The sequence below is a fragment of the Pseudomonas sp. HY2-MNA-CIBAN-0224 genome (assembly GCF_040310285.1).
Taxonomy (GTDB): Bacteria; Pseudomonadota; Gammaproteobacteria; order Pseudomonadales; family Pseudomonadaceae; genus Aquipseudomonas; species Aquipseudomonas helleri.
In genome coordinates this window covers 1-57,110 of the sequence record NZ_JBEOPQ010000030.1, presented here as the reverse complement: position 1 = coordinate 57,110, position 57,110 = coordinate 1, and the positions used below count along the sequence as shown (strand labels likewise).

The 57,110-nt window shown below is 59.6% G+C and carries 52 protein-coding genes and 1 pseudogene (1 of these 53 running past the window's edge); 12 read left to right on the top strand and 41 right to left on the bottom strand.

From position 1 onward, the window contains the following. From AAEZ03_RS15115 to paaF, 27 genes are all read right to left on the bottom strand, one after another. Positions 1-11, bottom strand: the start of a protein-coding gene (locus tag AAEZ03_RS15115) for an endonuclease/exonuclease/phosphatase family protein (protein WP_153334884.1). Its footprint begins 1,078 nt before the window's first position; 11 of the gene's 1,089 nt are visible here — the first part of the coding sequence; its start codon is at positions 9-11; the stop codon falls past the left edge of the window. A 50-nt stretch (positions 12-61) separates the two neighbouring features. Beyond that, on the bottom strand, positions 62-772 hold the full coding sequence (gene deoD / locus AAEZ03_RS15110; RefSeq protein WP_278938696.1) for a purine-nucleoside phosphorylase: 711 nt from the start codon (positions 770-772) through the stop codon (positions 62-64). Between the two features lie 2 nt (positions 773-774). Beyond that, on the bottom strand, positions 775-2,016 hold the full coding sequence (locus tag AAEZ03_RS15105) for a phosphopentomutase (protein WP_350579658.1): 1,242 nt from the start codon (positions 2,014-2,016) through the stop codon (positions 775-777). Further along, positions 2,013-3,335: a thymidine phosphorylase gene (gene deoA, locus AAEZ03_RS15100; RefSeq protein ID WP_350579656.1), complete on the bottom strand. Its 1,323-nt coding sequence runs from the start codon at positions 3,333-3,335 to the stop codon at positions 2,013-2,015. The genes AAEZ03_RS15105 and deoA overlap by 4 nt, the downstream gene beginning before the upstream one ends. After that, a complete protein-coding gene (gene deoC, locus AAEZ03_RS15095; RefSeq protein WP_350579654.1) occupies positions 3,335-4,108 on the bottom strand; it encodes a deoxyribose-phosphate aldolase in 774 nt (257 codons plus the stop codon). The genes deoA and deoC overlap by 1 nt, the downstream gene beginning before the upstream one ends. Positions 4,109-4,176: 68 nt before the next feature. After that, complete coding sequence (locus AAEZ03_RS15090) at positions 4,177-5,436, bottom strand: NupC/NupG family nucleoside CNT transporter (RefSeq protein ID WP_350579652.1); 1,260 nt, start codon at positions 5,434-5,436, stop codon at positions 4,177-4,179. Positions 5,437-5,513: 77 nt separating this feature from the next. Continuing rightward, complete coding sequence (locus tag AAEZ03_RS15085) at positions 5,514-5,930, bottom strand: cytidine deaminase (protein ID WP_048389435.1); 417 nt, start codon at positions 5,928-5,930, stop codon at positions 5,514-5,516. Further along, a complete protein-coding gene (locus AAEZ03_RS15080) occupies positions 5,927-7,651 on the bottom strand; it encodes a bifunctional metallophosphatase/5'-nucleotidase (protein WP_350579650.1) in 1,725 nt (574 codons plus the stop codon). Before AAEZ03_RS15080 ends, AAEZ03_RS15085 begins: the two co-directional genes overlap by 4 nt. Before the next feature lie 19 nt (positions 7,652-7,670). Beyond that, positions 7,671-8,318, bottom strand: a complete 648-nt coding sequence (locus AAEZ03_RS15075) for a MotA/TolQ/ExbB proton channel family protein (protein ID WP_048372726.1) — start codon at positions 8,316-8,318, stop codon at positions 7,671-7,673. 73 nt (positions 8,319-8,391) lie between these two features. Continuing rightward, positions 8,392-10,632, bottom strand: a complete 2,241-nt coding sequence (locus AAEZ03_RS15070; protein WP_350579647.1) for a TonB-dependent receptor family protein — start codon at positions 10,630-10,632, stop codon at positions 8,392-8,394. Between the two features lie 46 nt (positions 10,633-10,678). Then, positions 10,679-11,440: an energy transducer TonB family protein gene (locus AAEZ03_RS15065; RefSeq protein ID WP_123749397.1), complete on the bottom strand. Its 762-nt coding sequence runs from the start codon at positions 11,438-11,440 to the stop codon at positions 10,679-10,681. A 3-nt stretch (positions 11,441-11,443) separates the two neighbouring features. Beyond that, positions 11,444-11,851 carry an ExbD/TolR family protein gene (locus AAEZ03_RS15060; RefSeq protein ID WP_048372729.1) on the bottom strand — a complete coding sequence of 136 codons (408 nt, stop codon included), beginning with the start codon at positions 11,849-11,851 and terminating at the stop codon, positions 11,444-11,446. A 470-nt stretch (positions 11,852-12,321) separates the two neighbouring features. Continuing rightward, positions 12,322-12,813, bottom strand: a complete 492-nt coding sequence (locus AAEZ03_RS15055) for a GNAT family N-acetyltransferase (RefSeq protein WP_350579645.1) — start codon at positions 12,811-12,813, stop codon at positions 12,322-12,324. A 131-nt stretch (positions 12,814-12,944) separates the two neighbouring features. After that, positions 12,945-14,999: a phenylacetic acid degradation bifunctional protein PaaZ gene (gene paaZ, locus AAEZ03_RS15050; RefSeq protein ID WP_350579643.1), complete on the bottom strand. Its 2,055-nt coding sequence runs from the start codon at positions 14,997-14,999 to the stop codon at positions 12,945-12,947. A 29-nt stretch (positions 15,000-15,028) separates the two neighbouring features. Then, positions 15,029-16,675 (bottom strand): cation acetate symporter, encoded by a 1,647-nt coding sequence (locus AAEZ03_RS15045; protein ID WP_502947928.1) that lies wholly within the window; start codon positions 16,673-16,675, stop codon positions 15,029-15,031. Next, complete coding sequence (locus AAEZ03_RS15040) at positions 16,672-16,980, bottom strand: DUF485 domain-containing protein (RefSeq protein ID WP_350579641.1); 309 nt, start codon at positions 16,978-16,980, stop codon at positions 16,672-16,674. Before AAEZ03_RS15040 ends, AAEZ03_RS15045 begins: the two co-directional genes overlap by 4 nt. A gap of 43 nt (positions 16,981-17,023) precedes the next feature. Further along, positions 17,024-18,100: a 1,2-phenylacetyl-CoA epoxidase subunit PaaE gene (gene paaE / locus AAEZ03_RS15035; protein ID WP_153332277.1), complete on the bottom strand. Its 1,077-nt coding sequence runs from the start codon at positions 18,098-18,100 to the stop codon at positions 17,024-17,026. A gap of 33 nt (positions 18,101-18,133) precedes the next feature. After that, positions 18,134-18,667 (bottom strand): 1,2-phenylacetyl-CoA epoxidase subunit PaaD, encoded by a 534-nt coding sequence (paaD, locus tag AAEZ03_RS15030; RefSeq protein WP_350579638.1) that lies wholly within the window; start codon positions 18,665-18,667, stop codon positions 18,134-18,136. Continuing rightward, complete coding sequence (paaC, locus tag AAEZ03_RS15025) at positions 18,654-19,415, bottom strand: 1,2-phenylacetyl-CoA epoxidase subunit PaaC (protein WP_153427912.1); 762 nt, start codon at positions 19,413-19,415, stop codon at positions 18,654-18,656. The genes paaD and paaC overlap by 14 nt, the downstream gene beginning before the upstream one ends. 8 nt (positions 19,416-19,423) lie before the next feature. Then, entirely contained in the window at positions 19,424-19,705 is a 282-nt protein-coding gene (gene paaB, locus AAEZ03_RS15020; protein ID WP_153334899.1) for a 1,2-phenylacetyl-CoA epoxidase subunit PaaB, read from the bottom strand. 15 nt (positions 19,706-19,720) lie between these two features. Beyond that, positions 19,721-20,710 (bottom strand): 1,2-phenylacetyl-CoA epoxidase subunit PaaA, encoded by a 990-nt coding sequence (gene paaA, locus AAEZ03_RS15015; protein WP_048372745.1) that lies wholly within the window; start codon positions 20,708-20,710, stop codon positions 19,721-19,723. Positions 20,711-20,961: 251 nt separating this feature from the next. Continuing rightward, a complete protein-coding gene (paaK, locus tag AAEZ03_RS15010) occupies positions 20,962-22,287 on the bottom strand; it encodes a phenylacetate--CoA ligase PaaK (RefSeq protein ID WP_350579635.1) in 1,326 nt (441 codons plus the stop codon). A 102-nt stretch (positions 22,288-22,389) separates the two neighbouring features. Beyond that, entirely contained in the window at positions 22,390-23,601 is a 1,212-nt protein-coding gene (gene pcaF, locus AAEZ03_RS15005; protein WP_350579632.1) for a 3-oxoadipyl-CoA thiolase, read from the bottom strand. Beyond that, entirely contained in the window at positions 23,594-24,043 is a 450-nt protein-coding gene (paaI, locus tag AAEZ03_RS15000; RefSeq protein ID WP_153435264.1) for a hydroxyphenylacetyl-CoA thioesterase PaaI, read from the bottom strand. Before paaI ends, pcaF begins: the two co-directional genes overlap by 8 nt. Beyond that, the gene (gene paaH / locus AAEZ03_RS14995) at positions 24,036-25,553 is read right to left on the bottom strand and encodes a 3-hydroxyacyl-CoA dehydrogenase PaaH (protein WP_350579630.1); all 1,518 of its coding nucleotides are present in this window, start codon (positions 25,551-25,553) and stop codon (positions 24,036-24,038) included. The genes paaI and paaH overlap by 8 nt, the downstream gene beginning before the upstream one ends. Before the next feature lie 2 nt (positions 25,554-25,555). After that, positions 25,556-26,347 carry a 2-(1,2-epoxy-1,2-dihydrophenyl)acetyl-CoA isomerase PaaG gene (paaG, locus tag AAEZ03_RS14990; protein WP_048372756.1) on the bottom strand — a complete coding sequence of 264 codons (792 nt, stop codon included), beginning with the start codon at positions 26,345-26,347 and terminating at the stop codon, positions 25,556-25,558. 40 nt (positions 26,348-26,387) lie between these two features. After that, complete coding sequence (gene paaF, locus AAEZ03_RS14985) at positions 26,388-27,161, bottom strand: 2,3-dehydroadipyl-CoA hydratase PaaF (protein WP_153374920.1); 774 nt, start codon at positions 27,159-27,161, stop codon at positions 26,388-26,390. A gap of 370 nt (positions 27,162-27,531) precedes the next feature. Between paaF and paaY the strand changes: the two genes are divergently transcribed. The 3 genes from paaY (at position 27,532) to feaR (ending at position 30,105) form a co-directional block, all read left to right on the top strand. Next, positions 27,532-28,128: a phenylacetic acid degradation protein PaaY gene (paaY, locus tag AAEZ03_RS14980; protein WP_350579626.1), complete on the top strand. Its 597-nt coding sequence runs from the start codon at positions 27,532-27,534 to the stop codon at positions 28,126-28,128. A 55-nt stretch (positions 28,129-28,183) separates the two neighbouring features. Beyond that, positions 28,184-29,107, top strand: coding sequence for a phenylacetic acid degradation operon negative regulatory protein PaaX (paaX, locus tag AAEZ03_RS14975; protein ID WP_153332071.1), 924 nt, complete (start codon positions 28,184-28,186; stop codon positions 29,105-29,107). A gap of 83 nt (positions 29,108-29,190) precedes the next feature. Further along, positions 29,191-30,105, top strand: a complete 915-nt coding sequence (gene feaR, locus AAEZ03_RS14970; protein ID WP_350579624.1) for a transcriptional regulator FeaR — start codon at positions 29,191-29,193, stop codon at positions 30,103-30,105. A gap of 49 nt (positions 30,106-30,154) precedes the next feature. Here feaR and tynA read toward each other — a convergent pair whose 3' ends face one another. Further along, complete coding sequence (tynA, locus tag AAEZ03_RS14965) at positions 30,155-32,443, bottom strand: primary-amine oxidase (protein ID WP_350579622.1); 2,289 nt, start codon at positions 32,441-32,443, stop codon at positions 30,155-30,157. 292 nt (positions 32,444-32,735) lie between these two features. Between tynA and AAEZ03_RS14960 the strand changes: the two genes are divergently transcribed. Beyond that, positions 32,736-34,226: an aldehyde dehydrogenase family protein gene (locus AAEZ03_RS14960; protein ID WP_350579620.1), complete on the top strand. Its 1,491-nt coding sequence runs from the start codon at positions 32,736-32,738 to the stop codon at positions 34,224-34,226. Positions 34,227-34,255: 29 nt separating this feature from the next. On the opposite strand, the gene AAEZ03_RS14955 is transcribed toward AAEZ03_RS14960, so the two are convergent. The 3 genes from AAEZ03_RS14955 to AAEZ03_RS14945 are packed head-to-tail and all read right to left on the bottom strand — an operon-like array spanning position 34,256 to position 37,140. Continuing rightward, entirely contained in the window at positions 34,256-35,173 is a 918-nt protein-coding gene (locus AAEZ03_RS14955) for a DMT family transporter (protein ID WP_282363228.1), read from the bottom strand. Between the two features lie 2 nt (positions 35,174-35,175). Further along, positions 35,176-36,135 carry a 2OG-Fe(II) oxygenase gene (locus AAEZ03_RS14950; protein ID WP_350579617.1) on the bottom strand — a complete coding sequence of 320 codons (960 nt, stop codon included), beginning with the start codon at positions 36,133-36,135 and terminating at the stop codon, positions 35,176-35,178. A 24-nt stretch (positions 36,136-36,159) separates the two neighbouring features. Next, positions 36,160-37,140, bottom strand: a complete 981-nt coding sequence (locus AAEZ03_RS14945; RefSeq protein WP_350579615.1) for a hypothetical protein — start codon at positions 37,138-37,140, stop codon at positions 36,160-36,162. A 162-nt stretch (positions 37,141-37,302) separates the two neighbouring features. On the opposite strand from AAEZ03_RS14945, the gene AAEZ03_RS14940 reads away from it, so the two are divergent. Next, positions 37,303-38,151, top strand: a complete 849-nt coding sequence (locus tag AAEZ03_RS14940; RefSeq protein ID WP_048390670.1) for a LysR substrate-binding domain-containing protein — start codon at positions 37,303-37,305, stop codon at positions 38,149-38,151. On the opposite strand, the gene AAEZ03_RS14935 is transcribed toward AAEZ03_RS14940, so the two are convergent. Together AAEZ03_RS14935 and AAEZ03_RS14930 are read right to left on the bottom strand one after the other, a co-directional pair. Beyond that, the gene (locus tag AAEZ03_RS14935; protein ID WP_350579613.1) at positions 38,145-39,635 is read right to left on the bottom strand and encodes a M81 family metallopeptidase; all 1,491 of its coding nucleotides are present in this window, start codon (positions 39,633-39,635) and stop codon (positions 38,145-38,147) included. The two genes, AAEZ03_RS14940 and AAEZ03_RS14935, sit on opposite strands and share 7 nt — an antisense overlap. Before the next feature lie 29 nt (positions 39,636-39,664). Next, the gene (locus AAEZ03_RS14930) at positions 39,665-40,969 is read right to left on the bottom strand and encodes an MFS transporter (RefSeq protein WP_350579611.1); all 1,305 of its coding nucleotides are present in this window, start codon (positions 40,967-40,969) and stop codon (positions 39,665-39,667) included. 125 nt (positions 40,970-41,094) lie between these two features. Here AAEZ03_RS14930 and AAEZ03_RS14925 point away from each other — a divergent pair, with 125 nt between their 5' ends. Continuing rightward, positions 41,095-42,006, top strand: a complete 912-nt coding sequence (locus AAEZ03_RS14925) for a LysR family transcriptional regulator (RefSeq protein ID WP_350579609.1) — start codon at positions 41,095-41,097, stop codon at positions 42,004-42,006. Here AAEZ03_RS14925 and AAEZ03_RS14920 read toward each other — a convergent pair. Continuing rightward, a complete protein-coding gene (locus AAEZ03_RS14920; protein WP_350579607.1) occupies positions 42,000-42,908 on the bottom strand; it encodes a LysR substrate-binding domain-containing protein in 909 nt (302 codons plus the stop codon). The two genes, AAEZ03_RS14925 and AAEZ03_RS14920, sit on opposite strands and share 7 nt — an antisense overlap. A gap of 187 nt (positions 42,909-43,095) precedes the next feature. On the opposite strand from AAEZ03_RS14920, the gene AAEZ03_RS14915 reads away from it, so the two are divergent. The 4 genes from AAEZ03_RS14915 (at position 43,096) to lpdA (ending at position 49,709) form a co-directional block, all read left to right on the top strand. Then, positions 43,096-44,133: a D-cysteine desulfhydrase family protein gene (locus tag AAEZ03_RS14915; RefSeq protein WP_350579605.1), complete on the top strand. Its 1,038-nt coding sequence runs from the start codon at positions 43,096-43,098 to the stop codon at positions 44,131-44,133. Between the two features lie 119 nt (positions 44,134-44,252). Further along, a complete protein-coding gene (mdeB, locus tag AAEZ03_RS14910) occupies positions 44,253-46,916 on the top strand; it encodes an alpha-ketoglutarate dehydrogenase (RefSeq protein ID WP_350579603.1) in 2,664 nt (887 codons plus the stop codon). Between the two features lie 34 nt (positions 46,917-46,950). Then, the gene (gene aceF, locus AAEZ03_RS14905) at positions 46,951-48,222 is read left to right on the top strand and encodes a dihydrolipoyllysine-residue acetyltransferase (RefSeq protein ID WP_350579601.1); all 1,272 of its coding nucleotides are present in this window, start codon (positions 46,951-46,953) and stop codon (positions 48,220-48,222) included. Positions 48,223-48,233: 11 nt separating this feature from the next. Then, the gene (lpdA, locus tag AAEZ03_RS14900; protein ID WP_350579599.1) at positions 48,234-49,709 is read left to right on the top strand and encodes a dihydrolipoyl dehydrogenase; all 1,476 of its coding nucleotides are present in this window, start codon (positions 48,234-48,236) and stop codon (positions 49,707-49,709) included. Between the two features lie 58 nt (positions 49,710-49,767). Here the strand turns inward: lpdA and AAEZ03_RS14895 are convergent, their stop codons facing one another. Beyond that, a complete protein-coding gene (locus tag AAEZ03_RS14895; protein ID WP_350579597.1) occupies positions 49,768-50,508 on the bottom strand; it encodes an SDR family oxidoreductase in 741 nt (246 codons plus the stop codon). A 492-nt stretch (positions 50,509-51,000) separates the two neighbouring features. On the opposite strand from AAEZ03_RS14895, the gene AAEZ03_RS14890 reads away from it, so the two are divergent. After that, a complete protein-coding gene (locus tag AAEZ03_RS14890; protein WP_262124524.1) occupies positions 51,001-51,939 on the top strand; it encodes an AEC family transporter in 939 nt (312 codons plus the stop codon). A gap of 25 nt (positions 51,940-51,964) precedes the next feature. On the opposite strand, the gene lldD is transcribed toward AAEZ03_RS14890, so the two are convergent. Beyond that, entirely contained in the window at positions 51,965-53,107 is a 1,143-nt protein-coding gene (gene lldD, locus AAEZ03_RS14885; protein ID WP_350579594.1) for an FMN-dependent L-lactate dehydrogenase LldD, read from the bottom strand. A 23-nt stretch (positions 53,108-53,130) separates the two neighbouring features. Between lldD and AAEZ03_RS14880 the strand changes: the two are divergent. Beyond that, positions 53,131-53,445 (top strand): annotated as a pseudogene (locus tag AAEZ03_RS14880) (LysR family transcriptional regulator); the annotation flags it as partial. Between the two features lie 80 nt (positions 53,446-53,525). Here AAEZ03_RS14880 and AAEZ03_RS14875 read toward each other — a convergent pair. From AAEZ03_RS14875 to AAEZ03_RS14855, 5 genes are all read right to left on the bottom strand, one after another. Further along, positions 53,526-54,683 carry a MalY/PatB family protein gene (locus AAEZ03_RS14875; protein WP_350579592.1) on the bottom strand — a complete coding sequence of 386 codons (1,158 nt, stop codon included), beginning with the start codon at positions 54,681-54,683 and terminating at the stop codon, positions 53,526-53,528. Positions 54,684-54,852: 169 nt separating this feature from the next. After that, positions 54,853-55,845, bottom strand: coding sequence for a hypothetical protein (locus tag AAEZ03_RS14870; protein WP_350579589.1), 993 nt, complete (start codon positions 55,843-55,845; stop codon positions 54,853-54,855). A 93-nt stretch (positions 55,846-55,938) separates the two neighbouring features. Further along, positions 55,939-56,082, bottom strand: coding sequence for a PAAR domain-containing protein (locus AAEZ03_RS14865; RefSeq protein WP_256671063.1), 144 nt, complete (start codon positions 56,080-56,082; stop codon positions 55,939-55,941). Between the two features lie 168 nt (positions 56,083-56,250). Next, positions 56,251-56,658, bottom strand: a complete 408-nt coding sequence (locus tag AAEZ03_RS14860) for a HEAT repeat domain-containing protein (protein ID WP_153336132.1) — start codon at positions 56,656-56,658, stop codon at positions 56,251-56,253. Further along, the coding region (locus AAEZ03_RS14855; RefSeq protein WP_350579586.1) for an RHS repeat-associated core domain-containing protein at positions 56,655-57,110 on the bottom strand (456 nt) is incomplete at its 5' end. The genes AAEZ03_RS14855 and AAEZ03_RS14860, both read right to left, overlap by 4 nt.

Sequence of the window (57,110 nt, the reverse complement as noted above, 5' to 3'; positions counted from 1 at the left end):
AGGAATTTCATGGTGGATCGATCCAGGCAAGTAGGGAAGTGTTGGTCTTAAGCGTCAGGGGTTACGGAGTGGTCAGCGCCTCCAGGCTCAACTGCATCATGGCGTGGAAGCCGTCCTGGCGTTGTTGGGCGCTGAGCTTATGGCCGGTGAGGATGTGGTCGCTGACGGTGAGGACGGTCAGGGCTTTTTTACCCAGCTCGGCGGCAACGCCATACAGCCCGGCCGCTTCCATCTCTACGGCCAGCAAGCCCATTTTTTGCATGCGTTCAAACAGCCCGGCCTCTGGTTCATAGAACAGGTCGGCGGAAAAAATATTGCCGATGTGTACCGGCAGTTTTTGCGTGTCTGCCTGCCGCACCACGCGTTCAAGCAGGCGGTAATCGCAGATGGCGGCAAAGTCGTGGCCTGCCAGACGTTTGCGGTTGACGCTGGAATCGGTGCAGGCGCCCATGGCGATGACCAGCTCGCTGAGCTGTACGTGGGGCTGCACCGAGCCGCAACTGCCGACGCGGATGATCTGCTCCACGCCAAACTGGCTGAACAGTTCGTGGGCATAGATGGACACCGAGGGGATGCCCATGCCGGAGCCCATCACCGAGATTCGCTGGCCGTTAAAGCGGCCGGTGTAAGCCAGCATGTTGCGCACGCCGTTAACCTGCACTACGTCGGTCAGGTAGGTGTCAGCGAGCATCTTGGCGCGCAGCGGGTCGCCGGGCATCAGCACGGTGTCTGCAAAGGCACCAGGTTCGGCGTTGATGTGCACAGTGGCCATGATCAGTTGCCTCGCGCCGGTGTTTCGTGAAGAAAAGACCGCCCATGGGAGCATGGCGGTAGCCTGAAGAAATCAGCCAGGGTCTGGCCAAAATCGGCAAAACTGTCGCGTTCGCCGAGGCTGACAGGCGTGATGCCTGCGCCCCAGGCCAACACGGGAATGTGTTCGCGGGTGTGATCGCTGCCGGCAAAGCTGGGGTCGCAGCCATGGTCGGCGCCAAGTAGCAGCAGATCGTCAGGGCGCATCTGCGCGAGCAACTCGGGCAGGCGCCGGTCGAAGGCCTCCAGCGCTGCGGCATAGCCGGGGATGTCACGGCGATGGCCGTAAAGCATGTCGAAGTCGACAAAGTTGCTGAAAATCAACGTGCGGTCCGGGGCATCGGCCAGCGCGCTGAGGGTGGCGTCGAACAGCGCATCGTTACCGTCGGCCTTGTACAAACGGCTGATACCACGGTGGGCAAAAATATCGCCGATCTTGCCCACGGCAAATACCTGGCCACCGGCCTCGCACAAGCGGTCAAGTACGGTCGGGGCGGGCGGCGGCACGGTGTAGTCATGGCGGTTGCCCGTGCGCACGTAGGTGCTCGGGCTATCACCTTTAAAGGGTCGGGCGATGACCCGGCCGATGGTGTACGCATCGCACAATTCACGGGCGATTTCGCACAGGGCCAGCAACCGCTCAAGACCAAAGTCGTCCTCGTGGGCGGCGATTTGCAACACGCTGTCGGCCGAGGTGTAGAGAATCGGCTTGCCGCTGCGCCGATGCTCGTCGCCCAGTTGCTCAAGAATGGTTGTGCCGGAGGCGTGGCAGTTGCCGAGAATGCCCGGCAGGTTGCCCCGTGCGATCAAAGCCGCCAGCAGTTCGGGCGGGAAGCTGTTTTGCTGTTCGGTAAAGTAACCCCACTCAAACAGCACCGGGACACCGGCCATTTCCCAGTGCCCGGACGGTGTGTCTTTGCCGCTGGACAGCTCACGGGCGTAGCCGTAGGCGCCATCAACCGGACTATCGGCTGGCAGGCCGGGCGGGAACACCCCGGCGCTTAATGCCGCGGCATGCCCCAGCCCGAGGCGGGCCAGGTTGGGCAAGTGCAGCGGCCCTTGGCGTTGTGGGGTGTCGGCTTCGCCACGGGCGCAGGCCTGGGCGATATGCAACAAGGTGTTGGTCCCGCTGTCACCAAAGGCGTCGGCATCGGCGCTGGCGCCAATGCCGAAAGAGTCGAGCACCAGCAGCAGTGCCCGGCTCATGAAGCCTCCATCAACAATTGCACGATCAACGGCGAGGCGCTGTCGGTGTGCTCGGTGATGGTATAGGCCGCAAGCACGGCCTTGGCAGCTTGTTCGGCCTTGAACGGGTTGCTGGCATGCACCATGGCCAACGGTTGACCGGCCTCAACGTGTTCGCCGGGGAGCTTCAACTGGCTGAGGCCCACGCTCGGGTCGATGCGGTCTTGCGGGTGCAGGCGGCCGCCTCCCAAAGACACCACGCAAATGCCGATGGCCCGGGTATCAATGCTGTTGACCACGCCCGACACCGGGGCGCAAACCGGGATCACTACCTCGGCTGAGGCCAGGTAGGCCTGCGGGTGCTCGACCAGGTCGGCCGGGCCGCCGAGTGCTTCGACCATACGTGAGAAGCGGCGCAGGGCTTCACCGCTGCGCCAGGCGTCGAGCAAGTGCTCACGGGCCTGTTCGGCGCTGCTGGCCAGGCCTGCACAGAGCAGCACTTGGGTGGCCAGCGCCAGGGTTACTTCCCACAGGCGCTCGCTGCGCACTTCACCGCGCAACAGGGCAATCGCTTCTTCGACCTCCAGCGCGTTGCCCGCCGAGCGCGCCAGCGGCTGGTTCATGTCGGTGATCAGGGCGCGGGTCTTGACCCCGGCGCCGTTGGCTCCGGACACCAGCGAGTCGGCCAGGGCTACGGCGTTGTCGGCGGTGGACATAAACGCGCCGTTCCCCACTTTGACGTCGATCAGCAGCACATCGAGGCCCGCCGCGAGCTTTTTGCTGAGGATCGAGGCGGTGATCAGGTCGATGGATTCGACGGTCGCGGTCACGTCGCGAATCGAGTACAGGCGCTTGTCGGCCGGGGCCAGATCACCGGTCTGGCCAATGATTGCGCAGCCGACGTCAGCGACGATGGCCTGCAAGCGCTCGGGGGAAGGCAGGCTGTTGTAGCCGGGGATGCTGTCGAGTTTGTCGAGGGTGCCGCCGGTGTGGCCCAAGCCGCGCCCTGAGATCATCGGCACGTAACAGCCGCAGGCGGCCAGCAGTGGTGCCAGCGGCAGGCTGACCATGTCACCGACCCCGCCGGTGGAGTGTTTGTCGACCACAGGGCCCGGCAGGTTCCAGCTCATGACTTGCCCTGAGTCGCGCATGGCCAGCGCCAGGGCGACGCGTTCCTGCACTGTCATGCCCTTGAGCATCACGGCCATGGCGAAGGCGGCGATCTGGCCTTCGCCAATGCTGTTGTCGGTGATGCCGCGAACAAAGCGCTGGATATCGCTGTCGCTGAGGGGCAGGCCTGCGCTTTTGCGGCGAATGACTTCTTGTGGCAACCAGTTCATCAGTACGCTCCTTGCGCTGGGGTGTTGGCACTCAGGCCGATGAGTTCAAGCGTGTTGTCGAGCAGGCTGGACGCGCCAAAGCGCAAGTGGCGTGGCGAGATCCAGGCTTTGCCAAGCGTGTGTTCGGCCAGCCACAGGTACACCGCTGCGTCGCCCAGCATGCGCATGCCGCCTGCGGGCTTGAAGCCGACGTTCGAATTGGTTTTGGCGATCACATGCAGCATCAATTCAGCTGCTTCAGGGGTGGCGTTGACCTTCACTTTGCCGGTGCTGGTCTTGATAAAGTCGGCGCCGGCTTGGATGGCATCGATGCTCGCCCGGCGGATCAGCAAGGCGTTGAGTTCGCCGGTTTCGAGGATCACTTTGAGCAGCGCGCGGCCTTCGCACAGCGCTTTGCAGGCGGCGACCAGTTCGCGCCCACGTTGTTCGTCGCCGCCAATCAGGGCGCGGTAGGGGTAAACCACGTCGATTTCGTTGGCCCCGTCTGCCAGTGCCTGGCGAATTTGCTCGAGCACCTCGGCCAGCGGCGCATCGCCTGTGGGGAAGTTGCACACGGTGGCTACCTGGATCGAGTGGCCACCCAGGGCATTCAGGGTGCTGCGCGCCAAACGGACAAACTGCGGGTAGACACACACTGCGGCGACAGGCCCGATCGGGGTCAGGGCCTTGCGGCATAGCGCCTGAATGCTGGCGTCGGTGTCGTCGGCGTTGAGTGAGGTAAGGTCCAGCAGGGCGATGACTCGACGTGCCAGTTGGTGTTCGGTGTCATTCATGTCGGTTCTTCGATCTTTCAAGGGCGCCCGGTCAGTGGCGGGCGCCTGTTGGGGTAATAAGGTGCGTTTCACAGTGAAATAAACACGCCGGCCAGTGCTGCACTCATAAGGTTAGACAATGTCCCGGCGGTGACGGCGCGCAGGCCCATGCGAGCGAGGTCCTTGCGCCGGGAGGGGGCCATGACCCCCAGGCCGCCGAGGATGATGCCGATCGATGAGAGGTTGGCAAAACCGCACAGGGCAAAGGTCACGATGACTTGGGTGTGGGCCGACAACACGCTGACGCCTTTGCTTGCCGCTTGCACCGGATCGATGTAAGCCGCGAAGTCGACGTAAGCAACAAATTCGTTGAGCACTAGTTTTTCACCGATAAATCCGCCAGCAACCGTGGCTTCGCTCCACGGCACGCCAATCAGGAAGGCCAGCGGCGCAAACAGGTGGCCGAGGATCAGTTGCATGCTCAGGTGCGGCAGGCCGAACCAGGCGCCGCACCAGCCGAGAATGCCGTTGAACATGGCGATCAGGGCGATAAAGGCCAGCAGCATGGCGCCGACGTTGAGTGCCAGGTGCAGGCCGTTGCTGACGCCCAGTGCCGCAGCGTCGATGACGTTGGCCGGTTTGTCCTCGGGGTAGACCTCAACGCAGCTCGGGTCGTCATGGGGCAGGTGGGTTTCAGGCTCCATCAGCTTGGCCATCAGCAGCCCGCCGGGGGCGGCCATAAAGCTGGCAGCGATCAGGTATTTAAGCTCGATGCCGAGGCTGGCGTAGCCGATCAACACAGAACCGGCCACCGAGGCCAGGCCGCCCGCCATCACCGCGAACAGTTCGCTGCGGGTCATGCTGGCCAGAAACGGGCGCACCACCATCGGCGCTTCGGACTGGCCGACAAAGATGTTGGCGGTGGCCGACATCGACTCGGTGCGGCTGGTGCCCAAGAGGCGGTGCAATGCGCCACCGATCACCCGGATGATCACGTTCATCACGCCCAGGTAATAAAGAATGGCAATGAAGCTGCTGAAGAACACAATCAGCGGCAACACCTTGATCGCAAATACAAACCCCTGATGGCCGAACACCTCGAACATCTTCTCGCTGGCCAGCGGCCCGAAGAGAAAGCTGATCCCTTCGTTGGCATAGTCCTGCAGCGACGAAACGGTGTTGGAAATGGCCGCCAGGGTGGTCTGCCCCCATGGCACGTACAGCGCGAATGCACCGACGCCTGCTTGCAGTAAAAAGGCTCCGCCCACTGTTTGTAACTTGATCGCCCGGCGGTTGCTGGAGAGCAAGACCGCCAGAAGGATCAATACACCTACACCAATGAAGCTCATGACTGCATTCCCATGTGTAAAGCATCAAAATCGCCTGCACCTCTGTTGGGTGCTGCGGCGGGCAGGGCAGTGGGTCGTTAAAAACGGAAAGCGCCGGGTAACAGTTGCTCGATGGTCCAGTCGCGGCTGGCCGATTCTTGATGCCCGACGCAAAACACCGGGCAGTGAGCAAGCATGAGTTCGTGCATGACCTGACGGCAGGCGCCGCAGGGGGAAATCAGCGCCACTTTGGGGGCATACACCAGCATCGCCTTGAAGCTGCCGGGGGCATGCCCCTGGGCGATGGCGCTGAACAGTGCGCTACGTTCAGCGCAGTTGGTCAGCCCGTACGAGACGTTTTCGACGTTGCAGCCGCGGATGATCTGATCATCCGCGGTCAGCAACGCGGCCCCGACAGGGAAGTCCGAGTGCGGGCACCAGGCGGCTTGCGAGGCCGCAATGGCCTCGGGCAGCAGGCGCTCGTAAAGTGCTTGCGCTTGGGCAGTGCGGCTCATCGTTGGGCACTCTTGGCCAATGCATCGTCGACCTTGTGAATGCGCTGCGCGGGAGTGTGTTCGCCCGCCGGGTTACCGGCGCGGTCGTTGACTTGCAGGTAGTCGATCAACGCATTGAGGTCATTGAGGCCGGTGTCCAGACGTTCGCTGGCGTCCTTGAAGACCGTAAAGTTATCGCCGCCGCCGGCCATAAACGAGTTGACCGTGACTTGGTACGGGTAGTCGGCAATCACCGGCACACCGTCAATTTTCATGCTGTTGGCCAGTACCCGGTCACCTTGAGGTCTGCTGGCATCCCAGCTGTAGGTCAGCGAAGACGACGGTTGCAACGGGTAAAAGCCGAAACCGTTGTTTTGCCACTGTTGTTCCAGCAGTTGTTTTAGTTGCGCGCCGGTCAGGGTGAGGATGTTCAGGGTGTTGTTGAAGGGCTGGACCGAGGCCACCTGGCTGTAGCTGAGTTGGTCCTGGCCCGGGTCGAGAATCAGGTCGGTACGGATCCCGCCGAGATTGATGAACGCCACTTGCGCACCCAGCGAACGAGTGGCATGCAATTGCGCATCGGACACCAGGTCGCCCATGGCGGACTCGCCTGCGGCGTTGAGGGTACGTTTGACTTCTGTCGCGGCCATGCGCGCGATGGGCTTGTTCAGTTGCTCATGGCTGCGGGCTTCGACTTCGGCCTGCTGCGCAGCGATTTCTGGCATCGGCTGGTAGCGTTTGGGGTCGACCACAATGTTTTCGGCCTTGGCATCCAGCAACTGGTGCTTGCTGGTGTCGATCTTCAGGTTCAAGTGCGTGACCAGACGCCCGTACGAGCTGGCCTGGGTGATGAGTTTGTCGCCCAGGCGGCACATGTAGCCCTGGTGGGTGTGCGCAGTGATCACCACTTTGATTTCCGGGGCCAGACGGTTGGTCACGTCGAGAATGTCGCCTTTGAGCTGGCTGCAATCGGTCTTGTCGAAGGATTCGGCGGTTTCGCCGCCCTGGTGAATCACCATGATCACCGCATCCACGCCTTGCTTGTGCAGTTCTGGCAGCAGCGCGTTGGCCGCTTCGGCTTCATCGATGGTGTACAGACCGTTCATGCTTTGGGTGCTGACATAGGTCGACACATTGCGCAGCACGGCACCGACGAACGCGATTTTCGCGCCGTTGGCTTCTTCAATCTGGTAAGCCGGAAAGAGCGTCTTGCCGGTTTGTGCGTCCATCAGGTTGGCTGCCACATAGGGGAAGCGCGTGCCTTTGTAATCCTTGCTGTACAGACAGGCCTTTTCCGGGCGCGGTGAGTCGCAGCCGCCGTTGATCTGGCGTTGCAACTCGATCGTGCCCTGATCCAGTTCATGGTTGCCGATCACGCTGAATTTCAGCCCCAGGGTGCCGAGAGCCGTCAACGTCGGCTCGTCGGCCCACATGGCAGACATCGGCGGACTGGCCCCAATCATGTCCCCGGCGCCGACCAACAGCGTTTGCGGGTCTTTTTTGCGCAATTCGCTGACCACACCGCTGAGGGCGTTGATACCGCCCGCCTGCATCGTCACCTTGCCACCCGGCGCCGAGGCATCGGCGTAGGTGAACGGGTTGGGTGCGAGGTTGCCGTGGAAGTCGTTGATGGCAGCAATGTTGACCTCGACCGTTTTGCCGGGCGGGTTACAGGCGGCTATTGCCAGGGCCAGCGGTAGAATCAGGCTGGCCTGGCACAGGCGCGAGAATACATTCGACATGGGGGCTCCTTGGCTTGGCTCAGGCGGTACGTGGCTGGCCGGCCAGCGAGGCGGCAGGCGTAGGGGAGGCGACGTATTGAGTGCCCAGGCCTGCGCGCAGCAGAAGCATTTTCAGGTTGTCGTTGATCAGTTCCAGGCGGTCTTGCAAATGGCTGTTGAAGACCATGCCCACCAGTGCAATGGCGATACCCAGCGCGGTGGCGTACAGCGCCGTACCGATACCGCGGGACACTTCACCCGGGTCGGAAACACCGGCTTCGGCCAGGGCCTTGAAGGTGTCGATGATGCCCATGATGGTGCCGAGCAAACCCAGCAGCGGTGCGCCGGCGACGACGGCTTCGAGGATCCACAGGCTGTGGGACAGCTTGCCGCGCATGGAGATGTAAATGGCCTGGCCGAGGTCTTCGAGTTCCTGGTGCGAGTGCAGTTGACGACGGCCGTCGTAAATCTGCGAAAGCAGTTGCAGCGGCAGGCTGTCACGTTGGGTCAAGGCTGCTGGCAGGTCATCGACACTGCGCACTTTGCCGCTGATGGCCGGGACCAGTTGGCGGGCCTTGCGCAGGGAGTAGCTGAAAAAGATGCAACGTTCAACGACGACAAAGGCGGCCAGCGCAGCAGCGCCGTACATGACGTAGAAAGTGAGATCGTGCAGCAGATTCATGTTCATCAGGTTCTTCCTATGGGTGGGTACAGCCCAGGCCCGCTGTTTAGCCGGACCTGGTTACAGGTCAAATCAAGGGTTAGAAGTTGGCTTCAAACGAAACCATGGCAGTACGTTCTTCACCGACGTTGTAGTACGGCGTTGCAGCGTTCAGACCGTTAACCGGCGCGGCGTTGAGCACCACGGTGCGTGCCGACGACAGGTATTCCTTGTCGAAGACGTTGAGCATCGAGACGCGAATGGCGGCAGACTTGAAGATCTTTTTGTCGATCGGCAGGCGCACACCGGCGCTCAGGTCAACGGTGGTACGCCCAGCGATTTCCTGGTCGTTGGTCAAGTCGCCGTAGTAGCTGCCGACGTACTTGCCGGCGATGTTGGCGTAGTAGCGTTTGTTGTCCCAACCGATGCTGGCGTTAAGCATGTTTTTCGGCACGTTAGCCAGTTGCTTGCCCGCGGTCGGCAGGTTTTTGTTGCGGATCGAGATGTCGTCTTTCTGCTCGGAATCGGTGTAGGTGTACGAGGTGTAGTAGTTGAAGTTGTACGGCAGCAGGCCGCTCCACTCCAGTTCCAGACCTTTGTTGACCACACTGCCGACGTTGAGCATCTCGTAGTCGCCATCCGAGTTGGTGGTCGACAACTGACGGTCGCGGTACGAAATGTGGAACAGCGTTGCGCTCAACGCCATGTCGTCCTTGGTGAAGCGCCAGCCCAGTTCCTGGTTCCAGCTCAGCTCAGGCTTGGTGCTGATCGAGTCGCCGACGTTGTACAGCACGTAGTTAGGCGGTGTACGCATGTTGCGGGTGATGTTGTAGAACGCCTGGTTCTGCTCGTTGATCTGGTAGCGGGCGCTGAAGTTCGGCAGGAACTGGTGGTACTTGGCGTCACGCTTTTCAGGCTTGTTGTACAGGTCGCCGAGGTTGTTACCGTCACGCTCGACGTACTGGTAAGCAAGGCCACCGACCAGGGTCAGGTCGGGTGTCACGATCCAGGTGTCTTGCAGCGAGAGTTTCTGCGCCGGGGTAACGGTGTACTGATGGCGGCCCTGTACGGTCACGCCATTGTTGTCTTTAACCTGGTTGCCGGAGTTGTAATCGCCCCAGATGTCGCTTGGCGCGCCGTTGGCATCGATGCTGATAAATGGCTGGGTCTGGCGCTGACGAGCGCGCTCGTACCAGTAGCCCAGGTCGATGCTGTGGGACTCGTTCATGTCCCATTTCAGCTTGTTGTAGATACCTGTACGCCAGGTTTCGGTCCAGGAAGGGCGGTAGTAGGTGTCGTACGGCAGGCCCTTGAGGTCGTAGTTGCCGGCTTTGCTGCTGGTGGACGACAGGGCGGAGGCGGTCTGGCCGCTGAAGCTGCCGCCGTTGGCCCACATGTAGTAAGGCGCGATGGACAGTGACAGGTCGTCGCGCAGCTGGAAGCGCTGGGTCAGTGTGGCGGACAGGTTTTCAAACGGGTTGCGGTTGATCTTGTAATACGAGGTCAACTTGCCGCTGCTGTTGTAGATCGGGTTTTCTGCGTAATCAAGGCTGCGACCCGACTTCTCGAACTGCGCCTTGCTCAGCGTGTTGTAGTTATAGTTGTCCTGGCGGTTGTATTTAATGATGGCGTTGGTCGAGTTGCCATTGCCGTCTTCAAACAAGGTGTTCCATTCAACTTTGTCTGCGCGTACAACACCTTTACCGCGCCACTTATCACCTTCGGTGTGCGAAGCCGATATATAGGTTTTAAAACCGTTAATATCGCCGGTGTTAATACGTACAAACGATTTGTCGAGGCTGTTGGAACCCACTGCTTGTTTAACGAAAACACCAAAGTCTTTCGTCGGGCGCAGGGTCACCAGGCCGATGTTGCCACCACTGGAACCAATATGCGGGCCGTCAATTTCCGAAGAACCTTGAGTGGCGAATATTTCACTGAAGTTCTCAGGGTCGCCGAGCAAGTTTGGATAGATCGAGTAGTCACCCGAGTCGTTGATCGGGATGCCGTCAGCCGAGACGCCGACCTGGTCGGAGTTCATGCCGCGCATGGTGAAGCTGGTGCCGCTGAGGCCCGAGGCGTCGGTGCTGGACACGTTGATGCCGGGCGTGTACTTGAGTTTGTCGAGGGCGTTGGCAGTGGGTGCCATTTCGTCCATCGCCTCTTTGGTTACCGTTGAGCGCGCCTTGGCCGAGTCTTCCTGAACCATATGGCCATTGCCCAGACTTTGGCCGGTTACTTTAACGTCACCTATATCAACTGAATCTTGCGCGAGCGCAGACAAAGTCCAGCCGCCAACCCCAACGGCCAGCAACGTTGCAAATAAAGTATTGAGTTTCAAAACGCTTTCCTCTTGAACATCATGAGTGGAGCAGAAGTGGTTTTAGTTATTGCTCAATGTTGTATACAAGCGTGGCGCTAAAGCGGTATTTATCCTTGCCCGAAAAAGTGTTGTCGGGAAAAGGCACAACTTGGTCGAGGCGTTTCAAACTTGTTTGTGCTGCCCGATTGAGCAACATGTTTGCCGCCTTCTTTTCAATGCCCGAATCGAGCACCTTGCCGCTTCGATCAATCAGCAACCACACCACCACATTGCCTTCCGGGCGTTGTAATGAAGCTTCGCGACCTCGCGGGTATTGCTTGTATCTCTCTAACTCGGCCAGCAGGCGAGCGGTGTAGCGGCTCTCCTGGTCTGCCGGGTTGGTGTGTGGCACCTGGGCAACAGGTCTGGTCACCGGGGCTGCCGCTGGCGGTGCTGCTGCCGGAGCGGGGGCCGGTGCCTGCACCACAGGTTGTGGCTTGGGCGGTGTCGGTGCGGCCTTGACCACTTGCGGCTTGGGCTTGGGCGGCGGCGGTTTTGGTGCCGGCGGCTTGGGCTTGGGTGGCGGTGGTGGCGGCTCTTCGATTTGCGCTTCGGCCTCTTCGATTTCCGGCGGCGGTGGCGGTTGTTCAACCACTGGCTCAGGCTCGGGTTCAGGTGGCGGCGGGAGCAATTCCTCAGGATCGATCAAGGCGATTTCGACGGTTGTATCGTCGTACTTCGGCGTGATCTTCAAGGTTGTGTGTGTGGCGCTATGAATGGCCACCGCCAGCAGGCAAATCGCTGGAAGACAGGCGATTGCTTTGCGGGATTTGAAAAGAACCGACATGACTTAGAGCTTCCGGGTCGCGATGGAAACGGAGGAGAAACCGCTGCTTTTGAGCACGTCCATCACGCTCACTAAACGCGCTACTTCAACACCCTCATCGCTGTTGAGGATGATCACCATCTTCTGCTCAGGGTTTTCCATGGCCTTGAGCTGTACCACCAGTTCGGTCTGGTCCAGGTCCTTGCCGTCCAGTTGCAGGCGGTCGTCCAGGCCCAGGGTAATCACAGCCTTGTTTTGCGGCTTGAGTTGTTGCGCGTGTGCAGCGCCTGGCAACTGAGTCTTGATCCCCAGCGCAGGGATCACGTTGAGACTGATCAATACGAAAAACACCAGCAGAAACATCATCACGTCGATCATCGGAATGATCTCGATATGCAGGCGTTTTTTCTTCGGTTCTTCCCAGCTTCGCATCACGTGTACTCCAGTCCACAGAGGGGATCACACAGCTGATCGCCCATTCAGATTCTCACTTGTGGTTAGCCAGGGCACAGTAGCTGTCGAACCTGTCTCAAGTGACAGGTTGGAGAGTAGGGGAGCGGTGTTTCATTTTGATTTCAGCAATATTATTTTGTTACGAAAGCTCTGGGTGTGTGTTGTTTCTGTAAAGCTGCTGTGTAATTCGCGGTTTTTTATGGGTTTTAACGTGATTTCAAGGGTTTTGTTTTGGGGCGCAGGATGTAGGTGAGTTGCTGGCTCAAACTGAAAAAAACTGACATGTGTGTCAGTTTTTTGGATTTATGAGTGGTTTTCAGCATGGGGAGGGGAAGCAGGCCGTGACAATGTCGACGACACGTTACGGTCAAGTCATGGTGATTTGTATGACAGCGAGGTTAAAACTTGCGAACAGCTCAAGATCAAAAGATCGCGAGGCAAGCTCGCTCCTACAAGACCATCACCATCTCGTGCCACGCCATCCCGCCATGCTCGGAGGGTGAAGGCTGCACGTAGACATAGCCAAAGTGTTTGTAGAGCTCGATGTGCTGTTCTTTGCACATCAGGTGAATGGTGGATTTGCCCATGCCGCGCATATGTTCGACAAATTGGCGCATCAGCTTGCCCGCATGGCCCTTGCCTTGATGGGCCGGATCCAGCACCACCGACATGATCACGACATTGGCAGCGTCTGGGTCGTGGCCTATCAGCTCTTTGAAAGACTCGTCAGACATGACCACTTCATGGGCGCAACCACTGTTAATGAACCCGGCGATTTCGCCCTCCAGTTCCAGTACCAGAAAGCCTTCAGGATACTGACCGATACGCGTAGCAATTTTTGCGTGGGTGGCGGCTTCGTCGCCTTCGTAGGCCTGGGTTTCGATTTCGAAGCAGCGATCCGCATCAGCGGGTACTGCCTGGCGGAAGATGGGGTGTGTCATGTGAATCATTCCTGTTGAAGTGCGTGTAGGTTTGGCCTTTTAAGCTCAGAACAAAAAGCGCCCCAAAAAACTCAGCTCAGTCCTTTGGGGCGCTTGCAGTATGGTTCTCGATCGCTTCAGGTGGAAGGTGCTTAAGCTTCGCGCTTAACCACCAAGGTCAAAATATCGTAGCTGGCGACCAGCTCGCCCAGTTGATTGGTCACTTCAACATCCCACGCCACCACCCCTTGCGGGATGCCTTGGGGGCTCTTCTTGCCCTGGTCAATTTTGCGCTTGCAGGTCAGGCGCGCCTGAATGGTGTCGCCTATTCCCACCGGGTTGATAAACCGCAGGGTGTCCAGCCCGTAGTTGGCCAGTACCGGGCCGGGTGCCGGGGAGACGAACAGGCCAGCCGCTGCCGACAGCACAAAGTAGCCGTGGGCAATGCGTTTGCCAAACTGCGATTCTTTGGCGGCGATGTCGTCAAAGTGCATGTAGAAGTGATCACCCGACAGGCAACCGAAGTTCACCAGGTCAGCTTCGGTGACGGTGCGCCGGTGGGTCAAGAGTGACTCGCCGATCTGCAGGTCCTGGAAGTACCGGCGGAACGGGTGCACGTCGGTTTCGATGACCTTGGCGCCGCGTACGTATTCCCTGGTGACCGCTGCCAGCATGCTCGGCGAGCCCTGCACGGCGGCGCGTTGCAGGTAGTGTTTTACCGCGCGTAAACCGCCCAGTTCTTCGCCGCCCCCTGCGCGGCCCGGGCCGCCGTGCTTGAGTTGCGGCAGGGGCGAGCCGTGGCCGGTGGACTCTGCCGCCGATTCACGATCAAGCACCAGTAAACGGCCGTGCCAGGCTGCCGCCACCGGGATGGCCTTGGCCGCAATGTACGGGTCTTTGGTGATCAAACTGGCCACCAGGCTGCCTTTGCCGCGTGCGGCCAGTGCCAGTGCTTCGTCGAGATCGTCGTAAGCCATCAAGGTGCTGACCGGGCCGAACGCTTCGATGTCATGGGCGCCGCCTTCAGCATGCGGGTCACGGGCTTGCAGCAGGGTTGGAGCAAAGAACGCACCCTGGCTGACGTTTGTACCGCGTGGCTCAAAACCGTCGCGGGCACCGAACAGCAGGTCGCTGCTTTGCAGCAGGCTTTCAAGGCGTTCGCTGACGTCTTTGTGTTGATCATGGGAAGCCAGTGCACCCATGCGTACGCCTTCGACCGACGGGTCGCCGACCACGACTTTACGCAATCGGTCGCGCAAGCGGCTGGCTACCGCATCGATGTGCTTGGCCGGGACGATGGCGCGGCGGATGGCGGTGCATTTTTGTCCGGCCTTGGTGGTCATCTCGCGGGCTACTTCTTTGATGAACAGCTCGAACTCTTCATCGTCCGGGCTCACGTCCGGGGCCAAAATTGCGCAGTTCAGCGAGTCTGCTTCGGCGTTGAACGGCACCGAGTGGCGGATAAGGTTGGGGTTGACCCGCAGCTTGGCGGCGGTGTCGGCAGAGCCGGTAAAGGTCACCACATCCTGGCCTTGCAGGCGGTCGAGCAAGTCACCGGTGCTGCCAATGATCAGTTGCAGGCTGCCCGCAGGCAGCAAGCCCGATTCGTCCATCAGACGTACCACGGCCTCGGTCAGGTAGCTGGTGGCGCTGGCCGGCTTGACGATGCACGGCATGCCCGCCAGAAAGCTGGGGGCAAATTTTTCCAACATGCCCCAGATCGGGAAGTTGAAGGCGTTGATGTGCACCACCAGGCCGCCACGGGGCACCAGAATGTGCGTGCCCGCGAACGTGCCCAGCTTGCTCAGTGGCATCGCCGGGCCCTCGTGCACGATGTTGCCCGAAGGCAGTTCGCGCGAGCCGAGGCTGGCATAGGTGAACAGCGTGCTGTTGCCGCCTTCAATATCAATCCAGCTGTCGGCTCGGGTCGCGCCACTGTGGTGGGACAGCGCGTAGAGCTGTTCTTTGCGCTCGCTCAGGTACAGCGCCAATGCCTTGAGACGCTGGGCGCGCTGTTGAAAATCGAGAGCCTGCAGGGCGCTGATGCCTTGATGGCGACCGTGCTCGATGGCTTCGGCAAAGTCCAGGCGCTCCTCGTGGGTGCGCGCCAGTTCGTGGCCGTCGATGGCACTGCGCAGCACTTGAGCGCCGTGTTGGCCGATCCAGCGGCCAGCGATAAAGCTTTGCAGGGTAGGGGCGTGAGGCATCACGGTTCCTCCGGGTTAAAAAGATGGGATTAGTGTTTGCTGGCGCTCGCAGCGCCTATGCCGGTCATGGAACGAATGAACTGCGCCAGGTAACGGCCGCGCTCAAGGACTGCGCGGGGCGAACGGTCGGTCACGGAAAAGAACCACGCGCTGAAAAACGCCAGGCTCATGGAAAACAACGCGGGGCTGGAATACGGGAACAGCGCCTTGTCGTGCTGCAACACGTTGACCCACACCGCCGGGCTGAGCACCAGCAGCACAATCGCCGAAACCAGCCCCGACAGGCTGCCGAGTACGGCGCCGCGGGTGGTCAAACCCTTCCAGTACATGGAAAGGAACAGCACCGGGAAATTCACCGAAGCGGCAATTGCCAGCACCAGGCCGGAAAGGAAGGCAATGTTCTGAGATTCAAACAACAGGCCGAGGATGATCGCCAGCACGCCAATGCACAGGGTGGCGATGCGCGACACGCGAATTTCCTGTTGTTCGCTGACCTGGCCCTTGCGGATGACGCAGGCATACACGTCATGGGACACCGCTGAGGCCCCCGACAGTGCGAGTCCGGCCACCACCGCCAGAATCGTGGCGAAGGCCACCGCCGAAATGAACCCCAGAAACAGATTGCCACCCACCGCCTGCGCCAGGTGCACGGCGATCATGTTGCTGCCGCCGATGATTGCGCCGCTGGCGTCACGGAACTCCGGGGCCGTGCCGACCATGACGATGGCGCCAAAGCCGACGATGATCAGCAACAGGTAGAAGTAGCCGATAAAGCCGGTGGCGTAGAAGACGCTCTTGCGGGCTTCCTTGGCATCGCTGACGGTGAAAAAACGCATAAGAATGTGCGGCAGGCCAGCGGTGCCGAAAATCAAGCCAAGGCCCAGGGAAATGGCCTCGACAGGGTTGGCCAGCAAGCCGCCCGGCGCCATGATCGCGGTGCCCTTGGCATGGACTGCACTCGCCTGGGCGAACATCGCTTCGGTGCTGAAACCAAAGTGCTTGAGCACCATAAAGGCCATGAAACTAGTGCCGAACAGCAGCATCACGGCCTTGATGATCTGTACCCACGTGGTGGCCAGCATGCCGCCAAAGGTCACGTAGAACACCATCAGCACGCCAACCAGGATCACCGCGTAGAGGTAGTCGATGCCAAACAGCAGCTCAATGAGTTTGCCCGCCCCGACCATCTGCGCCACCAGGTACATCAATGCCACGGTCAGGGTGCCGAACGCCGAAGTCAGGCGTACCGGCGTTTGTTCAAGGCGATACGAGACCACGTCGGCAAACGTGTATTTGCCCAGGTTGCGCAGGCGCTCGGCAATCAGGAACAGGATGATCGGCCAGCCGGCCAATACGCCCAGCGCGTACAAAAGCCCGTCATAGCCGTTGAGAAACATCATCGCTGAGATGCCCAGAAACGACGCCGCCGAGATCATGTCACCGGCAATCGCCAGGCCGTTCTGGAAACCGCTCATGCCACCGCCAGCGGTATAGAAGTCACTGGCCGAGCGTGTGCGCAGGGCGGCCCAGCGCGTGACACCGAGGGTAAACAGCACAAACACCATGAACATGCCGATTGCGTTCCAGTTCAATGGCCGTGATGTTTCCTCGGCGGCAAGCGCCAGGTCCGCGACCATCACCAAAGGCAAAACAAACCCAACATTCAGGCGGCTCACAGTGCGCACTCCTGTTTGAGTTTATCGTTGAGCGGGTCAATGACCCGGTTGGCCCGGTACACGTAAAAGCCGGTCAGGGCGAAGGCCGACAACACCACCAGTACACCGACCAGCATGCCCACCGAGGTCACGCCGTCACTCAGGGGCCGGCCCAGGGTTGCCGGGGAGAACGCCACCAGCAGCACAAAGCCGAAATAGATCACCAGCATGATCAAAGACAGTGACCAATAGAGGTTTTGCTTGCGGCGTACCAACTGAATGAAATCGGGGTTTTGGCAAATACGTTGGATGTCGTCGGGGGACATGGTGGTGTGCTCCTTCTTATTGTTGTAGTGGGGCGAGACGGTGTTACAGCTGGTCGAAGTCCAATACCACCTTGTCACTGACCGGGAATGCCTGGCACGACAGCACATATCCGGCAGCCACCTCGTAGTCTTCGAGGGCGTGGTTGCTGTCCATCTCCACTTCGCCTTCGATCACTTTGCACTTGCAGGTCGAGCACACCCCGGCCTTGCACGAATACGGCAGCTCGGCACCCTGCGCGTTGCCAGCGTCGAGGATGCTCTGGCTGTTGCGCGGCAGATCAAAGGCCAGAGCGCGACCGTCGCTGATCACGGTGATCTGGCTGACCGCAGCGTCTACTTGGCGGGCCGCCTCGCGGGCCTCGCGTTTTTGCTGGCTGCCGGCCGCGGCAAACAGTTCGAAATGAATGTTCTCTGGCGCCATGCCCTCAGCCTTGAGGCAGTCGCGCACGGTTTCGGTCATCTCTTGCGGGCCGCAGATAAACGCGGCGTCGAGTTGCTTGACATCGAGCCAGCGGGTGAACAGCTGGGTGCATTTTTCAGCGTTGATCCGGCCGTTATAAAGGTCGACGTCCTGCTGCTCACGGCTAAACACGAAGATCAGGTTCAAGCGCTGCAAATAGCGGTTTTTCAAGTCTTCGAGCTGCTCGCGAAACAGCGCGCCGGAGCTGGAACGGTTGCCGTACAGCAGCGTCACGCGGCTGTGCGGTTCAGTCTGCAAAGTGGTTTTGATGATCGAGAGAATCGGCGTAATGCCGCTGCCTGCCGCCACCGCCAGGTAATTGCCATGGCGCGCCGGGTCCAGCTCCACGTGAAAATGCCCGGCGGGCGGCATCACCTCTAGGCTGTGCCCGGCCTTTAACTGCTCGTTGGCAAAGGCCGAAAAACGGCCGCCTGCGACACGTTTGACGGCAATTCGCAGCTCGCCGTCATTGACCCCGGTGCAGATCGAATAAGAGCGGCGCACTTCTTCGCCGTCCAGCAGGGTGCGCATGACCAGATGCTGGCCCTGGGTGAAGTGAAAACTGTCTTGCAGGTGCTGCGGAATGTCGAAGGCGATGGACACCGCATCACGGGTCTCGGTGCGCACATCCTTGATGGTCAGGCTGTGAAACTTACTCATGGTTATTCTCCAACCAAGACGGCCGAGGGCGCCTCAGATGCATTTGAAATAGTCGAACGGTTCCAGGCAGTCGCGGCAGCGGTACAGTGCCTTGCAGGCGGTGGAGCCGAATTCGCTGAGCACTTCGGTGTGGGTGCTGGCGCATTGCGGGCAGGCAATCACCGGGCTTTCGCCAAGCAACGTGCGCTTGCTGGCGCTGCCCTGCGGCGGTGCGATGCCATAGGCGCGCAGGCGCTCGCGGCCACTGTGGGTGATCCAGTCGGTGGACCAGGCCGGGGTCAATTTGCGCTCCAGTAGCGGTGCGCGAAAACCGGCCAGCTCCAATGCCTCTCGAATGTCGCTCTCGATCACTTCTGTGGCGGGGCAGCCCGAATAGGTGGGCGTGACCACCACATGCAGGTGCCCGGCTTGCCAGGCCAGATCGCGGACAATACCCAGGTCGACCACGCTGACCACCGGCACTTCCGGGTCCATGACCTGCGCAAGGATGGCCCACGCCGCCGCCAGGTCCGTGGGTTGCGCCGGGCGCGCGCCGAGGTCGCTGGCAATCAGCTCACCAGGTTGCATCGGGGTACGCTCGGGGCAAAAACTGCATTTCGGCCAGCAATATGCCCAAGTGTTCGGTGTGCAGGCCGCGTCGCGCATTCAGGTAGAAATAGCTCGGTGCCGCGGGCACGGGCAGGGTGGCGCGGGTAAACGTGTCGCTGACGGTGGCCTGCCATGTGGCAGCAACGTGGGCGGTGTCCGGCGTGATGGCGGCCTCGCACAGGCGTTGTTCGCTGTCATCGGCGCTGGTCAGTTCCACGGTAAAGCGCCACACCTCGGGGAGGGCGGCGAGCATGCGCGCGTGGCTTTCGTCGGTGCCGTCACCGAGCCGCTCCACCCATTCGCTGGAGCGGCGCAGGTGGTAGGTGACTTCTTTGACGGCTTTGGCGGCGATACCGGCGATGCGCTCGTCGCTGGACTGGCTCAGGCCTTCAAGGACTGGCAGGTGCCAAGCGTCATACAAAAACTGCTTGAGAATGGTGACCGCGTAATCGCCATTGGGTTGCTCCACCAGAAGCAAATTGCGATAGGCCCGCTCATCCCGGCGGAAGGCCAGGTGGTCTGCATCGCGGCCGTCATCCAACAGTTCGGCGGCGTATTCCAGCCAGTTGCGCGCCTGGCCGACCAGGTCGAGGCCGACGTTCATCAGCGCCAGTTCTTCTTCCAGTGCAGGTGCATGGCCGCACCACTGGCACAGGCGCTGGCCCTGGATCAGGGCGCTGTCGCCGAGGCGCAGGAGGTATTCGATCAGATCAGTAGTTGGCTTCATGGTTGACCTCACATGTGCCCGACTTCGGCCGGCAACTCGTAGAAGCTGGCGTGGCGGTAGACCTTGTCGTCGGCCGGGTCAAACAACGGGTCTTTTTCATCCGGCGACGAGGCGGTAATCAACCTGGAGGGCACCACCCACAGGCTGACGCCTTCGCTGCGGCGGGTGTACAGCTCGCGGGCGTTCTCGATGGCCATGGTGGTATCGGCGGCGTGAACGCTGCCGACGTGCTTGTGGTTGAGGCCGTGCTTGCTGCGCACAAAGACTTCAAAAAGGGTCCATTCAGACATAGCGGCAACTCCGGATCAGGCAGCGTTCTTATTGTGTTTTTTACGGGCATGGGCGACGGCGGCTTCGCGCACCCAGGCGCCGTCTTCAATGGCCTTGCGGCGGGTGGCGACGCGCTCCTGGTTGCACGGGCCGTTGCCCTTGAGCACTTCGTAGAATTCGTTCCACTGGATTTCGCCAAAGTCGTAATGACCGCGTTCGGCGTTCCACTTCAGGTCCGGGTCGGGGCAGGTGCAGCCCAGCAGTTCAAGCTGTGGAATGGTTTGGTCGATGAAACGCTGGCGCAATTCGTCGTTGCTCTGGCGTTTGATCTTCCAGGCCATGGACTGGGCGCTATTGGGGGAGTGTTCGTCGCTGGGGCCGAACATCATCAGCGACGGCCACCAGAGGCGGTTGATCGCGTCCTGGACCATGTCTTTTTGTGCCTGATTGCCTTCGCGCATCATGGTCAGGAGGATTTCGTAGCCCTGGCGCTGGTGAAAGCTCTCTTCCTTGCAGATACGCACCATGGCCCGCGAATAGGGCCCGTAGGAGGTGCGTTGCAGCACCACCTGGTTGACGATGGCCGCGCCATCTACCAGCCAGCCGACCGCGCCCATGTCGGCCCAGTTCAGGGTCGGGTAATTGAAGATGCTCGAGTACTTGGCCTTGCCGCTGTGCAGCTTGGCGATTTCTTCGTCGCGGTCGGCGCCCAGGGTTTCCATCGCGCTGTACAGGTACAGGCCGTGGCCGGCTTCGTCCTGGATCTTGGCCATTAATTGCAGTTTGCGTTTGAGCGACGGCGCGCGGGTGACCCAGTTGCCTTCCGGCAGCATGCCGACGATTTCTGAGTGGGCGTGTTGAGAGATCTGGCGGATGAGGGTTTGCCGATAGGCATCGGGCATCCAGTTTTTGGCTTCGATCTTGATTTCGGCGTCGATTTTTTCCTGGAAGGCGCGTTCCTGATCGGACATCTCCGCCAGGTCCTTGATGCGCTTAACGCCGGTTTCTACAAGCTGTGCGTACATGGGGCTCTCCCGCCTTGCATGTGTTCATAGGCATGGAGAACTTTATAAGCGATACAAAAATTAATATCAAACACAAAATACTGTGTTCTATTTATTTTTGTATCGCTTTCGGTGGGTTTGGGTTTTTGCCAGGCGAAAAAAAGCCCCGCAAAAGCGGGGCTGTACGTCAATCATCTGTAGGAGCGAGCTTGCCTCGCGATCTTTTGATGCTGAAAAGATCGCGAGACAAGCTCGCTCCTACAGGCCAGTAGTTAGGCTTTAGGGCGTTTATCAATCACGTGGCAGGCTTTGCCTTCCGAGCGCTTGAGCGAATGCAGCGGCTGCAAAACGATACGGGAACTGATGCCAATATGGGTTTTGATATGTCGGCTCAGCTCGTTGGTTATGGCGCTCTGTTGTTCGCTGCTGAGGTGCTGGTGCTCGGCTTTAAGCTCTACATGCACGTCCACGCTGTCGAGATTGCCATTGCGATACAGATGGATCTCATAGCTCTCGCAAAGTTGTTTTACTTTGAGTACTTGTTCCTCGACCTGGGTCGGGAACACGTTGACCCCGCGAATGATCAGCATGTCATCGCTGCGCCCGGTGATTTTGTCGATGCGCCGCATGGGCCGCGCCGTACCTGGAAGCAGGCGCGTGAGGTCGCGGGTGCGGTAGCGGATCATGGGCAGCGCCTCCTTGCTCAGGGAGGTGAACACCAGTTCGCCCATTTGCCCGTCTGGCAGCACCTCGCCGGTGACCGGGTCTATGATTTCGGGGTAGAAGTGGTCTTCCCAAATGGTCGGGCCGTCTTTGCTTTCTGCGCACTCCATGGCAACGCCGGGGCCCATGATTTCCGAGAGGCCGTAGATGTCCAGTGCGGTGATGCCCAGTCGCGCTTCGATGGCGCTGCGCAGTTCGCCGGTCCACGGCTCGGCGCCGAAGATACCCAGGCGCAAGGCCAGCTTGTGCGGGTCGATGCCCTGGCGTTCCAGCTCATCGGCAATATTGAGCATGTACGAGGGGGTGACCATGATGATGTCCGGCTGGAAATCCTTGATCAGTTGCACTTGCTTTTCGGTTTGCCCGCCGGACATCGGGATAACCGTGCAGCCCAGGCGTTCGGCCCCGTAGTGAGCGCCCAGACCGCCGGTAAACAGGCCGTAACCATAGGAAATATGCACCTTGTCGCCACGCTGGCCGCCAGCGGCGCGAATCGAGCGGGCAACCACATTGGCCCAAGTGTCGATGTCGTTCTGGGTATAGCCCACCACCGTTGGTTTGCCGGTGGTGCCGCTGGAGGCGTGCAGGCGTACGACCTCATTCATGGGCACGGCAAACATGCCGTACGGGTAACTGTCGCGCAGGTCGTTCTTGGTGGTGAAGGGGAACTTGGCCAGATCCGCCAGAGACGTGATGTCGTTGGGGTGAATGCCCAATGCATCGAAGCGCTGACGGTACAGCGGCACGTTGTTGTAGGCGTGGCCCAGGCTCCAGCGCAGGCGTTCAAGCTGGTGTTCTCGCAATTGATCGACGCTGGCAGTTTCAATCGGGTCCAGCAGCGGGTTAAGCACGGTCGTTGACATTGGCATGTTCATGAGTTCACTCGAATTATTTTTGTCTATCAGCCCGGCTTACATGCCGGGCCTTGAGTGCATGCCCCAAGGATACCGCTCGGCTCCCCGGGAATCGCGAATCTTTTAGTCGTCCAGGCGTTCGATGATCAGCGCTATGCCCTGGCCGACGCCGATACACATGGTGCACAGGGCATAGCGGCCACGACGTTCTTCCAGCTCATGCAGGGCGGTGGTGACCAATCGCGCGCCACTCATGCCCAGCGGGTGGCCCAGGGCAATGGCGCCGCCATTGGGGTTTACCCGTGGGTCGTTGTCGGCCAGGCCCAGCTCGCGCAGAACCGCCAGGCCTTGTGCGGCAAAGGCTTCGTTGAGTTCGATTACATCCATGTCGGCCAGGCTCAGGTTGGCCAGCTCCAGCACCTTGTGGGTGGCGGGTACCGGACCAATGCCCATGATGCGCGGTTCGACACCGGCGGCGGCCATTGCCACCACCCGGCCGCGGGCGACCAAACCGAAGCGCTTGGCCACTGCGGGGCTGGCCAGCAACAGCGCGCAGGCACCGTCATTGACCCCCGAGGCGTTGCCTGCGGTGATGCTGCCGCCTGCACGAAATGGCGTGCCGAGTTTTTGCAGTTGTTCGAGGGTGGTATCACCGCGGGGGTGTTCGTCGTGCTCGACCACTTTGGCCGGGCCTTTGCGCTGGGCAATCTGTACCGCGACGATTTCTTTGGCCAGGCGCCCGCTGGCTTGGGCAGCCGCTGCGCGTTGCTGACTGCGTAAAGCAAAGGCGTCCTGATCGGCTCGGGAGATAGCGAACTGCTCCGCGACGTTTTCAGCGGTTTCGGGCATCGAATCGACGCCGTGGGCCTGTTTCATCAGCGGGTTGATAAAGCGCCAGCCGATGGTGGTGTCGTACAGCTGTGCCTCGCGAGAAAACGCCTGCTCGGCCTTGCCCATGACCATGGGCGCGCGTGACATCGACTCAACGCCACCGGCCAGCATCAAACCGGCCTCGCCACAGCGAATGGCGCGGGCGGCGTTGCCGATGGCGTCCAGCCCGGAACCGCACAAACGATTGAGGGTAGTGCCCGGCACACTCACTGGCAGCCCGGCGAGCAAGGCCGACATGCGCGCGACGTTGCGGTTGTCTTCGCCGGCCTGGTTGGCGCAGCCGTAGATCACGTCGTCGACGCTGTTCCAGTCTACTTGCGGGTGACGGCGCAGCAGCTCACGCAGCGGCAGCGCGCCAAGGTCGTCGGTGCGCACGCTGCTCAAGGCACCGGCATAACGGCCAATCGGGGTGCGTACCGCGTCGATGATCAAGGCGTCATTCATTGGGGGTCTCCTGCGCCAGCACCGTGCCGCGCACTTTGTAGGATTTGCCATGGAACAGCGCAATCAGCTGGCCCAGTTGGTTGGTAATGCGCACGTCGTAGTTGCCGGTACGCCCGGCGCGGCTTTGCTCGCGGCATTCGGCGCTCAAGGTGTCACCCAGGTGGGCCGGAGCAACGTAGTCGATGCTGCAACCGAGGCCGACGGTGGCGTCGTTGTAACTGTTGCAGGCCAGGGCGAATGCCGAGTCAGCCAAAGCAAACAGGTAGCCGCCGTGGCAGGTGCCGTGCCCCTGAATCATGTCTGCGCGCACGCTCATGCTCACGTGCGCGCAACCGGGTGCTGCTGCCAGTAAATGCATGCCCATGGCCTGGCTGGCCGCGTCACGTTTGAGCATTGCCTGGGCGCATTGATTGGCCAGGTTCATGGCTTCAAGGTCAGTCATGCAGTGTTCTCCCTTCAGCGACCCGGCGGCGCAGCAGTAACGACGGCCGATAGCGTTCTTCGCCGTACGTGGCTTGCAGGTTGTGCAGCACCCGCAGCACATAGGCCGGACCGATGGCGTCAGCCCAGGCCAGCGGACCTTGGGGGTAGTTGACTCCAGCGCGCATCGCCAGATCGATGTCAGTGGCTGAGGCCACGCCTTGTAGCAGCGCGTCGGCAGCCTCGTTGGCCAGCATGGCCACGGTGCGCAACACCGCCAGCGCCGGGGTGTCACTGAGCAGGCTGACGTGCAGCCCGGCCCGTTGCAGCAGCCCCACGCCTTGTTCAAAAGCTTGCGGGTCGATACCGGCGGCGCAACTGATACCAATGCGCATGGCCTGGCGGTAATCGAAGGCAAGGTCGAGCAGTATCAGATTGCGCAGGCCGTCTTCCTGCGCCCGTTGGCACGCCATGCGCCCGTCACTCAGGGCCAGTACTGCATCGCCAACTCGCAGCAGGCCGCCCCCGTCACGGCGGATGACCTTCACGCCCTGGCCTTGCAAGCGGCTGAGCAGCGGTTGCGCAGCGCCCAGATCGCCCTCGACCACGCAGGTTTGCGGAGCTGGAGCATCGGGCAGGGTGCTGGTGCCGGGGCGTTCGGCCTGCTCGCTGTAGCAGTAGAAACCCTGACCGCTTTTGCGCCCCAAGCGTCCTGCGTCGACCAGCGCTTTTTGCGCCAGTGATGGCTGAAAGCGCGGGTCGCCGTAATAGGCGTCGAACACCGAGCAGGTGACTGCGTAGTTGACGTCATGGCCGATCAGGTCGGTCAACTCGAACGCGCCCATGGCGAAGCCACCGGTCTCACGCAGCAGCGCATCGAGCGTCGGGCCATCGGCTGCGCCTTCTTGCAGCAGGCGCAGGCTTTCGGCGTAAAACGGCCGGGCGACACGGTTAACAATAAATCCGGGCGTGGAGCGCGTGTGCACCGGTTTTTTGCCCCAGGCCTTGGCGGTGTCGTACAAGCAGTCGGCGAGCGCCGGGTCGCTGGCCACGCCACACACCACTTCCACCAGCGCCATGACCGGCGCCGGGTTGAAAAAATGCAGGCCGAGCAGGCGGTGCGGGTGCTTGAGTGGCGCGGCGATGGCGGTGATCGACAGTGACGAGGTGTTACTGGCGAACACGCACTGCGCACTGCACACGCTCTCCAGCTGCACAAACAGCGCGCGCTTGGCCTCGAGGTTCTCGGCAATGGCTTCGATGACCAATGCACAGCCAGCCAGCGCTTGTACGCTTTCGACCGGGTGCAGGCGGGCGAGGGTGGCGTCTCGGGCTTCGGCGGCGAGCTTGCCGTTTTCGACGCGTTTGCCCAGTTGCCGATCGATGTGGTCAATGGCCTGGGCAGCAGCGCCCGGACGGTTATCCAGCAACAACACCTGATGGCCGGCCTGCGCTGCGACCTGGGCGATCCCGGCGCCCATGGCCCCGGCGCCAATCACGCCGATGCGAGCATTGAGGTTGAGTGCGCTCATGGCTAGCACCCCTTGAAACGCGGGCTGCGTTTTTCCATGAAGGCGCTGACGCCTTCACGGTAATCGTCGCTGCGCCCGGCCAGGCGTTGCAGGTCTTTTTCCAGCTCCAATTGTTCATCGAAGGTGTTGCTCAGGCTGGCATTGAGGCTGCGCTTGATCAGTGCCAGGCCGTAGGTCGGTTGCGTGGCCAGGTGGCGGGCGAGGATCAGGGCTTCGTTGCGCAGTTCAGCATCGTCTACACAGCGGTAGATCAAACCCCATTGTTCCGCTTGTTCGGCACTCAGTTTGTTGCCCAGCAGGGCCAGGGCCTTGGCCCTTGCCATGCCGACCAGACGAGGTAAGGTCCAGGTGCCGCCGGAATCCGGGATCAGGCCGATTTTGCAGAAGGCTTGGATAAAGCTGGCCGAGCGCGCCGCCAGCACCAGGTCGCAGGCCAGCGGGATATTGGCCCCGGCCCCGGCCGCCACGCCATTTACGGCGCAAATCACCGGCATGGGCAGATCGCGCAGTTGGCGGATCAACGGGTTGTAGAATTTCTCGATGGATAGCCCCAGGTCCGGCACTTCGCTGCCGGGCGCCACATTGCGGTCGCTGAGGTCTTGCCCGGCGCAAAAGCCGCGGCCTTCACCGGTCAGCAGCAATACCCGTACTTCGGGGTTTTGCCGTACCTGTTTCAGGGCTTCCTTGACCTCGCCGTGCATCTGCGTGTTGAAGCTGTTGAGCTGCTCGGGGCGGTTGAGGCTGAGCAGCGCAACGCCGGCCTCAATGGAAAACACAATGTGTTCGAAAGTCATGGTCTTGATGCTCGCTTGAGAAGTCGTTCGAGTGCGCGGTTTATTCGCCGGTGAAGGCCGGTCGGCGCTTTTCCTGGAAGGCACGAATGCCTTCATCGCGGTCACGGGTGCCGGCCAGCAGGGTGAAAGCATGGCGCTCCAGGCGCAGGCCGCTGGCAAGGTCGGTGTCCATCGCCTTGAGCAGCGCCTCTTTGGCCAGACGCACGGCCAGCGGCGCCTTGGTGGCGATGCTGTGGGCGATGTGCAGGGCGCGTTCGACAGTGAATTCGGGCTGGGTCACTTCACTCACCAGCCCTGAGCGCAGGGCCTGGCGGGCGCTGATCGGCTCGCCGGTCAGGACCATTTGCATGGCCATCGACTTGCCCACGGCGCGCAGCAGACGTTGGGTGCCCCCCGCGCCGGGCATGATCCCCAGGTTGATTTCCGGCTGGCCGAAGCGTGCGTCTTCACCCGCGATGATGATGTCGGCATGCATTGCCAGCTCGCAGCCACCGCCCAGGGCAAACCCGTTAACCGCTGCAATCAACGGCTTGCTGAAACGAGTGAGGGTCTGCCAGGACGCCTGGCGCGGGTCGTCGAGGATGCCGACCAGATTGCGTTCGGCCATTTCGTTGATGTCGGCGCCTGCGGCAAAGGCCTTGGCGCTGCCGGTGATGACCACCGCGTGGGTGTTGTGATCGCTTTGCGCAGCGTTCAGTTCGTCGGCCAGTTCGCCAAGCAATTGGGTGGTCAGGGCGTTCAAGGCTTGCGGGCGCTGCAAGGTAATCAAACGCACGCCGGGCTCGATGAACTCGACGGCAAGGGTTAATGGCATGGCGGATGCCCTCACGGTGCACGCTCGGCGGTCAGCCGGCTCATTATTGGATCGGCCTGAGGGGCCGGTTTTGCCCAAGTATAGCTTTTACGTGATACACAAATGCAACGATAAAATTAATTTAACGTGTCTTATTATGTTGATTTGAGTTTTTGTGTAGCGCTTTTTAATGAGGGTTTATGATCTGACAGCCGCGATTTTATGCGCTTTAAAGGCGTTGTATGGCCGATTTTACGGGGTTGCTGATGAGAGGTTTTTAAGTGATACGCTTTTTTGTAAATTGTGATTACAAAAGTGATGTGATACAAAATGCCCGAACATTGGCATCGCTTTGCGAATACGCCAGGCACTGAGTCAAAAGGAAGCGTTCATGACCTGTTACAGCCTCGATGGCCTGACCCCGGTGGTCGATCCCACCGCCTATGTCCACCCTTCAGCGGTGCTGATCGGCGATGTGATCATTGGCCCGCATTGCTACGTGGGCCCGCTGGCGAGTTTGCGCGGTGATTTCGGGCGGATCGTGCTCGAAGAGGGCGCCAATGTTCAGGACACCTGCGTCATGCATGGTTTTCCGGACAGCGACACAGTCGTGGAGCGCAACGGCCACATCGGCCATGGCGCGGTTTTGCACGGCTGTCGGGTGGGCGCTGATGCGCTGGTGGGGATGAATGCCGTGGTGATGGACCATGCGCGCATCGGTGAGCGCTCATTTGTGTCTGCGGCGGCGTTCGTTAAAGCCGGTTTCGAGTGTCCGCCGCAGTCATTGGTCATGGGCACACCGGCCAGCGTCAAACGCACACTCAGTGATGAAGAAGTGGCCTGGAAGCGCACGGGCACCCTTGAATATCAGCGCCTGGCCCAGCGTTGCCTGACGCAGATGCAAGAATGCGCGCCGCTTGGCGAGCCGGAGCCCGACCGGCCGCGTATCAGCGACAGCGGTTTGCGCCCCAAGCGCAGCGCCCAGTGAACTCTGGCGCCGAATTTTTCGGTATATTCCTTTCTTTTTTCAGCCCGGTACGTCCATGTCGTCCCTGACCCCCTTGAATCAACTGATTACGCGCTTTCAGGAGCAAACGCCGATTCGCGCCAGTTCCCTGATCATCACCTTGTACGGGGATGCCATTGAGCCCCATGGCGGAACGGTCTGGTTGGGGAGTTTGATTCAACTGCTCGAGCCTGTCGGGATCAATGAACGGCTGATCCGCACGTCGATCTTTCGCCTGACCAAGGAAGGCTGGCTGAGCGCCGAAAAAGTCGGCCGACGCAGTTACTACAGCCTCACCGGTGCCGGGCGTCGGCGTTTTGACAAGGCGTTCAAGCGGGTCTACAGCTCGACCGTTCCGGCCTGGGATGGCTCGTGGTGCCTGGTAATGCTCACGCAACTGGCTCAGGACAAGCGCAAACAAGTGCGCGAAGAGCTGGAGTGGCAAGGTTTTGGTGCAATTTCTCCGGTGCTGCTGGCCTGCCCGCGCAGTGATCGTGCCGACGTTAACGCGACCCTGGCCGACCTCGATGCCCAGGAAGACACCATTGTCTTCGAGACCACCGCGCAGGATGTAATGGCCTCCAAGGCCTTGCGTCTGCAGGTGCGTGAAAGCTGGAATATCGAGGAGCTGGCGACCCATTACAGCGAGTTCATCAAGTTGTTCCGACCGCTCTGGCAAGCCCTGCGCGAGCAGGACAATTTGCTGCCGTCAGACTGCTTCCTGGCACGTCTTCTGCTAGTGCATGAGTACCGTAAATTGCTGCTGCGTGACCCGCAGTTGCCAGACGAACTGCTGCCCGGCGACTGGGAGGGCCGGGCTGCACGACAGCTGTGCCGAAATATCTACCGTTTGATCTTCGCCAAGGCGGAGGAGTGGTTGAACAGTGCACTGGAAACGGCCGATGGGCCGTTGCCGGATGTCGGAGAGAGTTTCTATCGGCGTTTTGGCGGGCTTAAATAAGCCGCCAACATCCCAGGAGAGTCGCTGTTCGTTTTAGCGTGGATCAACGTAGATAAAAACAATAAACCTGCGTGAGGCCTCACATGAATTCTTCAATTGCACAGCGCCGTGACTGCTTCGATCAATGGATCCATCAGGTCAACCGCATCTGCGGCGCCTTCAGTGCGCAAACCTTGGGCGATGAGTTTTCCGGTCACATCCGTGAATACCAGAGCGGTGCACTCAAACTCAGCTTTGTCGATGCTTGTCAGGCGCGGCTGTACCGCACGCCGAAGGAAGTCGCAGCGAGCGAAGGCGGCAAGTACTTTGCGGTGTTCCAGCTTGACGGCAGCGCCTGCATGGCGCAGGGCGACAACCGGGTGTCGCTGTGCGCCGGTGACATCACCTTGATCGACGCCTCCCAGCCCAGCGATTTTACTTACCACGAAAACTCCCGGCAGCTGTCTTTGATCCTGCCGCATCGGCTGATCGAGCAGTCCTTGCGCTATACCCCGGTCAAGTGCGGCCACTTGATCGGCGCGAAGTCACCCATTGCCACGTTGTCGCACCACTTGATACTGGACGCTGCGCGCCAGACCAACTTGAGCCAGCAGGAAAGCGAAGCGACCCTGGATGCCGTGATCAGCCTGCTGCGCCCGGCCATCAGCCAGAGTGAAGGCGTCGACGATGTGCATGAGCGTATTTTTCGCAAGACCCTCGGCTATATCGATGAGCATATTCGCTCGGAAGAACTCTGCCCCGAACTGCTGGCGCGGGAGGTGGGGGTGTCGATGCGCGGGTTGTACCGGATGTTTGCCCGCAAGGGCCTGGTGGTGGCGCGCTATATCAAAAATCGCCGCCTTGACCTGTGTGCCGAATCCCTTCGTCAGTCGCGTACCGAACAGAAGTTGTCGGCACTGGGCTACTCATGGGGGTTTTCCGATTCGAGCTACTTCTCTACCGCGTTCAAGTCGCGCTTTGGTATTTCGCCTGGTGAATACCGCAAGCAGTACGCCTGATACAACAATGCCCCCGTCACCACGGTGACAGGGGCATGGCTTATACAGGTTATTTTGCCGCGTTGAGGTTCAGCGTCGGAGTCTCATCGAAGAAGTTCCACGGTTTCAACAGCACGTGTACCCACTCGGTCGGCATGATCGGCCATTCCTCGGCCCTGGCGATGTGGGTTGTACCGGTGGTGAGCCACACCACATTGTCGGTGTTGTCGATGGACTGGTTATCATGGGTGAACTGCCCCAGCCCGGTGTCGGTTTGCGAGCGGTTCGGGTATTTGCCTTCCGGGTACTTTTCGTCCGGGTTGTAGCGCGTCACCCAGAGTTGTTTGTCCATGAAGCTCAAGCGGTGGTAGAGCCATTCGTCCTTGCCGAAGTTGGCGCCCTTGGCCACCGGGTGAGTGCCACCGGCATATGGGATCAGTTGGTAGGACACGGGGTTGCCGACTTTGTTTTCCTTATTAAGGTTGCTCAGCAGGCGCACGGTCGATGGGTCGAATTTCTGTGCCGCTTGCTGTTCGGTGCTGACCACCCGCTGTTCGGTCTGCATGGTGCTGGTGCGGGGTCCGCCACGGTCGTTTGGCGCGATGACCGGGTTTATTTCGACCAGTGAGTTGTTTTCCCCGTCTATGTCCATGTCCAGGCGAAAGTTATAGATGTGCTGGTGGGTGGTGCCGACGATGTTGTGGTCGATCAGGGTGCCGTAGCGAGTGTCTTCCTTGGCGGTTGCTTCATGCATGGTTTTACTTTTCACGCCCTTGACCGCTTCGATACCCGTAGCGCCTACGTCGATGCCAATGGTGCCGTTCTGCTGCAAGACCCAGTCGAAGATGTAGTCGTAGTTGCCCACGGTGCTGATCCAGCGGATCACCAATTCACGCCGCTCGGCGCTCAGGTTGGGCTGGCCCATTTCCTGGTGTTTGTATTCTGGACCGGCGTAACGTTCGAACACAGCGAGGGCGTGAGGGATTGTGGTGGGTGCACCGGTGTAATCAGCAATGGTTGCATCCAGCAGCACGGCATTTTGCGGAGCGTCTTTACCACGGGCAATCGGCGAGGTGAGCGTGCCCATGCCGTAGTCGCCCGAATCCAGATACGCCTTGAAATACCAGCCTGCGTCCGGGTCCCCGTACGGCACGATCATGCCGCCCAGGTTGCCCTCGTACATGATCTTGCGTTTATTGCCCTTGTCGTCATAAGTGACGGTAGACAGGATCGGCCCGACCCGCGAGTCGAGACGCACATGCAAGTCCCAGTTCTGCCAATGAATGCTGTTGCCGGTAATGGTGTAGTTCTTGCCCTCCGGCTCGATGATCTCCAGCGGCTTTAGCGCGACGCTCTTGCGATCGCGACCATCGTAGGGGGTGGCTTTTATGGGGACCGGAATCACTCCTCCATCCTCGACCTTGATGAGTTTCTTTTGCTCCAGGTCGACCACCGCGACCAGCCCTTCGATCGGATGGGCCCAGTAGTTGCCGTCACCAACATCGAGGTAGCTGACGATTTTCAGCAGGCGCTTGTCTTGGGTCAGACCGTCCTTGCCGTCGAAATAGCCCACGGTGAGGGGTGTCGTCACCACTTTTTTAATGTCAGTGATGCCACGTTTGGCCAGCGCCTGGGCGTACTCGGGGCTGGTATCGATCACGGACTGCACGGTGGCAAAGTCGTCCAGCAGCACCATGCCGTGAGCGCCTTCAATGGGCTTCCACGACAGCAGGGTTTTGCTGTCCAGATCGACCTGGCCTTCAATCACGTGCTTTCCGTCCAGCACCACGATATTGGCCTGACGCGGCTGTGCAGGTTTTTGCCCGGTGTAGATGAAATTCCACACCTGGTCCTTGGGCGGGGTATGCACCGAGATTTCGGTGAAACGCAAACCCGGTGTGTAGTGCCCGGATGTCTTGATGATCTCGACCGCAGTGTTGATCTCATCCGCGCTCAGCGGGTTGAGCGGGCTGGGGCGGGTTTCGATGACAAATGTTTTGTCCAGATCGGACTGGAACACCTGGTTGATGAAGTCTTTGGACATGAACGCCGTCTTGCCCTTGAACACCACTGGCACCGTCAACTCCATGCGCTTGCCGTTGAGCACGGCGACTTTGCTGTCGGGTTTCACCTTGAGGTAGGCGCCGTCCTTGGCAATCACAAACACATCGGCGTAATCGTCCCATTTGACGGTGGCGCCAAACGCTTCAAGGGTTGACTGCAGCGGCACCATTTCGGCGGCGCCGCCATGGGCGTGGGCGTTGGACTGCAAACCGGGCAGGCCTAAGGTGCCCAGGGCAATGGCCAGTGCGAGTCGGGCCAGGGGCGTTCGTTTGAGCAAAGCGGCGGGCGAAAGCATTTCTGATTTCCTTGAGGTAAACCGAGGACAGTGTCAGGCAGCACTTTGCTACAGCGCGTGGAGGGATGCTTTTGGATTCTCGCCAAAATCCTTGTGCTGCGTGCCTGAATTGTCAGGCCGCCTTATTCGCAACCGTTGTTCAGCCTGCGATCCAGGTTGCGCAACGTTTGGCAAATCAGCCAATACAACTGGCACGCAGGGAAAACCCGGCTTGGCGTCGAGCATCGACAATCGCGTCAACCTTGCCGGTAACAGTGAACGGCTTGCAACTCAATTGAAAGAAAGGTGCTTTATGAGCAACGTTGAAATCCTGCCACAGGTTGCCGCATTCCTCGATCGTCGCCATGGCTGCTTTATTGACGGCCAATGGGTATTGGCAGATGGGCAAACCATTGCAGTACTCAACCCGGCGACGGGTCAAGTGCTGTGCGAAACCCTGGATGCACCGCCACACCTGGTTGAACAGGCCGTACAGTCGTCTCGCGCGGCTTTCAAGTCGGGTGTGTGGTCCGGTTTGCGTCCGGCCGATCGGGAACGGATCCTGCTGAATTTCACTCGCCTGGTTGAAGAACACGCTGAAGAACTGGCGCAGCTTGAAACGCTGAGTCAGGGCAAGTCGATCAATATGGCGCGGGCGCTGGACCTCAATGCCACCGTTGAATTCATGCGCTACATGTCCGGTTGGGCGACGAAAATTGAAGGCCAGACCTTTGATGTGTCGATTCCCCTTCCGCAGGGGGCGAAGTTCACCACGTTCACCAAGCGTGAGCCGGTCGGTGTGGTGGTGGGTATCGTGCCGTGGAACTTCCCGCTGATGATCGCCGCCTGGAAACTGATGCCAGCGCTGGCCAGCGGTTGCACGGTGATCATTAAACCGGCGATGGAAACCCCGCTGACCGCCATGCGCCTCGCTGAACTGGCGGTTGAGGCGGGTATTCCGGCTGGCGTATTCAACGTGGTGACCGGCGGTGGCGCTTCAGTCGGCGGTAGGTTGACCAGCCACCCACTGGTGAGCAAGGTGTCGTTCACCGGCTCCACCCATGTGGGCAAAAGTGTCGGCGTGGCTTGCATGGAGAACATGACGCGGTTTGCCCTGGAACTGGGCGGCAAGAACCCGATGATCATCCTGGCCGATGCTGACGTCGACAAAGCCATCCAGGGCGCGATCCTCGGCGGTCTGTTGAACAATGGCCAGGTGTGTGCGGCGGCATCGCGCTTCTATGTGCACCGCTCGATTCACGATCGTTTTGTCGAAGGGCTCGCCGCTGCAGTCTCGGCGTTGCCGATGGGCGCGGGCATGAATTGCGATGCAGCGATCAATCCTTTGGTGTCGCGTAAACAGCAACAGAGCGTGCTCAAGCACATCGAACTGGCGCGCGAGCAAGGTGCGCGCGTGGCGTTGGGGGGTGAATCGCAGGAAGGTGAGGGGTTCTATGTGCAGCCGACCATCCTCGCAGACATTGACCACAGCATGGCGGTGGCCCGCGAGGAAGTGTTTGGTCCTGTGCTGGCTGTCATGCCGTTTGACGATGAGGACACCGCTATTGAGCTGGCCAACGACAACCGCTACGGCCTGGCTGCCAGCCTCTGGACCAACGACCTGACCAAAGCGCTTAACCTGGTGCCATGCATCGAAGCTGGCACCGTGTGGGTCAACGCCCATGTCCTGCTGGACCCGGCGATGCCATTTGGGGGTGTTAAACAATCGGGCATGGGGCGTGAATTTGGCCGTTCAGTGATTGAGGCCTGTACTGAGCTTAAATCGGTGTGCATTGCCCACTGATTGCTCGTCGCCCAAGTTTGATTGCCTTCTCACGCTTCACTGCAAACGGCGCAGGCATGGCTGCGCCGCCGGGTAATCAGGACTCCAGTGGCCACCACCAAAATGCCCACGTAGGTGGTCCAGTGCAGGGCGTCGCCAAACATCAGGGCGGCCCACAGCAAGGTGACCGGCGGCTCCAGATAGACCAGCGCCGACACGCGAGTAGCGGACATTCGCTTGAGCAGGGTCCACAGGCTGAGGTAAGCAATAAACGTTGAGAACAGCGTCAACCAGCCGACGGCCACCCAGACATTGGCCTGGGTGGGCACCTGGATGTCATTCAGTGCCAAACCGGCAGCAAACAGCAGGACCAGCGTGGTGGCCGATTGTAGAAACAGTGGCATTAGCTGGCCGTCCTTGCTGTGTCCGGTTGCCAATACCGATTGCTGGCGCTGATACAACGTGGCGATAGACAGGGTGATCGCCGCGATCAATGGCAGGGCATACAGGCCAATGCCGATGTTGTTATCGGACAGGGCATACTCGCCGCAGATCACGATGCCGACCCCGCTGAATCCGATCACCAGCCCAAGCCATTCTTGCAAGCCGCTGCGCTCGTGGTTGCCCCGTGCGGCCAGGGCGGCGGTGATCAGTGGCTGCAGTGCGCAGATAATCGCCGCTATCCCGGCGGGCAGGCCGCCACGTATGGCGATATAGACACTGACCAGGTAAGCGAACTGAGACAGGAAGCCAATAATGGCGTTATAGCGCAACTGTGCCCGGGACAATGCCCACAGTCGCTGCCAGACAAACGGCAGCAAACACGCAGTGACCAGCAGGAACCGCCAGAACAGCAGGTTGATGGCGCCAGCATCTTCAGTGCCCAAGCGGGCGCCGATAAAGCCCGAACTCCAGGACAGGACGAAGACGGCTTGCAGTGAAAACAGATACAGCGTGCTGCGTGACATAGTCAACTCTCTGGATAGCGCAGTTCTTCAAAGGTAATGGGGGCGATACCGATACGTGCGAATTGTCTGGCGGCTGAGCGCTGTAAGGCCCAGCGCAGTTTTAACCAGTTGGGAATGGTCGCGGGGATGCCGTCGTCTGAGGCGAGGTGCCAGAACTGGTTGGAATCTTGACGGGCGTAAGGGCAGTGGAAGGACAGCACCAACGACATGCGTCGGCCGGTGCTTACTGGCCGAACGCCATGAAACAATCGACTGCCATAAATGAATAGCGCATCACCGGGTTCGATCAGCGGGGCGGTTTCGAACGTACGGTGATTAAGGGCGTCGAAAGACTCGACTGTGCTGTTATGAAAGACGAATTCTCCGCCGGTGTAGTCTGACGAGCGCGTTAGCACAATGTTCAGCACATAGTTGGTGCCGTCGGTATGCCACATACCGAGTTGCTGCTGTTCATGCTCAGGCTTGGGATAGAAATAATTGATCTGCGACCGGGCATTGAGCATGGGGTAGGGCACCAGGGGGACGCCCGCAATGCGCGAGATGGCCAACAGGAAGCGGCGACTGTTCATCATGGCGTTGATGAACGGCGATAGCGTGGTGACTGCGCGTGTGCGCCGGGAAATGATCCAGTCGCTGTCATCTGCATGTTCTTCCAGACGCGTGCAGATGTCTTGAAGAGTCGCCACGGCTTCGGGCGTGAACAACCGGTGCGCGCAAGCCACTGCGGTGATCGTTTCGGCCGGTATGTCGGGGTGCGGGCTCAAGGCGTAGCCCAGGTCGGCAAGTGTTCGCGCATCGCTGATCGTAAGGTTTGCCTGGCAGAGCAGGTCGTCACGCCAGAGCGCTTGCTCGTCGGCAGCGGGCGAGGCACTGCGCGACCTTTTTCTCAACGTGGATTTCAGCGCCAGTTTTACTCGCCCGACGCCGCGCTCAAACAGGGGTAGCGGGTCTGTGTGATCCATGGTTCATGGCTCCCTGTGGTGTTGCTATTGGAGGTATTTGGCAATCTGATAACGCACAGAGCCATCACCGCTGGCGAACTCATCCAGCACGCTGCAGTTGCAGTGTCGAGATCTGATGCGACGGAACTGTTCAGGGGTGTATTTGAGGCAGATATTGGTCAGCAGGCAGCCTTGTTGGCGTCCCTTCTCAACGGGTTGCAGGGTGACGGCCACATGGATCAGCTCATCCAGCAGTTTGAATCTCACGAGGGTGACAGCATGCTCATCCAGCGGGATGAAGCCTTGCTGCAGGGCAACTACCTGCGAAAACCTGATCATGTGCGGGTTGGCATAAAAAGCGTGGATGTTGCTTTGCAGCCCTTCTTCGTAGATCTGCATCTCCGAAATGATGTATGTGGCGTCGCTCGCGAGGCTGCGAATGAGTCGTCCGGTGGTCACCGGCAACTCGTTGCCTTCTTGAAAGCCAAGCAAGGTAATCAGGGTAATGTCCTGCTCATGATGCAGGTCGGCACGTTCAACGGTTCGATAGTCGGCGGCGATGTAATTGAAGCTGCCATGCTGTTCCACGATTGGAAACACCGCGTCACGCATTACGCTTTCTGAGGTCTGATTGATGTCGATGGCGGTATAGCGCAGGGAGGTGCAAGCCTCAGTGATCCGCCCCAGCAAGTGCGCGGTTTTGATCGGTTCAGGGCCTAATTCAACATAGTGCACATGGCGATTCTCGCTCAGCAGGGCCAGACGCTCGGCAAGCGTGCCGAGAATGTCTTTGAGTGCGCCCTGGCCTTGGGCGTCGGCACACAGCCCATCCTCGGCCATGCCTTGCTGATTCAAGGCGCACATGAGCTGAAATATTTGCAAGTTGAAGCGCGAAGGGTTGCCAGAACTGGCCAGGGGGGCGGTCAGGGTCGAGTATTTGGCGTGGTTCTCAACGGTCCATAGTTGGGTGTTCTTATAGCGTTCGGTGCGTATGAGGGCATCTACAACAAAGTCATTCAGGCTCATCGGTGTCACTCCATACGGTGGTTTGAGTGGTCTTGTTTGCTCCGGTTGAGGTTGCGCGTGCAGTGGCTGGCATGTGTTGACCCCACCATAGGAGTGGGTGTAAACCCTGTACAGTTGAATAAATCGAATCGCTGGTTCGACATAACGAAATCAGGTGACCTCATGGGCAGAGCCCTCGACATTGATGTGCTCAGAACCTTCCAGGCCGTGGCCAGGTTCAGGCGCTTCAAGGATGCGGCCGATTACGTCCATCGCAGCCCTTCGGCAGTGACAACGCAGATCCAGAAACTTGAGGCAAAGGTTGGGCATCAACTTTTGGTCCGCAACAATCAACTCGTTGAGTTGACGCCTGCGGGGCGGCAACTGTTGGGCGAAACCACGCGCTTTTTGATGGCCCATGACCGGCTGTTGGCAACGTTGTCGCCACAACTGATGACGGGCAAGGTTCGTATGGGAGTGCCAGACGGTTATGCCGAGCAATTGATGGCGGACTTTTTACCGCTGTTCGTCGCGGGCAATCCGGCTCTGGAGCTTGAAGTGGTGGTCAAATCCAGTACTGAACTGCTCGATCTGTTTGCACGCAAGCAACTGGACCTGACCATCGCTGTCAGTCATGAGCAACTGAGCCATGCTGAGCGGCTGCGTTCTACACAGCCGTGCTGGGCGGCGGCTGCTGGCTTCAAGTACGATCCAGATCAGCCTTTGCCGATTGCCCTGCAATTGAGTGGCTGCCCGTACCGGGAGTCAGCGCTGGCGATCTTGAAAGCCGCCGGGATCCGTTACCGGATCCTGCTGGAGAGTGCCAATTCCCACGCTGTATTGGCGTGTGTGAGAAGCGGTTTGGCGTTGGGCATTGTGGAAGCCCAGGGGGCGGCCGATGACGGTTCGCTGATTCTTCAGATGGCGTTGCCTGGCTTGCCTGAGCATCACGTTTATCTGCTGACGGATACGTCCCATCATGCGGCAGTGCATCTGCACGAAATGCTCAGGTCATCCTTTTTGATTCAGTGATGGAACGCAGGCCCGTTCGGCTTTAAGCGGATGCCTTCACGCAACCTTGTCCACGGGATGTCCGCCGGGTCTGCGGTCATCGGACCGGGTGCTTTGGCCACCAGGATGTGCTCGGCGATGGGTTGGAAGTCGGCGCGAAAATGCACGGAGCTTTTGTTGATCAGCACGCTCATTTTTTCAGGGTCGATGCCGGCCAGCCGGTACAGGGAACGGTCCAGCATCTGGCATTTGCTTGAGCTGACGGCAATGCTCACATCGTCGATTTTCAGACCCGCCACCGGGCCGACATCAACGTCCATGCCATTCATCATGGGGCCTTCGAAGCGGCAGCGGCCGTCAGACAGGTGGGTGACTTCAAAGCGGCCTTGTAATGGCTCATCCCCCGGCACGCCGGATTGCCCGCCCAGCGCGATGTCAATAAAACCACCCAGCCCGGCGGCAATCGCGGCCTGAACGGCCGCAGGATCATAGATCAAACCGATGGCAGCGTTACGCGCCTGGTGGCTTAACAGGGCTTTGAGCATGCCCATGGTATTGCCGTCGCCACCTGCGCCGGGGTTGTCCTGGGTGTCTGCAATCACGATGGGGCGTTGGGCCGACGCTGCCAATGCCATGGCCTGGCGCACGGCATCGTCTGGAAGCAGAAGCGGCACTTCCCATTGATCTTCTTCGCTGACCAGCTTGTCATACAGGGCGCCGACGGCGGCTTGCAGCGCCTGCGGATCCAGCCCATAGCCCCAGATGACCGGCCCGCACTCTTCGAAATCGGCAGCCGGAAAGCCGGGGGTGAAGGACAGCGACAGGCTTTCTGATTCAAGGTGCTCCAGTTGCTGGTAAAGGCTGCGCGCGGGCTCCAGCAGGGTGCACATGCCGTTGACCGGAATCAGGAAGGGCAGTCGCAGACTGGCGTGCTGCAGTTTCCCGCAACGCAGTCGCAGATCAAGCAGTTGCGCGGCTTTTATGCCGGTTTCAGCCATGTCCACGTGGGGATAGGTTCGAAAGGCAACCATGGCATCGGCCTGTTCGAGCATCAAATCGGTCACGTTGGCGTGCAGGTCCAGTGAGACCACGATCGGTATGTCCGGCCCCACCACGGCACGCAGCCGGCTCAGCAGTGTGCCTTCACCGTCATGGGTATGTTCGGCAACCATAGCGCCATGCAGGTCCAGATAGAGGCCGTCCAGTGTCTGGCTGGCAGCCGCCTGGATGATTTCATTGGCAATGCGCTCGTAGGCCGCTTGGGTGACATGGGCTGACGGGCTGGCTCCGGCCCAGATCACTGGAACCACCTCATAGCCCAGTCGCTCGGCCTCAATCAGAAAGCCGCCTGCGGGGATGTTGACCTCGCGTAATTTCAGCACGTCCGCGCCCCTGACCATTTGCGGAAAACCTTCGCCCCTGACGAAGTTTTCGTATTCGGCTTTGGAGGGCGCGAAGGTATTGGTTTCATGCTGGAAACCAGCCACCAGGATTCGATAGGCCATGACAGTAAAGACACCTTTTTATTATGGGTTTAAACGGTTTGGTTAGACGTTGCTCTTTGCTGAGCGTGTTCAGGTTTATTCGCAGCCAGCAGCACGGCCCCCAGCAGCAGAATCACCGAGATGAACACCAGGCCCGAGTCAGAGTTACCCGTGGCCGTTTTGACATAGCCCATCAGCGTCGGGCTGAGGAAACCACCGGTAAGCCCGATGGTGTTGATGACGGCAATGCCGCCTGCGGCCGCGTCACCCTTTAAGTGCTGCGATGGGATGGCCCAAAACACCGTGTAGGCTGACCACATCATGGTGGTGGCCAAGGTCAGGAACAGCAGTGATAACCCGAAGTGGGTCTTGTAGATCACCGACGCGGTCAAGCAGATCGCACCTATCAATGCCGGAAGGGCTGTGTGCCAGCGCCGTTCATAGAAACGGTCTGAGGTCCGGGCAAAGATCAACATGCCCGCCATCGCGCCAATATAAGGAATGGCCGAGTACCAGCCGATCTGCATGGTGTCGTGGATACCTGACTCTTTGATGATGGTCGGCAGCCAGAAGCTCATGGCATAGATGCCGCAGATCAAACAGAAATACCCAGCAGCCATCAGGTAAACCCGCGGGTCTTTCAATACCTGTTTGAACGAATGGTGGTCGCCCCGACCTGTGCCGATGTGCGCTGCCAGTGCCTGTTTTTCAGGTTCACTCAACCAGGGCGCGGTGGCCGGTTTGTCACTCAGCACTTTCAGTGCGAGCACACCCAGCAGCACAGCGGGGATGGCTTCCAGAAAGAACATCCATTGCCAGCCGGACAAACCGTGTACGCCTTCGAACGCAGTCATTAGCCATACCGAGAGCGGCGCGCCAAAGATCCCGCCCAGCGGCGCTGCCAGCATGACGATTGCCAGCACTTGCCCCAGCCGTTCGCGGCCGTACCAATAGGTCAAATAGAACAACATGCCCGGCGCGAATCCGGCCTCAAATACCCCGAGGAAAAAGCGCAAGACGTAAAACGCCCGTTCCGTTTCGACGAACATCATGCAGGCCGATGTGGTGCCCCATAAGATCATCACTCGACTGAGGGTCTTGCGTGCGCCGATCTTGGGCAGTAGCAGGTTGCTCGGCGTCTCGAACAAGGCGTAGCCGATAAAAAAGATACCGGCGCCCAGCCCATAAGCGGCATCGGACAAGTTCAGGTCGCTTTGCATTTGCAACTTGGCAAAGCCCACATTGACCCGGTCCAGATACGCCACGAAGTAACACACGAGCAAAAAAGGTAATAACCGCCAGTCAATCTTTCGATAGATGGCTGAAAGCTCACTCGCTGGCTTGCTGCTGTGCATACGGCTCTCCACGGGATCTTTTTATTGTTCGATCGATATTCAGGTGCAAACCTTGTGTGAGCAAGAGCAACTTTTAAATGCTAGCGTTGCTCTGTAAGCAACAGTCATTGAGCAGCAGGTTTATCGTGAGAGATCTGAATCAACGTCGAATGCGCTATTTCTATGAAGTCCTTTCCAGCGGCTCCATTCGCGGAGCGGCGGAGAATCTGAACACCGCGCCTTCTGTGATTACCCGGCAAATTCAATTGCTGGAGGAAGAGGTCGGCAGCGTCTTGTTTGAACGCCAAGCCCGCGGTGTGGTGCCGACTGAAGCGGCGCAGTTTCTTCTGGAGTTCTGGCGTGGCTGCCAGGCGCAGCAAGAACACCTCGAAGACCGCTTGCGCGGGCTTAAAGGCTTGAGGGAAGGGGATATCCGGATTGTTATCAGCGAGGGCTTTATCGACTTGCTGATCGATAAGGTCTTGAGTGAGTTCACCGACACCTATCCCGGCATTCGCATTACGCTGGACGTGTTGCCGGTCAACAGCGTGCTTGAAGAAGTCGCGCAAAGCGCCGCGAGCATTGGCCTGGCCTACAACCCCCCGGCGCACCCTGACGTGACCTATCGCGCGTCGTCCTTGCAGCCGGTTCGTTTACTCATGCGCTCGGGCCATCCGTTGGCGCAGCTCAGCGAGCCGTTGAAGCTGGAAGACATCTTGCGTTACCCGCTGGCAGTGATGCCGTCGGAATACGGCCTGGGGCAAATCATTCAGCTCGTGCTGCATACCGAAAACCTGTCTATTCGCCCGGCCATGGTCACCAACTCCCTGACGGCCCTCAGGCGGTATGTGATGAGCGGTGATGCGGTAACGATGATGAGCGAGTTCTCGGCCTTCAACGACCGGGTCAGCGGCGCGCTGGTGACCCGCTCGATCGATCACCCGCTGTTCGAGAATGTGCATGCCCGGCTGTTGGTCAAGCTCAACAAACCGCAATCGGTGGGGGCCGAAGAGTTGCTCAAGTGGATCGAGCATCGAACGTCTATTTTCGGTCAGTGAGCGTGTGGCTCAGGCGTAGACGAGCCCAGCCGTTCGCTGATGAACGTGACAAAGGCATTCAGCTTGGGCAGTGATTTTTTTGAGCGCAAATAGACCATTTGCACCGGCTTGGGCTCCGGTGCGCAGGCACTCATCAGCGGCACCAGCTCGCCACTGGCCAATGCCGCGGCTACCAGAAAATCCGGCTGCATCAAGATTCCGCAGCCGGCAATGGCCGCTTCAAGCAGCACCTTGCCATCGTTGCTTTTGAGGACCGCCTGCTCGGGCCACGGAACGTCCTTGTTGCCTTGGCGCAAGGGCCAGGCAAAGCGATTGTTCCACGAGGTGTGGGTCAAAATCCGGTGTGTGGACAGATCCTCCGGGGTCTGCGGCGCCTGCCAGGTGGCCAGGTATTTGGGCGCCGCGCAGATCACCATCCGGTAGGGCGGCAGTGGCCTGCAGACGAGGTTGACGTCCACCCGCTCGGAAATCCTGAAGCCCAGATCAAATGAGCTTTCGTAGAGGTCCACGACCTTATTGCTCAAGATCAGCTCAATCTGAATCTCGGGATACAGCTGCATGAATTCGGTGACGAGTGGACCAATCAACGCACTGCCCAGGGTCATCGGCGCGGTCACGCGCAGCAGGCCGCTGGGTTTGTCGGTGGAGGCCTCGACGCGCTTGAAGGCGTACTCGATCTGCTCAAGGGCGGTTTTGGCTTCGGCGTAAAACAACCGGCCTTCACCGGTGACGGACTGGCGGCGCGTTGTTCGCTGAATCAGCCGGGTGTTCAAGGCTGTTTCAAGGCTCTGAATATGCCGCCCGACCATGACCGCCGACATGCCCACCTGAACCGCAGCCTCAGCAAAACTGCCCGCCTCGACGACCGCCACAAAGACTTCCATTTGCCTGAGCTTGCTCATAAAAAATGCCTTCTGGCTGTACAGATAAAAAACTGAAAACCCTTATAGCGCAGTTTGCGGCCTGAACAGCGGGCGACATTGATTGCGAACCTCAGGTTATACAAGTACTAACTTTTAGTGCGTTTATTACCCGCTGGTTTGTTCCTATATTAATTAAGAATAAACATCAGCGATGAGGTCACAGAACATGCAAACCAGACTGGACAAGGCTTTGGCGGCCTTTCCCCGGGCAGATGTGTTGCAGGGCGCCACCCGCATTCAACGCGCCGAGCGGCTTGAGCAGGAGTTGGGCTTGCGCGAGCAAGGCGTCGGCCTTTACCTCAAGCGTGATGATCACATGCACATCGGCGGGGGCGGCAACAAGCTGCGCAAGCTTGAGTTTCATCTCGGCGGCGCGCTGAAAAACGGTGTTGATACGCTGATTACGGTTGGCGGTATTCAGTCCAATCATGCGCGCTTAACGGCGGCGGTGTGTGCCCGACTGGGCATGGCCTGCGAGTTGATTCTGACCCGCTCGGTGCCCAAGGTCGACACCGATTACGAACTCAACGGCAACGTCCTGCTGGATCAGCTTTTTGGTGCCCGGATACAGGTGCTGGCCAAGGGGGCCGACGCCCTGGCCGCCGCCGAGCAGCGAGCCGATGAATTGAGAGCCGCAGGGCGCAACGTCATGGTGATTCCAACTGGCGGCTCGACGCCGTTGGGTAGCCTGGGCTACGCCCGTTGCGCGGCAGAAATCGCACAGCAAGAGATCGAGTTGGGCGTTAATTTCAGCGAAGTGGTGATTCCCAATGGCAGTGCGGGCACCCATGCCGGGCTCGCGGCGGGCTTTGAGCTGCTGGGGCGTGGGGCTTCGACCGTGAAGTCCTGGTCGGTGCTGGCCGATCAGCAAACCTCTGCGAGCAGGACGCGGCAGCTGACTCAAGAGGCGCTGGCGCTGCTCGGTCATGCAGCCACCCTTGCGCCGCAGGCCATCCATATCGATGGCAGCCAACTGGGGGAAGGCTACGGGCTGCCGACACCGGCGATGATCGAAGCCGTACACCTCATGGCCCGTTGCGAAGGGCTGCTGGTTGACCCGGTTTACTCGGGCAAGGCCTTCGCAGGCCTGCTGGCTGACCTTGGCCAAGGCCGCTACCGCGCTGGCGATAACGTGCTGTTCGTTATGACCGGCGGCACTCCGGGCCTTTACGCCTACCGCGACACCTTCACCCAAAGCCTGTAGTCGCTGCAAAGGCACGAGGCTGCGAGAGATGAAACGGCGGTCCTGCGGCCCGCATCGCAGCCTTCGCGCCTCGACAGCGACTACAGCTGCGCCCTCAAATAATAATCAAGGAGGCCACCATGGGTGTGCCAAACGAACGTGTGCCGGTTGACAGTGACCGCGATGAAACCCGGGAGTCGCTGGAGGCCGTGGTACGGAAGGCCGGCTGCGAACGCGGCCAGTTTTTACTCAAACAACTGGAGCAACACGCAAGAGCACTTGGCGTCACCGCGCAGGTGCATCCGTACTCGGCCTATCGAAATACCCTTTCGATTGAACGCCAGGGGCCTTACCCGGGCGACCTGGCCGTCGAGGAACGGATTACCGCAATCATTCGCTGGAATGCATTGGCCATGGTGGTGCGCGCCAATCAGGCCTACGGCGAACTGGGCGGGCATATCGCCAGTTACGCCTCTGCCGCTGAAATTTTCGAGGTGGGGTTCAACCATTTTTTCCGTGCCCGTGATGAGCAGCATGGCGGCGATCTGGTGTTTTTCCAGCCGCACTCGGCACCAGGGGTCTATGCCCGGGCGTTCCTTGAGGGGCGCTTGTCTGAAGAGCAACTGGCGAACTATCGTCAGGAAGTCGGCGGCAACGGCCTGAGTTCATATCCGCACCCTTGGTTGATGCCGGACTTCTGGCAATTCCCGACCGGCTCGATGGGCATCGGCCCGATCAGTGCGATCTATCAGGCGCGGTACATGCGTTACCTCGAACACCGCCACTTGGCCGACACCGCCGAGCGCCATGTCTGGGGCGTCTTCGGTGACGGTGAAATGGATGAGCCCGAGTCGATTGCCGGGCTCACGCTCGCGGCGCGGGAAAAGCTCGACAACCTGACCTTTATCGTCAACTGCAACTTGCAGCGTCTGGATGGCCCGGTGCGCGGTAACGGCCAGGTCATTCAAGAACTTGAAGCCCTGTTTACCGGTGCTGGCTGGAATGTGATCAAAGTGATCTGGGGCTCGGACTGGGACCCGCTGTTTGCCCGGGACACCCACAACGCCTTGTTGCAACGCTTCGCCCAGACGGTCGATGGTCTGTACCAGACGTTGGGTTCCAAGGATGGCGCCTACAATTTGCTGCACTTCTTCCAGCAGGATCCGGAGATTCAGGCGCTGGTCTCGCACATGTCGGATGCCGAGATTGATGCCCTCAAGCGTGGCGGGCATGACTTGCGCAAGCTGTATGCCGCATTCGCCGCTGCCAAGGCGCACAAAGGCCAGCCGACGGTCATCCTCGCCAAGACCAAAAAAGGCTATGGTATGGGCGGCGCGGGGGAGTCACGCATGACCTCGCACCAGGCCAAGAAGCTGGATATCGATGCGCTCAAGGCGTTTCGGGATCGCTTCGCCTTGCCGCTGTCGGATGATGATGTAGCGCAGTTGCGCTTTTATCGCCCGGCTGAAGACAGCCAGGAAATGCGCTATCTGCGCGAACGCCGCAACGCTTTGGGTGGTTACCTGCCTGCGCGTAACAAGGGCAGTGAGCACGTCGCCATACCGGCCATGGCGGACTACGCGCGTTTCGCCTTTGAAGCCGATGGCAAGGAAATGTCCACCACCATGGCCGTGGTCCGCATGCTGGGCGGTTTGCTCAAGGACAAAGAACTGGGGCCGCGAATCGTGCCGATTGTGGCGGATGAAGCGCGCACCTTTGGCATGGCCAATCTGTTTCGCCAGATCGGCATTTACTCGCCGCTGGGCCAGTTGTACGAGCCTGAAGACGCGGGTTCCATGCTCTATTACCGCGAAGCCCGCGATGGTCAGTTGCTGGAGGAGGGCATCACCGAAGCCGGGGCGATTTCTTCGTGGGTGGCGGCTGCGACCTCGTACAGTGCCCATGGCAAGCCGATGCTGGCGTTCTACATCTATTACTCCATGTTTGGTTTTCAGCGGGTTGCGGACTTGATTTGGGCTGCGGCGGACCAACGTGCACGGGGCTTTTTACTCGGCGCAACCGCCGGGCGAACCACCTTGGGCGGCGAAGGGCTGCAGCATCAGGACGGCAGTAGCCACGTGGTGGCGGCCACCGTACCCAACTGCCGCGCCTATGACCCGGCGTTCGCAGGTGAACTGGCGGTGATTGTCGACCATGGCATGCGCCAGATGATGGAGCGCGATGTCGATGAGTTCTATTACATCACCGTGATGAACGAAAACTACGCTCAGCCGTCACTGCCGAGTGGCGTCGAAGCCCAGGTTATTCGCGGCATGTACCGCTATGCACAGACAGAGGCTGATGCGCCCCGTGGTTCGGTCCGGCTGCTGGGCAGCGGGACTATTTTGCGCGAAGTGATCGCTGCGTCTGAAATGCTCGCAACCGACTGGCAGGTCGCGAGTGAGGTGTGGAGTGTCACCAGTTTCAGCGAGCTGGCGCGCGAAGCCCGTGAGGTCGAGCGGCACAACCGGCTCAACCCGGCCGAGCCTGAGCAGGTCAGCCATCTGTGTGCGTCGCTGGCTGGCGATGCGCCGGTGATTGCCGCCTCTGACTATGTTCGCGCCTGGCCGCAACTGATCGCCAGTTATGTCGATGCGCGCTTTATTGCGCTGGGCACCGATGGCTTTGGCCGCAGTGATACCCGCGCCGCCTTGCGTGACTTCTTTGAAGTGGACCGCCAGCAGATTGTTTTGGCGGCTTTGGACGGCCTGGTGCGTGACGGCCGTTTACCGCGACAGGTGTTGGCTGAGGCTGTTGAGCGTTATGGGCTGGGCGGTGATCGTCCCGCGCCCTGGACGCGCTAACGGTTGTCTTCCCTTTTTTATGCGGCGGTAAGTCATGAGTGAAATCAGAGAGATTCATGTCCCGGACATTGGGGACTTCAAAGACCTCCCGGTGATTGAAGTGTTGGTCAAACCGGGCGACACAGTGGCAATCGATGAGCCCTTGCTGACCCTGGAGTCGGACAAGGCCTCGATGGATGTACCCAGCCCCGAGGCCGGGGTTGTGGTGGCGGTGACCGTTAAAGAGTGTGATCGGGTGTCCAGGGGCAGCCCCATGTTGACGTTAAAGGTGGCGGTGAGTGCCGAGCCTGCGCCTCAACCGGCAGTCAGCAGCCCTGCGCAAATCAGTGTTGCGCCTGTGGCTGTCACTGCGCCATCGGCCCCGGCGGCAGTCCCGGCGGTCAACCCATCGGCGGCCAAGCCGCACGCCAGCCCCTCCGTGCGCAGTTATGCGCGCAAATTGGGGGTGGATGTGTCGCGCGTGGTGCCCACCGGCAAGGGCGGGCGCATGCTGCGCGAGGATGTCGAACGCTTCGTCAAGGACGCCATGGTGCGTCTGGATAGCCCTGGGCAAAGCGTCGGGCTCAATCTGCTGCCGTGGCCGGAGGTGGATTTTGCCCGGTTCGGTCCGGTTGAAAAAGTGGCGCTGTCACGCATCAAGAAAATCTCGGGGGCCAACCTGTCGCGCAACTGGGTGATGATTCCCCATGTCACCAATAACGAGGAGGTAGACATCACCGACCTGGAGGCATTCAGGGTTCAACTCAATCAGGAGGGCAGCAAGGAAGTGATCAAGTACACCTTGCTGGCATTTCTGATCAAGGCGGCGGCCGCGACGCTGAAGGCTTTCCCGGCGTTCAACAGTTCACTGGGCCATGAAGACGGTGAGCCGGTCCTGATTGTGAAGCAGTACTGCCACATCGGTTTTGCTGCGGACACGCCCAATGGGCTGGTGGTGCCGGTGATTCGCGATGTCGAGCACAAAGGTATCGGCCAGATCGCCACAGAGTGCGCAGAACTGGCAAAAAAGGCCCGGGACGGCAAGTTGGGGCCTGCCGACATGAGCGGAGGGACCTTCACCGTTTCCAGCCTGGGCGGGATTGGCGGCACCGGCTTTAACCCGATTATCAACGCCCCGGAAGTAGCCATCCTGGGGGTAACCCGGGCACAGATGAGGCCCTTGTGGGATGGCCAGACGTTTGCCCCGCGCCTGGTCCTGCCGCTGGCGCTTTCGTGGGATCACCGCGTGGTCGATGGCGCGGCTGCGGCGCGCTTCCTTCAGCATCTGGCAGCGCTGTTGGCTGACTTTCGTCGAATTATCCTGTGAGGAGGGCGCACATGAGTCAGGTGAACGATGTGAGTGTTGAGTGCGATGTGCTGGTGCTGGGTGGCGGCCCCGGCGGCTATTCGGCGGCCTTTCGCTCGGCCGATCTGGGCCAGAAAACCCTGTTGGTTGAGCGCTATGCCACCTTGGGCGGCGTGTGCCTGAATGTTGGCTGCATCCCCTCCAAAGCGTTGCTGCATATCGCTGCGGTGATGGAGGAAGTGCCGCACTTGGCCGCCATGGGCATTGAGTTTGGTGTTGGTCAAGTTGATCTGGGTACGTTGCGTCGTCACAAAGAGGCGGTGGTCAACACACTGACCAGCGGGCTGGCGGGGATGGCCAAGGGGCGAAAGGTTGAGGTTGTGCGCGGGGTCGGGCGTTTTCTGGACCCGCATCACCTTGAGGTCTCGCTGTGCTCGGGCACAGGTCTTGAGCTGACGGGTGAAAAGCAGGTGATCCGGTTCAAGCAGTGCGTGATTGCTGCCGGTAGCCAACCGGTGACGTTGCCGTTCATGCCGGATGATCCACGCATCGTGGACTCCACCGGCGCCCTTGAACTCAAGACGGTGCCCAAACGCATGCTGGTGGTGGGTGGCGGGATTATCGGCCTGGAAATGGCTACCGTCTATTCGGCCCTTGGTGCACGCATCGACGTGGTCGAAAGGCTGGATGGCCTGATGCAGGGGCCTGATCGCGACTTGGTCAAGGTCTGGGAGCAGTACAACCACCCGCGTTTTGATCGGGTGATGGTCAATACCCGCACGGTGAGCGCCGAGGCCAGCGAGCAGGGCATCTGGGTGACCTTTGACGGTGAGCAAGCGCCTGCCGAACCGCAGTGTTATGACTTGGTGCTGGTCGCGGTCGGGCGCAAACCCAATGGCGACCGGATCGGCGCTGACAAGGCCGGTGTCCATGTGGATGAGCGCGGGTTTATCCGCGTCGACAAGCAGATGCGCAGCACTGTGCCGCACATCTTCGCGATCGGTGACATTGTTGGTCAGCCCATGCTGGCGCACAAAGCCGTGCACGAAGGCCATGTCGCCGCCGAAGTGGCGGCGGGTGAGGCCCTGAATAACCCTGAGCTGGCGTGCAGCCATTTTGATGCGTTGCAGATCCCCGGGGTTGCCTACACCAATCCGGAGGTGGCGTGGGCCGGGCTGACTCAGCAAGAAGCCAAAGCCCAAGGCATCAAGGTAGAGGTGGCGGTGTTCCCGTGGGCTGCATCAGGCCGCGCGATTGCCAACGGCCGCGATGAAGGTCTGACCAAACTGGTGTTCGATGCCGGCACGCGGCGTGTGATCGGCGGCGGCATTGTCGGCACCGGGGCGGGTGATTTGATCAGTGAAGTGTGCCTGGCCATCGAAATGGGGGCCGACGCCCTGGACATCGGCAAGACCCTTCACCCGCACCCCACCTTGGGTGAGACGGTCGGCATGGCTGCCGAGGTTGCCCTCGGCAGTTGCACCGACTTGCCTGCGCGCAGGCGTTAGAACGCTGTTTTGGGCCTGTTTGCTGCCAACCGTGCGGTAGGCAGCAAACAGGCCCTTATCAAATAATCCCGCCGTTGGCGCGCAGGGTCTGGCCGTTGATCCAGGCACCGTCCGGACCCGAGAGGAACGACACAACTGCTGCGATATCTGCAGGTTCGCCCAAGCGCTCCAGCGGCGCCAGTTTGGCCAGGCGATCGATCACCTCCTGAGGTTTGCCGTTAAGAAACAGGTCGGTTGCCGTCGGGCCGGGGGCCACGGCGTTGATTGTGATGTTGCGGCCGCGCAGTTCCTTGGCCAGAGCGCTGGTCATGGCTTCTACTGCGGCTTTGGTGGCGGCATAGATCGAATAGGTCGGTTGCAGCAGGGCGGTCACGCTGGACGAAAAGTTGACGATCCGCCCGCCATCACGCAGGTGTTTGGTCGCTTCGCGCAGGGTATTGAAGGTGCCCTTGAAGTTGATCGCCAGCAGTCGGTCGAAGGTCGCGTCGTCGGTATCGCCCAAGGGGGATAGCGCCATGATCCCGGCATTGTTGACCAGCACATCGACACCGCCAAAGGTTGTGATGGTGGTTTCGAACAGTCGCTTGACCGCCGCACTGTCGCTGACATCGGCCTGAACCGCGAGCGCGCTGCCACCCTGCTGAGTGATCTTATCGACCAGAGCGTGGGCTGGCGCCGCATTGCCCGAATAGTTGACCACCACTGCGAAACCATCGTGGGCAAGGCGTTCGGCAATGGCTGCGCCAATGCCCCGTGAGGATCCGGTAACGATGGCGACTTTTTTGCTGGACGTGTTCATGAGTTAAAACCCTTAAGAAAATAACTTGGCTCCCGGAACGCCTGCGTAGTCGTGCGGGTGAGCTGAAGTGTGCTCTGTCTAAAGGTTTGCATGTTCGTTGGGCTGAATAAATAGGGCTTGGCTGCAATCTCTATTCGGAAAATCACAATAATGTTGCGCGCCGCTCAGATCGAAAATGAAGAATAAGTCATGTTTTTTAATTTGCTGAACAACGGTAGCTCAATTACTTTCCGCTGACTTTGAAACCGACAGCGCGTTAGCGCGTGACCGGCTCAAACGGCGCAACACCCCAGCACAACTGCTGCTCGACACGGTTGATAAACCGCCTGTGTATGGGCGCCCAGGCCTAGGCCATCTGATCCGCTGTATTGACCCCGAATTCATCGCCCGCGTGTGCAACGTTCGGTAGCCGCAGTTACCGGGTGTGATGTCGCGTGCCGAACGTGTCGGGATCACACTCCAGAGATAAAAATAAAGTCGAGGATTCAAGAAGTGTTAGACAGGATAGTAGGGCCTCTTTTGCCTGTTGCATGCGTCATCCTCCTCGGCTTCATCGCCGGTAAGCGCGGGAAGTTAACCCACTCGGACAGCTTGTTGATCAGCCGCCTAGTGCTCGGCTGGATCATGCCGGCTCTGCTTTTCGTTGGCATGGCGAACACGCCGCGGGCGCAGCTTTTGGACTTCAAGTACATTTTCGCGACGGTGATTGGCATCATTGGCATGTTCCTGCTGGCGCTGGGCATTGGCTGGCTGCGCCTTCGCGACCTCAAGGCGGCGACCCTCAAAGGGCTGGTCAACGGTTTTCCGGATGCTGCATTCATGGGGATCCCCATCCTGGGTGCCATGTACGGGCCGCAGAGCATCTATTCGGTGCTGGTCTTAAACCTTGTCGCAACCTTGATCATGATCCCCCTGACCATCACGTTGCTGACTATCGCTGATGGTAAAGACAGCGGTGTTCAGGCGTTTGTGTCGAGCCTGTCAACGGCAGTGCGCCGACCGCTGGTATGGGCGCCTGCGCTGGGCATTCTGTTGTCTATGCTGGAGTTTAAATTGCCCGCCGTGGCCGCCGAGTCGTTCAACCTTCTGGGCAAGGCGACGCCAGGGGTTTCGCTGTTCTGTCTGGGTTTGATCATGTCTACCGACACGCTGAAGATGTCGGGTGAGGTATGGACCAATCTGGGGCTCAAGCTGTTTGTTCAGCCGGCCTTGATGTTTGGGGCGATGGTGGTACTGGGCAGGCACGGTTTGTTTGCCCAGCAAATGATCCTGTTGAGTGCGCTGCCCTCGGCGACGATACCGGCCATGTTCGCCAACCAGGCCGGTGTGTATCAGAGCGAGGCCGCGACTTCCATCTTGATCAGTACCGTGTTGTCGATCGTCACGTTTTCTGCCGCCATCTACCTCATAGACGGCGGGCTGGCTGCCTGATCAATACGTCAGGCCGGGGCGATAATCAATAATCGCCCTGGGTCAGGGTAGAGCGGTCGATCTGGTCGATCGAGGTAACACCTGTGAGCGTCATGGCGACGCGCATTTCCTTGCTGAAGATATCCAGCAGGTTTTCAACCCCGTGTTGCCCGTCAGCCGCCAGTGCATAAGCGCTGGAGCGCCCCAGCAAGCATCCTTTTGCGCCCAGTGCCAGCATGCGCACTACGTCCAGCCCGGAACGAATGCCGGAGTCGACGAGGACGGTCAGGTCGTCGCCTACGCTGTCGGCAATCGCGGGCAAGGCTTTGGCGGTAGACAGCACGCCATCGAGTTGGCGGCCGCCATGGTTGGAGACAACGATGCCGTCGGCGCCGAAACTCACCGCATCCTTGGCGTCCTGCGGGTCCAGGATGCCCTTGATGATCATCGGGCCTTTCCAGAACTCACGGATCCATTCCAAGTCTTTCCAACTGATGGAAGCGTCGAAGTTGTTGGCCAGCCAGCCAATGTAGTCCTCCAGCGTGGTTGGTTTGCCGCGGTATTGAGTGATATTGCCCAAGTCGTGGGGGCGACCCAACAGACCCACATCTAGCGCCCAGCTTGGCTTGGTCATGGCTTGCAGGATGCGCCGCGAGGAGGCGTACGGCCCTGACATCCCGGAGTGGGCATCGCGGTAGCGCGCCCCTGGGGTGGGCATGTCAACGGTAAACACCAGGGTGGTGACACCTGCTGCCTGGGCACGCTCCAGCGCGTTGCGCATAAAGCCGCGGTCTTTGAGCACGTACAACTGAAACCAGATCGCCTGCGGGCTCTGCGACGCCACCTCTTCAATGGAGCACACCGACACCGTCGACAGGCAATAAGGGATGCCCTTGTTGGCGGCAGCCTTGGCCACCTGCACTTCACCGCGACGGGCGAACATGCCGGTCAGGCCGACCGGGCTGAGGATGACCGGCATTGCGTGTTCCTGGCCAAACAGCATGGTCTTGAGGCTCAGGCTCTCGACATTTCGCAGGATGCGTTGGCGCAAGCTGATGGACGAGAGATCGGCGCTGTTGGCGCGCAGGGTGTGCTCGGCGTAGGCGCCGCCGTCGATGTAGTCGAACAGAAAGCGCGGTAACTTGCGTTTAGCGGCTTCGCGATAATCGGAAGCGGATGAAATAATCATGTCAATCATTCCTCAAAAACCAGATGAGCTCAGTGACCGCGCCGTGTCGCCGAGGTGGGTTCAAGATAGGCAAAAACCAATTCTGCGTCAGCAAGGCGTTCAAGTCCCTTGAAGACGAGTTGGGCATGCCCTTGTTTAACCGCGCCGGTCACAAAGTTTAGCTGACGGCTGCCGGTGATATCGCCTGCCGGCGTGCACTTGTTTTGCTCTCTGAGCGTAGTGACATGCTCGCTGAAATCAACGAACTGCTCGACCTCAAGCGTGGCAGGTTGCGTATCGGCCTGCCACCGGTGGGTTGTAGGGTGTTGTTTGCGGCCATGTTTGGCACCTACCGTAAAGCGCTACGCAACTGTAGTCGCTGTCGAGGTACGAAGGCTGCGATCCTTTAACATCAAAAGATCGCGAGGCAAGCTCGCTCCTACGGTTTTGTGGTGCCCCTCAAGCTGCGTTCCATTCGGGCCAGACCTTCTTCCAGGGTCGAACGCGGGCAACCGAAATTGAGCCGTACAAATTGCTGATAGGCCGCGCCGAACTCAGTCCCGGCGCTCAGGGCAACCTTGGCTTCTTCGAGGAAAAAGCGCTGCGGGTCGTCCAGGCCCAGGGCCGAGCAGTCCAGCCAGGCCAGATAAGTGCTTTGCGGCGCGTGCAGGGTAATACCCGGCAGCCGCGTGCGCACGGCGTCGAGCAGATAGTCACGGTTGCCCTGCAGGTAAGCCAGCAACTCGGTCAACCACGGTTTTGCATCGGCGTAGGCGGCGCGAGTGGCTTCCAGGCCCAAGGCATTCACACTGTCGACCATGCCGGCGCGGGCGTTATCAAACCGTTCACGTAGCTGCGGGTTCTGGATCACCGCAAACGCGGTCTTCAGACCGGCGATGTTATAAGCCTTGCTGGCTGACATCAGAGTCACCGTGCGGTGCGCGAACTGCGGATCAAGTGACGCAATAGGCACATGGCGCAGACCATCGAATTGCAGATCGGCGTGAATTTCGTCGCTGATGATCAGCGCGTTGTGCTCGACACAGGCATGACCAATATCTGTCAGTTCGCTGGCAGAAAAGCTTTTGCCCAACGGATTGTGCGGGTTGCTCAACAGCAGTGCACCGGCGTTGGTCAACGCCTCGTGCAGTGCAGGGATATCGGTATAGCAGTTGCCTTGGACATCGGCCTGGAAGGGCAACTCAATGCTTGGCAACCGCCAATGGCTGGCGGCATTACGCAGCGGCGAATAGTTTGGGGTCTGCACAACCACCCCCGCACCCGGTTCGATCAATGAGCGCAGCGCCATACTGACGCCGGGTTCTATACCTGGCAGAAACACCAGGTCCTGAGGTTCGATCCGCCAGGTATAGGCATGCCAAAGGTAATCAACCAGCGTGTTACGCAACGCGTCGGTCGCCAGACAATAACCGAAAGCAGGGTGTGCAATGCGCTGTTGCAAGGCCTGCTGAATGACCGGCGCGACGGCAAAATCCATGTCCGCGACCCACATCGGCAGAACCTCATCCGGATAGCGGCCCCATTTTTTACTGCCGCTGCCGGCACGATCCAGCAGCGTATCGAAGTCAAAAGTCATGCTGTTCTCAAAGAAGTCAAAAGGTGTCAGCGCAAGGCATACACCGCCGTATGGGGCGCTTGGATCGCGTTATTGAAACGGGCGTCATAGTACGCACCGTTGGCACCAAACGGCCACCGTCTGGTGTTAAAAGGCGATGGGTTATGCGGGGTGGGAGTGTTGATCGGTTTTAGGTTTGGAGGGAGGCGTTGCGCCGTATTGATCGGCGGGTTTCAGGGGGGCGAGATGCGTAAGCCAGAGTGTCGCCGTCCCAGCCGTAGATGTTTCGGCCGCAGTCGTATTGGGCGTTGAGCGTGCGCTGCTGTTGCTCGATCCACGCCGGGCCGGCGCCGGGGCTGGGCGGGCAGTGGGCTTTGGAGTATTTGGCTACCCTTCGCCCCAGTGCGTCGTAGGCGAAGTCGGCGGTGAGGCGGTCGTCTTCGTAGCGGGTCAGGCGGTCGTAGAGGTCCCAGGTGAAGCGGGCTTTTTTGCCGTTGTCGAGGCGTTCAAGCAGGTTGCCGCGGGCGTCGTAGGTGTAGTGCTGGCCGACGTAGTCGCGCAGCAGGTTGTCGAGAAGCTTGGGCGGCGGGTGGTGGATGGGCCGGCGCGGGGCCTTGGGGTCGAGCAGGTTGCTGGCCGGGTCGAAGGCGAAGGTTTCTTCTTTGTACTGGCTGCTGGCTCCGAGCAGGCGGCCGAGCGGGTCGTAACGGTAGTTGATGTCGCCACGGCGGTTGTCGTGCAGGTCGGTCAACTGCCCGGCGTCGTCATAGCGGTAGTTGCGCACTAGCAGGCGCGTGCTTGAGCCGCTAAGGGCTACGGTTTGTTCCTGTAACTGGCCGTTGGGCGTCCAGCTCTGGCGTTGTTGTAGGCCGTTGCCTTGGTGGCGGGCGATTTCTCGATGCAGGTCGTCGCGCTGGTAGCTGAGCAGTTCGATGTCGTCGACTTTCATCGCCAACAAATGGCCGCTGCCGTAGGTCAACCAACTGACCCGGTGGCCGTCGGGGCGGGTGGTGGCGATGCGTTGGTTGAGGGCGTCGTACGCGTGCTGCCAGATGGCAACGTGGCAGGGTTTGTAGAGGTGCAGGTGCTGGTGTTCGCGGGTGTTATTGCCCGCCGCATCGTAAAACCACTGCAGTTTGCAGGTCGGGAGCGTCGGTGTGGCTGAGCAGACGGCTTTTAGCATCGCGGATTTTGATGGAGATCGCAGGCGTTGGCGTTGGCGTTGTTGAGCCAATGGTGGTGATACTGAACTGTTAAAGAACGCTCGCTGACATGTTCAGCGGTGAATTGATGCCCACGAGCCGCTGGCGATCAGCTTGGCACTGTAGGTAGTCTTCATGCCGTTCAATACCACCGGAACGCCGTTGACGGAATAGCTGTTGCTGTCTTCGACAATCGACCCCATGCACAGGGGCGGCACATCACTAGTTAGCCTTTGGCTACCATTAGTTTGCCGTTGAGACACAGGGTGGGGCATGGTTTTGTTGAAGAGTCCTCCGTGGTTTGTAAAGTCACTTAGGCGAGCAATACATTTCATAAAGAAGAGATCCTTGGAGTGATAGGGCACGATTTTTTAGTTGATTGGAATTCACTGCTGAGGTCGAAGTCTGATGTTGTAGTTGGCAACGCGACTAACTCTGTCATCGGTATCCGAACACAGACGTTTAAGTATTGCATGAGGTGTTTTTTGGTTTGACGCAATCGCCTGTCTAACTATGGGGTTCTCGTCATTTGATAGGAGGGCTAATATCTTAGTATCAGATCTTCTTTTTTTTGCAATGCCATGCCTTGTCTTCCAGTTTTCACTTTTTGACAAAAGATTTATTGTGTTGGGCTGGATAGTTTCGTTTTGCAGTATAAAAAATTCATAGTCTGGATATTTTGCGATTACATTCTCCCAGACGCTCTCATCTGCCTCTTCGGTAATGGCTCTTTTATTGTCAGCTTCAATGTTGCTGTTGATAAGATTGATAAATTCCTCGGCTGAAATGATCATTTTTTGTCCTGGCATTTTAATTTCTTTAGGTCGACGGAGCGGCCTGTCGAGCCTTTATGCTTTCCTTTCATGATGTCTCCATACTCATTGAGGTCTGCTGTCCACTCTAGGGTTCCGGCGCTTCTCGATTCTGTGAACAATTTCCACGCGCTTCCTCCGTGTTCGGTTTTATCGGCTGAGTACCAATAGCCGTCTTTCGGATCTCGAAATAGAGTTACGTTTCCTACTCCAGGAATATGCCCGTTACACTTTCTGTCATATCGTTCGACGCTCCATTTGTGTGCGCAACATTGTCGGTTGGCAATGTTTGATTTTGCTGATGGAGTTGGTTTTCTCCCTGATTTTGAGAGCCCAAACGGATCAACCCACCCCACTGGATTCGGCGCATACGCATAGACATTCAGCCCACCCGCAAACCCGATCGGATCCTTGCTGATAAACCGTCCGACTTG

Coding starts and splice junctions, on each gene's coding strand:
- paaF (WP_153374920.1), bottom strand. CDS start 27,161: ATGCCATTAACCCTTGCCGTCGAGTTCATCGAGCCCGGCGTGCGTTTG.
- paaB (WP_153334899.1), bottom strand. CDS start 19,705: ATGTCTGAATGGACCCTTTTTGAAGTCTTTGTGCGCAGCAAGCACGGC.
- AAEZ03_RS14860 (WP_153336132.1), bottom strand. CDS start 56,658: ATGATCATTTCAGCCGAGGAATTTATCAATCTTATCAACAGCAACATT.
- AAEZ03_RS15060 (WP_048372729.1), bottom strand. CDS start 11,851: ATGCGAAGCTGGGAAGAACCGAAGAAAAAACGCCTGCATATCGAGATC.
- paaZ (WP_350579643.1), bottom strand. CDS start 14,999: ATGCCTCACGCCCCTACCCTGCAAAGCTTTATCGCTGGCCGCTGGATC.
- feaR (WP_350579624.1), top strand. CDS start 29,191: ATGAATTCTTCAATTGCACAGCGCCGTGACTGCTTCGATCAATGGATC.
- AAEZ03_RS15040 (WP_350579641.1), bottom strand. CDS start 16,980: ATGTCCCCCGACGACATCCAACGTATTTGCCAAAACCCCGATTTCATT.
- tynA (WP_350579622.1), bottom strand. CDS start 32,443: ATGCTTTCGCCCGCCGCTTTGCTCAAACGAACGCCCCTGGCCCGACTC.
- AAEZ03_RS15055 (WP_350579645.1), bottom strand. CDS start 12,813: ATGACACACCCCATCTTCCGCCAGGCAGTACCCGCTGATGCGGATCGC.
- paaG (WP_048372756.1), bottom strand. CDS start 26,347: ATGACTTTCGAACACATTGTGTTTTCCATTGAGGCCGGCGTTGCGCTG.
- AAEZ03_RS14955 (WP_282363228.1), bottom strand. CDS start 35,173: ATGTCACGCAGCACGCTGTATCTGTTTTCACTGCAAGCCGTCTTCGTC.
- deoA (WP_350579656.1), bottom strand. CDS start 3,335: ATGAACTGGTTGCCACAAGAAGTCATTCGCCGCAAAAGCGCAGGCCTG.
- AAEZ03_RS14895 (WP_350579597.1), bottom strand. CDS start 50,508: ATGAACACGTCCAGCAAAAAAGTCGCCATCGTTACCGGATCCTCACGG.
- AAEZ03_RS15065 (WP_123749397.1), bottom strand. CDS start 11,440: ATGTCGGTTCTTTTCAAATCCCGCAAAGCAATCGCCTGTCTTCCAGCG.
- paaE (WP_153332277.1), bottom strand. CDS start 18,100: ATGAGTAAGTTTCACAGCCTGACCATCAAGGATGTGCGCACCGAGACC.
- paaC (WP_153427912.1), bottom strand. CDS start 19,415: ATGAAGCCAACTACTGATCTGATCGAATACCTCCTGCGCCTCGGCGAC.
- AAEZ03_RS14950 (WP_350579617.1), bottom strand. CDS start 36,135: ATGGATCACACAGACCCGCTACCCCTGTTTGAGCGCGGCGTCGGGCGA.
- paaA (WP_048372745.1), bottom strand. CDS start 20,710: ATGTACGCACAGCTTGTAGAAACCGGCGTTAAGCGCATCAAGGACCTG.
- AAEZ03_RS14915 (WP_350579605.1), top strand. CDS start 43,096: ATGCAAACCAGACTGGACAAGGCTTTGGCGGCCTTTCCCCGGGCAGAT.
- AAEZ03_RS14940 (WP_048390670.1), top strand. CDS start 37,303: ATGGGCAGAGCCCTCGACATTGATGTGCTCAGAACCTTCCAGGCCGTG.
- AAEZ03_RS14945 (WP_350579615.1), bottom strand. CDS start 37,140: ATGAGCCTGAATGACTTTGTTGTAGATGCCCTCATACGCACCGAACGC.
- paaD (WP_350579638.1), bottom strand. CDS start 18,667: ATGCAACCTGGTGAGCTGATTGCCAGCGACCTCGGCGCGCGCCCGGCG.
- deoC (WP_350579654.1), bottom strand. CDS start 4,108: ATGAATGACACCGAACACCAACTGGCACGTCGAGTCATCGCCCTGCTG.
- paaI (WP_153435264.1), bottom strand. CDS start 24,043: ATGACTGACCTTGAAGCCATGAACCTGGCCAATCAATGCGCCCAGGCA.
- aceF (WP_350579601.1), top strand. CDS start 46,951: ATGAGTGAAATCAGAGAGATTCATGTCCCGGACATTGGGGACTTCAAA.
- paaH (WP_350579630.1), bottom strand. CDS start 25,553: ATGAGCGCACTCAACCTCAATGCTCGCATCGGCGTGATTGGCGCCGGG.
- AAEZ03_RS14960 (WP_350579620.1), top strand. CDS start 32,736: ATGAGCAACGTTGAAATCCTGCCACAGGTTGCCGCATTCCTCGATCGT.
- deoD (WP_278938696.1), bottom strand. CDS start 772: ATGGCCACTGTGCACATCAACGCCGAACCTGGTGCCTTTGCAGACACC.
- paaK (WP_350579635.1), bottom strand. CDS start 22,287: ATGAACATGCCAATGTCAACGACCGTGCTTAACCCGCTGCTGGACCCG.
- paaY (WP_350579626.1), top strand. CDS start 27,532: ATGACCTGTTACAGCCTCGATGGCCTGACCCCGGTGGTCGATCCCACC.
- AAEZ03_RS15105 (WP_350579658.1), bottom strand. CDS start 2,016: ATGAGCCGGGCACTGCTGCTGGTGCTCGACTCTTTCGGCATTGGCGCC.
- AAEZ03_RS14935 (WP_350579613.1), bottom strand. CDS start 39,635: ATGGCCTATCGAATCCTGGTGGCTGGTTTCCAGCATGAAACCAATACC.
- AAEZ03_RS14920 (WP_350579607.1), bottom strand. CDS start 42,908: ATGAGCAAGCTCAGGCAAATGGAAGTCTTTGTGGCGGTCGTCGAGGCG.
- lldD (WP_350579594.1), bottom strand. CDS start 53,107: ATGATTATTTCATCCGCTTCCGATTATCGCGAAGCCGCTAAACGCAAG.
- AAEZ03_RS15085 (WP_048389435.1), bottom strand. CDS start 5,930: ATGAGCCGCACTGCCCAAGCGCAAGCACTTTACGAGCGCCTGCTGCCC.
- AAEZ03_RS14870 (WP_350579589.1), bottom strand. CDS start 55,845: ATGCTAAAAGCCGTCTGCTCAGCCACACCGACGCTCCCGACCTGCAAA.
- AAEZ03_RS15080 (WP_350579650.1), bottom strand. CDS start 7,651: ATGTCGAATGTATTCTCGCGCCTGTGCCAGGCCAGCCTGATTCTACCG.
- mdeB (WP_350579603.1), top strand. CDS start 44,253: ATGGGTGTGCCAAACGAACGTGTGCCGGTTGACAGTGACCGCGATGAA.
- lpdA (WP_350579599.1), top strand. CDS start 48,234: ATGAGTCAGGTGAACGATGTGAGTGTTGAGTGCGATGTGCTGGTGCTG.
- AAEZ03_RS14875 (WP_350579592.1), bottom strand. CDS start 54,683: ATGACTTTTGACTTCGATACGCTGCTGGATCGTGCCGGCAGCGGCAGT.
- AAEZ03_RS14930 (WP_350579611.1), bottom strand. CDS start 40,969: ATGCACAGCAGCAAGCCAGCGAGTGAGCTTTCAGCCATCTATCGAAAG.
- AAEZ03_RS15075 (WP_048372726.1), bottom strand. CDS start 8,318: ATGAACATGAATCTGCTGCACGATCTCACTTTCTACGTCATGTACGGC.
- AAEZ03_RS15090 (WP_350579652.1), bottom strand. CDS start 5,436: ATGAGCTTCATTGGTGTAGGTGTATTGATCCTTCTGGCGGTCTTGCTC.
- pcaF (WP_350579632.1), bottom strand. CDS start 23,601: ATGAATGACGCCTTGATCATCGACGCGGTACGCACCCCGATTGGCCGT.
- paaX (WP_153332071.1), top strand. CDS start 28,184: ATGTCGTCCCTGACCCCCTTGAATCAACTGATTACGCGCTTTCAGGAG.